At 64.2% G+C, this 57476-nt stretch carries 58 protein-coding genes (2 of these 58 cut by a window edge); 45 read left to right on the plus strand and 13 right to left on the minus strand.

Features of this window, described 5'->3' with window-relative positions; translation table 11 throughout:
- The 4 genes from VMF11_06735 to VMF11_06750 all read left to right on the plus strand — a co-directional run.
- A protein-coding gene (locus VMF11_06735) for a hypothetical protein (protein ID HTU70001.1) crosses the window boundary here: on the plus strand, positions 1–362 show its end. The gene continues 928 nt to the left of window position 1, outside the view; 362 of the gene's 1290 nt are visible here — the last part of the coding sequence; the start codon falls outside the window, past its left edge; it ends in the stop codon at positions 360–362.
- Complete coding sequence (locus tag VMF11_06740) at positions 359–1657, plus strand: hypothetical protein (GenBank protein ID HTU70002.1); 1299 nt, start codon at positions 359–361, stop codon at positions 1655–1657. Before VMF11_06735 ends, VMF11_06740 begins: the two co-directional genes overlap by 4 nt.
- Before the next feature lie 16 nt (positions 1658–1673).
- Positions 1674–2738: a glycosyltransferase gene (locus VMF11_06745; GenBank protein HTU70003.1), complete on the plus strand. Its 1065-nt coding sequence runs from the start codon at positions 1674–1676 to the stop codon at positions 2736–2738.
- A gap of 61 nt (positions 2739–2799) precedes the next feature.
- Complete coding sequence (locus VMF11_06750) at positions 2800–3222, plus strand: hypothetical protein (GenBank protein HTU70004.1); 423 nt, start codon at positions 2800–2802, stop codon at positions 3220–3222.
- A gap of 13 nt (positions 3223–3235) precedes the next feature.
- Here VMF11_06750 and VMF11_06755 read toward each other — a convergent pair whose 3' ends face one another.
- The 4 genes from VMF11_06755 to VMF11_06770 form a co-directional block, all read right to left on the minus strand.
- Positions 3236–4207 carry a glycosyltransferase family 1 protein gene (locus VMF11_06755; GenBank protein ID HTU70005.1) on the minus strand — a complete coding sequence of 324 codons (972 nt, stop codon included), beginning with the start codon at positions 4205–4207 and terminating at the stop codon, positions 3236–3238.
- A complete protein-coding gene (locus VMF11_06760; GenBank protein HTU70006.1) occupies positions 4204–4968 on the minus strand; it encodes a type II CAAX endopeptidase family protein in 765 nt (254 codons plus the stop codon). Before VMF11_06760 ends, VMF11_06755 begins: the two co-directional genes overlap by 4 nt.
- A complete protein-coding gene (gene rsmA / locus VMF11_06765) occupies positions 4910–5668 on the minus strand; it encodes a 16S rRNA (adenine(1518)-N(6)/adenine(1519)-N(6))-dimethyltransferase RsmA (protein ID HTU70007.1) in 759 nt (252 codons plus the stop codon). The genes VMF11_06760 and rsmA overlap by 59 nt, the downstream gene beginning before the upstream one ends.
- Positions 5669–5733: 65 nt before the next feature.
- Complete coding sequence (locus VMF11_06770) at positions 5734–6705, minus strand: ubiquitin-like domain-containing protein (GenBank protein HTU70008.1); 972 nt, start codon at positions 6703–6705, stop codon at positions 5734–5736.
- 318 nt (positions 6706–7023) lie between these two features.
- On the opposite strand from VMF11_06770, the gene VMF11_06775 reads away from it, so the two are divergent.
- The 10 genes from VMF11_06775 to VMF11_06820 all read left to right on the plus strand — a co-directional run bounded on the left by VMF11_06775 (position 7024) and on the right by VMF11_06820 (position 15637).
- Positions 7024–8196 carry a glycosyltransferase gene (locus tag VMF11_06775; protein ID HTU70009.1) on the plus strand — a complete coding sequence of 391 codons (1173 nt, stop codon included), beginning with the start codon at positions 7024–7026 and terminating at the stop codon, positions 8194–8196.
- A gap of 4 nt (positions 8197–8200) precedes the next feature.
- Positions 8201–8599: a hypothetical protein gene (locus VMF11_06780; protein HTU70010.1), complete on the plus strand. Its 399-nt coding sequence runs from the start codon at positions 8201–8203 to the stop codon at positions 8597–8599.
- Between the two features lie 157 nt (positions 8600–8756).
- A complete protein-coding gene (rho, locus tag VMF11_06785) occupies positions 8757–10247 on the plus strand; it encodes a transcription termination factor Rho (GenBank protein HTU70011.1) in 1491 nt (496 codons plus the stop codon).
- Positions 10248–10374: 127 nt separating this feature from the next.
- Positions 10375–11112, plus strand: coding sequence for a pseudouridine synthase (locus tag VMF11_06790; GenBank protein ID HTU70012.1), 738 nt, complete (start codon positions 10375–10377; stop codon positions 11110–11112).
- Positions 11113–11165: 53 nt separating this feature from the next.
- Positions 11166–12482 (plus strand): tetratricopeptide repeat protein, encoded by a 1317-nt coding sequence (locus tag VMF11_06795; protein ID HTU70013.1) that lies wholly within the window; start codon positions 11166–11168, stop codon positions 12480–12482.
- A gap of 155 nt (positions 12483–12637) precedes the next feature.
- Complete coding sequence (locus VMF11_06800) at positions 12638–13309, plus strand: MotA/TolQ/ExbB proton channel family protein (GenBank protein HTU70014.1); 672 nt, start codon at positions 12638–12640, stop codon at positions 13307–13309.
- A gap of 15 nt (positions 13310–13324) precedes the next feature.
- Positions 13325–13735 carry a biopolymer transporter ExbD gene (locus VMF11_06805; protein ID HTU70015.1) on the plus strand — a complete coding sequence of 137 codons (411 nt, stop codon included), beginning with the start codon at positions 13325–13327 and terminating at the stop codon, positions 13733–13735.
- Positions 13736–13787: 52 nt separating this feature from the next.
- On the plus strand, positions 13788–14177 hold the full coding sequence (locus tag VMF11_06810; protein ID HTU70016.1) for a biopolymer transporter ExbD: 390 nt from the start codon (positions 13788–13790) through the stop codon (positions 14175–14177).
- Between the two features lie 3 nt (positions 14178–14180).
- A complete protein-coding gene (locus tag VMF11_06815) occupies positions 14181–14906 on the plus strand; it encodes an energy transducer TonB (GenBank protein ID HTU70017.1) in 726 nt (241 codons plus the stop codon).
- Positions 14907–15013: 107 nt separating this feature from the next.
- Entirely contained in the window at positions 15014–15637 is a 624-nt protein-coding gene (locus VMF11_06820) for a TonB family protein (protein HTU70018.1), read from the plus strand.
- Positions 15638–15667: 30 nt separating this feature from the next.
- Here VMF11_06820 and VMF11_06825 read toward each other — a convergent pair whose 3' ends face one another.
- Positions 15668–16063, minus strand: coding sequence for a PilZ domain-containing protein (locus VMF11_06825; GenBank protein ID HTU70019.1), 396 nt, complete (start codon positions 16061–16063; stop codon positions 15668–15670).
- 98 nt (positions 16064–16161) lie between these two features.
- Here VMF11_06825 and VMF11_06830 point away from each other — a divergent pair, with 98 nt between their 5' ends.
- The 3 genes from VMF11_06830 (at position 16162) to VMF11_06840 (ending at position 19184) form a co-directional block, all read left to right on the plus strand.
- Positions 16162–17022 (plus strand): undecaprenyl-diphosphate phosphatase, encoded by an 861-nt coding sequence (locus tag VMF11_06830; GenBank protein ID HTU70020.1) that lies wholly within the window; start codon positions 16162–16164, stop codon positions 17020–17022.
- Complete coding sequence (locus VMF11_06835) at positions 17019–17219, plus strand: hypothetical protein (GenBank protein ID HTU70021.1); 201 nt, start codon at positions 17019–17021, stop codon at positions 17217–17219. Before VMF11_06830 ends, VMF11_06835 begins: the two co-directional genes overlap by 4 nt.
- A 408-nt stretch (positions 17220–17627) precedes the next feature.
- Positions 17628–19184: a hypothetical protein gene (locus tag VMF11_06840; protein ID HTU70022.1), complete on the plus strand. Its 1557-nt coding sequence runs from the start codon at positions 17628–17630 to the stop codon at positions 19182–19184.
- Between the two features lie 38 nt (positions 19185–19222).
- On the opposite strand, the gene VMF11_06845 is transcribed toward VMF11_06840, so the two are convergent.
- Entirely contained in the window at positions 19223–20137 is a 915-nt protein-coding gene (locus VMF11_06845) for a hypothetical protein (GenBank protein HTU70023.1), read from the minus strand.
- On the minus strand, positions 20134–21279 hold the full coding sequence (locus tag VMF11_06850) for an HD domain-containing phosphohydrolase (protein HTU70024.1): 1146 nt from the start codon (positions 21277–21279) through the stop codon (positions 20134–20136). Before VMF11_06850 ends, VMF11_06845 begins: the two co-directional genes overlap by 4 nt.
- Positions 21280–21303: 24 nt before the next feature.
- On the opposite strand from VMF11_06850, the gene moaC reads away from it, so the two are divergent.
- Genes moaC through folK form a run of 6 tightly spaced genes read left to right on the plus strand, consistent with a single transcriptional unit; the run spans position 21304 to position 25263 of the window.
- Positions 21304–21789 carry a cyclic pyranopterin monophosphate synthase MoaC gene (gene moaC / locus VMF11_06855; GenBank protein ID HTU70025.1) on the plus strand — a complete coding sequence of 162 codons (486 nt, stop codon included), beginning with the start codon at positions 21304–21306 and terminating at the stop codon, positions 21787–21789.
- Between the two features lies 1 nt (position 21790).
- Positions 21791–22276 carry a MogA/MoaB family molybdenum cofactor biosynthesis protein gene (locus tag VMF11_06860; protein HTU70026.1) on the plus strand — a complete coding sequence of 162 codons (486 nt, stop codon included), beginning with the start codon at positions 21791–21793 and terminating at the stop codon, positions 22274–22276.
- 17 nt (positions 22277–22293) lie between these two features.
- Positions 22294–23601, plus strand: coding sequence for a folylpolyglutamate synthase/dihydrofolate synthase family protein (locus VMF11_06865; protein HTU70027.1), 1308 nt, complete (start codon positions 22294–22296; stop codon positions 23599–23601).
- Positions 23601–24428 (plus strand): dihydropteroate synthase, encoded by an 828-nt coding sequence (folP, locus tag VMF11_06870; GenBank protein HTU70028.1) that lies wholly within the window; start codon positions 23601–23603, stop codon positions 24426–24428. Before VMF11_06865 ends, folP begins: the two co-directional genes overlap by 1 nt.
- On the plus strand, positions 24416–24775 hold the full coding sequence (folB, locus tag VMF11_06875; GenBank protein ID HTU70029.1) for a dihydroneopterin aldolase: 360 nt from the start codon (positions 24416–24418) through the stop codon (positions 24773–24775). Before folP ends, folB begins: the two co-directional genes overlap by 13 nt.
- Positions 24766–25263, plus strand: coding sequence for a 2-amino-4-hydroxy-6-hydroxymethyldihydropteridine diphosphokinase (gene folK, locus VMF11_06880; protein ID HTU70030.1), 498 nt, complete (start codon positions 24766–24768; stop codon positions 25261–25263). Before folB ends, folK begins: the two co-directional genes overlap by 10 nt.
- Here the strand turns inward: folK and VMF11_06885 are convergent.
- Entirely contained in the window at positions 25247–27049 is a 1803-nt protein-coding gene (locus VMF11_06885) for an HD domain-containing phosphohydrolase (GenBank protein HTU70031.1), read from the minus strand. The genes folK and VMF11_06885 overlap by 17 nt on opposite strands.
- 98 nt (positions 27050–27147) lie before the next feature.
- Between VMF11_06885 and VMF11_06890 the strand changes: the two genes are divergently transcribed.
- The 13 genes from VMF11_06890 to VMF11_06950 all read left to right on the plus strand — a co-directional run bounded on the left by VMF11_06890 (position 27148) and on the right by VMF11_06950 (position 40789).
- Positions 27148–27570 carry a hypothetical protein gene (locus VMF11_06890; GenBank protein ID HTU70032.1) on the plus strand — a complete coding sequence of 141 codons (423 nt, stop codon included), beginning with the start codon at positions 27148–27150 and terminating at the stop codon, positions 27568–27570.
- Positions 27571–27589: 19 nt separating this feature from the next.
- A complete protein-coding gene (gene accC, locus VMF11_06895; protein HTU70033.1) occupies positions 27590–29017 on the plus strand; it encodes an acetyl-CoA carboxylase biotin carboxylase subunit in 1428 nt (475 codons plus the stop codon).
- The gene (gene nusB, locus VMF11_06900) at positions 29017–29418 is read left to right on the plus strand and encodes a transcription antitermination factor NusB (GenBank protein HTU70034.1); all 402 of its coding nucleotides are present in this window, start codon (positions 29017–29019) and stop codon (positions 29416–29418) included. Before accC ends, nusB begins: the two co-directional genes overlap by 1 nt.
- On the plus strand, positions 29393–31513 hold the full coding sequence (locus VMF11_06905) for a PBP1A family penicillin-binding protein (GenBank protein ID HTU70035.1): 2121 nt from the start codon (positions 29393–29395) through the stop codon (positions 31511–31513). The genes nusB and VMF11_06905 overlap by 26 nt, the downstream gene beginning before the upstream one ends.
- Positions 31510–32787, plus strand: a complete 1278-nt coding sequence (xseA, locus tag VMF11_06910) for an exodeoxyribonuclease VII large subunit (protein HTU70036.1) — start codon at positions 31510–31512, stop codon at positions 32785–32787. The genes VMF11_06905 and xseA overlap by 4 nt, the downstream gene beginning before the upstream one ends.
- Positions 32780–32998, plus strand: coding sequence for an exodeoxyribonuclease VII small subunit (gene xseB, locus VMF11_06915; protein HTU70037.1), 219 nt, complete (start codon positions 32780–32782; stop codon positions 32996–32998). The genes xseA and xseB overlap by 8 nt, the downstream gene beginning before the upstream one ends.
- A 12-nt stretch (positions 32999–33010) precedes the next feature.
- The gene (locus tag VMF11_06920) at positions 33011–33781 is read left to right on the plus strand and encodes a TlyA family RNA methyltransferase (protein HTU70038.1); all 771 of its coding nucleotides are present in this window, start codon (positions 33011–33013) and stop codon (positions 33779–33781) included.
- 3 nt (positions 33782–33784) lie between these two features.
- Positions 33785–34621, plus strand: coding sequence for an NAD(+)/NADH kinase (locus tag VMF11_06925; GenBank protein ID HTU70039.1), 837 nt, complete (start codon positions 33785–33787; stop codon positions 34619–34621).
- An 11-nt stretch (positions 34622–34632) separates the two neighbouring features.
- Positions 34633–36264 (plus strand): DNA repair protein RecN, encoded by a 1632-nt coding sequence (recN, locus tag VMF11_06930; protein HTU70040.1) that lies wholly within the window; start codon positions 34633–34635, stop codon positions 36262–36264.
- A complete protein-coding gene (gene ligD / locus VMF11_06935; protein ID HTU70041.1) occupies positions 36261–37178 on the plus strand; it encodes a non-homologous end-joining DNA ligase in 918 nt (305 codons plus the stop codon). Before recN ends, ligD begins: the two co-directional genes overlap by 4 nt.
- A 72-nt stretch (positions 37179–37250) precedes the next feature.
- On the plus strand, positions 37251–37592 hold the full coding sequence (locus VMF11_06940; GenBank protein HTU70042.1) for a hypothetical protein: 342 nt from the start codon (positions 37251–37253) through the stop codon (positions 37590–37592).
- A gap of 9 nt (positions 37593–37601) precedes the next feature.
- Positions 37602–39749: a hypothetical protein gene (locus VMF11_06945; protein HTU70043.1), complete on the plus strand. Its 2148-nt coding sequence runs from the start codon at positions 37602–37604 to the stop codon at positions 39747–39749.
- Positions 39746–40789 (plus strand): ATP-dependent DNA ligase, encoded by a 1044-nt coding sequence (locus tag VMF11_06950; protein ID HTU70044.1) that lies wholly within the window; start codon positions 39746–39748, stop codon positions 40787–40789. Before VMF11_06945 ends, VMF11_06950 begins: the two co-directional genes overlap by 4 nt.
- Positions 40790–40826: 37 nt before the next feature.
- Here VMF11_06950 and VMF11_06955 read toward each other — a convergent pair whose 3' ends face one another.
- Together VMF11_06955 and pyk are read right to left on the minus strand one after the other, a co-directional pair.
- Positions 40827–42245 (minus strand): alkaline phosphatase family protein, encoded by a 1419-nt coding sequence (locus VMF11_06955; protein ID HTU70045.1) that lies wholly within the window; start codon positions 42243–42245, stop codon positions 40827–40829.
- A gap of 10 nt (positions 42246–42255) precedes the next feature.
- The gene (pyk, locus tag VMF11_06960; GenBank protein ID HTU70046.1) at positions 42256–43758 is read right to left on the minus strand and encodes a pyruvate kinase; all 1503 of its coding nucleotides are present in this window, start codon (positions 43756–43758) and stop codon (positions 42256–42258) included.
- Here pyk and VMF11_06965 point away from each other — a divergent pair.
- From VMF11_06965 to VMF11_07005, 9 genes are all read left to right on the plus strand, one after another.
- Positions 43757–45112 carry a hypothetical protein gene (locus VMF11_06965; GenBank protein HTU70047.1) on the plus strand — a complete coding sequence of 452 codons (1356 nt, stop codon included), beginning with the start codon at positions 43757–43759 and terminating at the stop codon, positions 45110–45112. The genes pyk and VMF11_06965 overlap by 2 nt on opposite strands.
- Positions 45113–45552: 440 nt before the next feature.
- Positions 45553–46065, plus strand: a complete 513-nt coding sequence (locus tag VMF11_06970; GenBank protein ID HTU70048.1) for a hypothetical protein — start codon at positions 45553–45555, stop codon at positions 46063–46065.
- Positions 46046–47257: a transcription termination factor NusA gene (gene nusA, locus VMF11_06975; GenBank protein ID HTU70049.1), complete on the plus strand. Its 1212-nt coding sequence runs from the start codon at positions 46046–46048 to the stop codon at positions 47255–47257. Before VMF11_06970 ends, nusA begins: the two co-directional genes overlap by 20 nt.
- Before the next feature lie 458 nt (positions 47258–47715).
- Complete coding sequence (gene infB / locus VMF11_06980) at positions 47716–50436, plus strand: translation initiation factor IF-2 (protein ID HTU70050.1); 2721 nt, start codon at positions 47716–47718, stop codon at positions 50434–50436.
- 127 nt (positions 50437–50563) lie between these two features.
- Positions 50564–50929 carry a 30S ribosome-binding factor RbfA gene (gene rbfA / locus VMF11_06985; GenBank protein HTU70051.1) on the plus strand — a complete coding sequence of 122 codons (366 nt, stop codon included), beginning with the start codon at positions 50564–50566 and terminating at the stop codon, positions 50927–50929.
- Complete coding sequence (locus VMF11_06990) at positions 50930–51910, plus strand: DHHA1 domain-containing protein (GenBank protein HTU70052.1); 981 nt, start codon at positions 50930–50932, stop codon at positions 51908–51910.
- 22 nt (positions 51911–51932) lie between these two features.
- Positions 51933–52871: a tRNA pseudouridine(55) synthase TruB gene (truB, locus tag VMF11_06995; protein ID HTU70053.1), complete on the plus strand. Its 939-nt coding sequence runs from the start codon at positions 51933–51935 to the stop codon at positions 52869–52871.
- Positions 52872–53028: 157 nt separating this feature from the next.
- Positions 53029–53937: a riboflavin biosynthesis protein RibF gene (gene ribF, locus VMF11_07000; GenBank protein HTU70054.1), complete on the plus strand. Its 909-nt coding sequence runs from the start codon at positions 53029–53031 to the stop codon at positions 53935–53937.
- Positions 53930–54430: a TlpA disulfide reductase family protein gene (locus VMF11_07005; GenBank protein ID HTU70055.1), complete on the plus strand. Its 501-nt coding sequence runs from the start codon at positions 53930–53932 to the stop codon at positions 54428–54430. Before ribF ends, VMF11_07005 begins: the two co-directional genes overlap by 8 nt.
- A 6-nt stretch (positions 54431–54436) precedes the next feature.
- Here the strand turns inward: VMF11_07005 and VMF11_07010 are convergent, their stop codons facing one another.
- From VMF11_07010 to VMF11_07020, 3 genes are all read right to left on the minus strand, one after another.
- Entirely contained in the window at positions 54437–55297 is an 861-nt protein-coding gene (locus VMF11_07010; GenBank protein ID HTU70056.1) for a hypothetical protein, read from the minus strand.
- A complete protein-coding gene (locus VMF11_07015; GenBank protein ID HTU70057.1) occupies positions 55297–55839 on the minus strand; it encodes a Uma2 family endonuclease in 543 nt (180 codons plus the stop codon). The genes VMF11_07010 and VMF11_07015 overlap by 1 nt, the downstream gene beginning before the upstream one ends.
- A 70-nt stretch (positions 55840–55909) precedes the next feature.
- A protein-coding gene (locus tag VMF11_07020) for an ATP-dependent Clp protease ATP-binding subunit (protein HTU70058.1) crosses the window boundary here: on the minus strand, positions 55910–57476 show its 3' portion. Its footprint extends 344 nt past the window's final position; the window shows 1567 of its 1911 coding nt (coding positions 345–1911); the start codon falls outside the window, past its right edge; the stop codon is at positions 55910–55912.

A 57476-nucleotide genomic window follows, 5' to 3' on the forward strand; every position in this document is an offset into this window, starting at 1 on the left:
ATCCGGGGGTCATGCTCGTTACCATCGGCGGCTCGAAGCCGGATGCGATCGAGGCGCAAGTGCTCGCGGCGATCGCGAAGCTCGAGCAGCCGCTCGATCCCGCATCGTTCGCCGCGGCGCGTGAGGCGTTCTTATATCATCTTGCCTCCGACACGCAAACCCCCATCGAACAGGCGGACAACCTGGGGTGGTATTACGCCGAAGGAAACGGCAATTACGCGCCGAGTCAAAATGAAAGCACGTACTGGAAAACAGCGCGTTCGCTCGATCCGCAATTCGTCGCCTCGGTCGTCAAGAAATATCTCGCTCATCCGGTCGTCGTTCACCTGATCACCGCGACGAGTAAGGAATCGGCCTCGTGAAATTCATTCTTGCCGCGCTCGCGGCTTTCGTACTGCTTGCCGCCGCACCGTCCGTTACGCCCCCTGCCGGCTCCGTCCCGGTCGTCACGCGCAACGGCGGCGTCACGATGATCACCCAACAAGATTCGGCTGCGCCGCTGCTTCACGTCGTGTACGTCGTACGCGCCGGGCTCGACCGCCAGTCGCTCTCACAGAACGGCGTAGCTGCGCTGACCGCCCAAACGATCGTGCTGACGCCGGTGAACGGCGTCCCGCTCGAAGATGCGATCGCGGGAGCAGGGGGCTCGATCGCCTTCACGATCGATCCGACCGACGTGCGCTTCGAGATCGAGTCGCTGCCCGAGGATGCGAACCGCGTGCTGGCCCTTGCGCGCACCGCGCTCGCGGCACCGGCGTTCGATGCCGCGACCGTGCGCGCGGCGCGCTCGAAATTGATCGCGCGCATCGCCGAGAACCAGCAAATCGCGTTTCAGGTCGGACTCGACATGCTCAGTTCGACCCTCGCAACGTCCGCCAACGCCGGTCTGCCCGAGCTCGGTCTTCCGGCGGCGCTTGCCCAACTCGGACCCGACGACGTGCGTTCGTTCTACGGAACGTATTATCGCCGGGGCGGTTCGTATGTGAGCGCGGCGGGGCGCATCGATGCGCTGGCTGCCGGTACGCTCGAGCAGTTCGGGAATACCCTGGCCGAAGGCAGCACCTCGCCGGTGAGCGTGAAGCTGCCAAAACTCGAGGGCGCCTCGCGGCAACTGGTCGCCGAACGCGATATCGCGGCGCCGTGGCTGATCGCGCAGTATCCCGCGCCGTCGGTTGCCAGCAAAGATTTCGGACCGATGCTCGTGCTCGCGACGTTCATGCAGCGCACGCTCTCCGATATGGCCGATGTCCCGGGCGTCGTATCGCCGACCTACGCTTCGCGTGCGGTCGGTACGCTCTATCAGTACGAGAATCCCGAGCCGAATCTCGTCCTCTACGTGAACGGCGGGATCGGGAATCCGAACCGCTCTTTCTCGACCGCGCTCTCGATCGCGAGCATTCTCGCTTCCACCAAGCTCGAGGGTTCGATCGATCAATTCAAGGCGATGGCCTCGGGTGATTTCATCAGCAGCACGAACACGCTGGAGGCGCGCGCTTGGCTCGCGGTCGTGTACGACGAAGCGGGTCAGCAGCCCGACTACCTCTCGCGCACGCTCGACGCCATCGCGCAGACCACGCCGGCCGATCTGCAGCGCGTGGCACGTGAATATCTGACCAACCCAACGATCGCGTTGGTCCTCCCGAGAGAGGACTCCTGAGCCTATTCGCGTTGCGCTGGTTCATGATTATTTAAATCAGCGCGGCGGTGCGGAACGCGTTTTCGCGCATATCGCTCGCGCGTGGCCGCAGGCCCCGATTTATACCGCGCTCTACGACAGGGCAACGGTCGGCGATCTGATCGCACCCGAACGTGTGCACACGTCGTTCCTCGCGCGGATTCCCACCGCCAATCGGAGCTTTCGCTATTTCGCGCCGCTCTATCCGCGAGCGTTCGAAGCTTTCGACCTAAACGCATACGATCTCATCATCAGCTCGACCAGCGCATGGGCCAAGGGCGTGCGCTTTCGCGCCGGCGCGCGACATGTCTGTTTCATCCACACCGTCAGCCGGTTTCTGTTCGATTACGAACGGTACGTCGGGGGATTTGGTTTGGCGCGCTTTGCCCGGCCGATGGTGGATTCGCTGGTCCGTTGGGATCTCGAAGCCGCGACACGGCCGACCCGATACGTAGCCAACAGCCGCACGGTTGCGCTGCGCGTGCGCGATTTCTATAACCGTGATGCCGACGTACTGCATTCGCCCGCAGACGTCGATCGCTTTACCGTCGGAAGCGGCGCGGGCGATTACTTTTTCATCGCGTCGCGCTTGTTGCCGTACAAGCGCATCGACCTGGCGATCGACGCGGCTGCGCTTGCCGGCGTGAAGCTTTTCGTCGCCGGCGACGGACCGGCGATGCCGCAGCTGCGGCAGCGCGCGCGCGGAACGACGACGACGATGCTGGGGTTCCTCGACGACCGGGCGATAAACGATTTGATGGGCGACGCGATCGCCGCGATCGTACCCGGGGAAGAAGATCTCGGGCTCGTGCCGATCGAAGCCGCCGCGGCCGGCCGTCCGACGATCGCGTTTCGCGCAGGGGGCGCCCGTGAGACGGTGATCGAGGGCGAGACCGGTGCGTTCTTCGATCGAGCCAGCGCGCAATCGCTGGCTGCGGTCTTGCGCACCTTCGATCCGCGCCGATACGATCCGGCCCGCCTGCGCGCGCATGCGGAATCCTTCGCACCGTCGCGCTTCATCGAACGCTTGCGGGCTATCGTCGACCAAACCACGGACGATTAGCGGGTTGCCGTTCGTTTCGTGGTAGAATGGGCCATCTGTTGCTTTCTATCGGAGGGCTCTTGTGAAGAGACTCGCTCTTAGCTGCAGCGTTGTTGCCGCAGCGTTTCTCCTCGCGGTCCAACCCGCGTTTGCGGCCAGAATCTACAACTTTCTTCCGGTCCCGGTGTTCGTTCGCGCACCCGGGCTGAGTATCCAGACCCTCAACCTCGCTCCGGGGGAGCGAAGCGGCAGCCTGAGCTGGACCAAATCGTACGGTGTCCAAGTTCAATCGACGACCGTAGCCCGCATGCTGTGCAACATCAACTACGGTCTGATGCGAGCCGATATGCAAGGCGGAAACTACATGACGATCGGACATCAGGGCAATCAGGTGATCTGCACCGTGTGCAATTCGAGTCACAATCAAATACACCGGGGATCCGGTACCGCTCCCGCGGACTTGTGGGATGCGAAGAGGTATCCGTCCAGCCGCACCGGGTGCTGATTCTCAAGTCCTCTCAGCGCGCCGTCAGCGCGCCCGTCAACACTCCGAGCGTGAGCCGTGCCGGCGCGTGCCGGTCGATACGGGCGGCGCGCGCGAGCGATCGCGCGCGCAGCGTGTGGCGGAGCCCGCCGTCGCGCGCGAGCCGCTGCAGCTCGCTCGCCCATGCCTCGACGTCGAACGGCGCCACGAGCATCGCGGCGCCGTCGCACGCCTCGGGGAGGGCGCTCGCGTTACTGGCGATCACCGGTGCGCCGCAGGCCATCGCCTCGACCGCCATCAAGCCGTAGCCTTCGGCGCTCGAAGGCACCGCAACCGCGAGTGCGCCGCTATACAAGCAGCGCAGCTCCTCGTCGTTCGGCTGAACCGTCGCAAGCGGCGTGTTTCCCGCGATCACGAGTTCGCATTCGCCCGCGGCAAATGCGCGTTCGAACGCGCGTACGAGCGTGGCGAGATTCTTGCGCTCTTCGGGGCCGCCGACGACCAGAATGTACGGTGCCCGGCGCGGCGGCTCCACCGGCTTCCAATACGGGTCGGGCACCGGATGAATCACCTTGAACGAAGCGGAATCGACGCGGAAAACGCGGGCGAGCTCGCGCGCGGACCAATACGAATTGGCCGTTCGCACGTCGGCGCGGCGCATCGCGCGCCGGATCGGCCGCTGCTCGCGCAGGCGCGCGATCCATTGGGAATGCGGCTGCGTAAAGGCGAAGGCGTCGTGAAAGAGCGCCACGCTGCGCGCGCCGCGGACCGCAAAGCGCAGCGCGTTCCACGGATACCACGCCGCGTCGTAACGGCCGCGAGCATCGGTCCGCACCGCGTAGGAGAGTTCGCGTTCGAGAAGAGGCACGTGCTCGGACTTACGCACGATCAGCGTGACTTCGAGATCCGCTTCGTCGTGCCAATCATCGAGCACCCGGCGCACGTAGCGCCCCATCCCGCGGCGATCGTCGACCAAATTCCAGGCGTCGACCGCGACGCGCATCATTTCACGACTTGCGGTGAAAAAACAAGCAGCGCGATGATCGTGTATGAATTGAAAAGCCCGTGAGTGATCATCGAGGCGAAGATGTTGTTGGTGCGATAATAGACGAAAGCGAGAACGACACCGCCGAGGGCGAGCGGAAGCGCGGCGATCGGATCGCCGTGGACGAAGCCGAAACACGCTCCGCTGATCGCGGCTCCCGCCCAAAAGCCGAAGTATCGTCGTGACGCATTGAAGAGAAAGGCGCGAAAGATCGTCTCTTCCATGAACGGCGCCAGCACGACGGCGAAGGTGATGAAAGCAAAGAGCAGCCGCGGATCGTGCAGTTGGCGCAGCATCGCGACCGACTGCTGGTCCGCAGTCGAATGCAGCGCGCTCTGGATCAGCGACGCCGCGCCGTTGGCGACCAGTGCCATCACCAACGAACCAAAGAACGCGACCACGAGATCGCGCGGCGAAAGCGCGCGAAAACCGAGCTGCCGCAGCGAGAGTCCGGCGACCTTCGGGAGCGTGACGAGGACGATGAGGAAGAGCACGCCTTCGACCGTGAGCGTGAGCAGGATCGAGCCGATGACGACGAGCGGATTCGCTAGTTCTTGTTTAGGGATCTGGACCGCGCCGGACTGGAGCATCTGCCACAAACCGAAAGCGAGCAGCGGAAGGATGACGATCACGAGCAGCGCGATCGTCGGTCCGCTTCGGAAGCTATCGCTGGGCCAGGAGGTCGGCCAATCGGCAAAACGCTTGGAGATCGAGTTGTTCACCACGTGACTCCGCAGGTAAGCCGCTCGCCGCAATCGCTTGCGCGATCGCATTGCGGTCGAGACCGAGTGCGAGGGTCAAGCTGTTGACGAGCGTCTTGCGGCGGTACGCGAACGCGCCGCGTACGACCTTCCGGAACAGTTCGAGATCGTGCGGCGCAACGAGCGGTTCGTTTCGGCGTGTAAGTGAAACGACCGTCGAATCGACCTTGGGCGCCGGATAGAACGCGCGCGGTCCGAGCGTGAACGCACGCTCGACGCGCATCGCCCGCTGCACGGCGAGCGAAAGACTACCGTACGCAGGCGTGCTCGGCTTGGCATCGATGCGGTCGGCGACGTCTTTCTGTATCATCGCCACGATGCGCTCGGGACCGCCTTCCATCTCGACGAATTGCATGAGCAGCGGCGTTGCGATATTGTACGGAAGGTTGCCCGCCGCTCGCCACGGACCGCTTTGCGCGAAGGAGGCATAATCGTAGGTCATCGCATCAGTCCGCACGATGTCGGCGGCAGCGAGGTCGCCTCGATCGTTCAAGATCGCGACGAGCGCGGGGTCGATCTCCAGCGCGCAGACGCGCGCACCGGCTTCGAGTAGGGCGAACGTCAGCGTCCCGGTGCCCGCACCGATTTCAACGACCGGCGTGCCGGGCGCCGCGTCCTCGCAGGCCAGGCGCGCGATGCGTCCCGCCGCTGCGGCGTCCATGAGGAAATTCTGTCCGAATTTTTTGCGTGGACGCACACCTCGCCGCGCCAGTAAGGCGCGCGCGTTTATTTCAGACGGTATACCGTTACCGCCCGCCGGCCGAAGTTCACCGCGGCGCGATCGGATTCGAATCCGAGATCGATCCGATAGCCCACGATCGCTCCACCGGTGTCACCGGCGATCGCGTATCCGTATCCGGGAATGTAAAGCCTCGAACCGAGCGGGATCACCCGCGGATCGACTGCGACGACGCCGTGACCCGCTCGCGTACCGGTCGCCGTGATCCCGCTGCAACCGCCGCCGCAGTACGGCGTATACGCGGTTGCGACCATTTGCATCGACTCGGCTGCACCGACGGCCACGATATGGGGATGCGGTTTGCGTAGAACGCGCGACCGGATCACCGTGGCGCGTACGTCGCCGTTCGGATGTTGAATGAATGAAACGACGACTTCACGCACGCCCGGTCTACCCGGGTTGATAACTTTCGATTTCCCCGGAACGACCGAGAAATCGACTCGCCGAATCGTCGGTACAGGGATCACACGATGCTCGATACGCTGCCACGTCAGATAGTGATCGATTCGCACGACGCCGCCCGGCGGTACCGCGGCGCTGAGCGCGGGTTTGACGCTGTCGTATCTCCCGAGACGAACATTTTCCGCGGCGAGCAGCGATGCAACGTTGGGCGCAGCGGTAACGATGCGTTCGCGACGCTTTCCGTCGACGATCGTTACGGCGACCGCAGGACGATATTCGATCGACATGCGATCCGATAGCGGCGTGTCTGCCGCGGGCGAGACGTAATCGCGGAGGGCGATCGTGATCCCGTGTTGGCGCAGAAAATCGCCGACCGTCGCGGCCGTGGTCTCCGCCTCGCTCGTCATCTGCGGGGTGTTGAAGATCACGAGGTGAGATACCGTGCTGCCTGCATATGCCGGCGACGGAGAGGTGAGAAAACCGGCCCACACCAGGCCGGCGGTCAAGACGCTTGCGGCAAGCAAATGGCTGCGCCGCAGGGGGCCGCGTCCTATCAACCCGAGGTCCTTTCTGTCCCAGCCCCGCATCGGCCGCACCGCACACACCGCAAGTGGCGCACGAATGCCGCAGGCTGAACCAACAGTAGGTTGTAAATCGGCGATAGTAGCCCAGTGCTGATGGGCTTGGTCCCTGGAAGGAAACGCCGTGGTGGCGGACCCGAAGGGTTCCGCAAAATGGTCGCTTGTTGGGTGCGCGACCGGTAACCCGGGCACTATAGCACGCCCGCTGCTTGCTCGCACTATGCCGAAAGTCGCAATTCTCGCAGGAGAGACCTTTTTTGGAGCGGCCGCGGCGCGAACGGCGAAGGAAGCCGCGTGAGTCACCTCCGCCTGGGCTTTTTTACCGAGATCTATCGGCCCGCAGTCAACGGCGTGGTGGCCTCGGTCGAGACGCTCGCCGAGGGTTTGCGCGAACGCGGCCACGAGGTGTACTGCTTTGCACCAAGTATGCCGGGCGGCGCGCGGAGCGACGGCGACGTGTTTCGTCTTCCCTCGCTTCCGCTGCCGACTGCACCCTATCGCCTAACGTTGCCGCTGGTCGGCCGGCGCAACGTCAACAACGTGATCAAACGTCTGGCCTTGATCCACGTTCACTCGCTTTTCGTAACCGGTTGGGCCGGCTTACGGTATGCGCGGCGTTACGGCATGCCGATCGTGTACACGTACCACACGCAGCTCGAAGCCTACGCGCATTACATTCCATTCGAGCCGAAGGCGACGCGTTTTGCCGCCTCCCAGCTCACCCGTACCTTTTGCAACCTGGTCGATGGGGTGGTCGCCCCGACGCCCGCGATCGCCCGGCATCTGCGGGACCTGGGCGTGGAGGCCCGGATCGACGTGGTACCGAGCGGCATCGACGTCGATCGCTTTGCGGCGGGACGGCGCGAAGCGCGCCTGCGCCGCGGGCTTGGCGTCCCTTCCGGCGGGCGGCTGCTGGTGTGCGTCACCCGGCTGGCGCGTGAGAAGAACGTCGAGTTGCTGCTGCGCGCGCTGGCGGAGAGCGGCGACCCCGCGACCGCACTCGCCATTGCCGGCGACGGCCCGCAGCGGGACGAGCTCGAGCACTTGGCGGTCGACGTTGGCGTTGCCGACCGCGTGGTCTTCCTCGGCGTCGTCGCGGCGGCCGAGTTGCCCGATCTCTATGCGAGCGCGGACGCGTTCGTTTTTCCGAGTACGACCGAGACGCAGGGCTTGGTCCAGGCCGAAGCGCTAGCCGCCGGGGCGCTGGTGATCGCCGCCGACACCCCGCCCAACCGCGAGGTTCTCGGGGATGCTGCGCGCATCGTTGCTCCCGACCCGGCCGCGTTTGCGCGCGCCTTTCGCGATATTCCCCGCGTGCCCGACGCCGCCGTCGCGCGGCGCGCCAAAGCCGCCGCGCAGCGGTTCTCTGCGGCGCGGCAGGTCAGCCGCATGATCGAGCTCTACGAGAGCCTCCTTGCCCGAGATCCGGGCCGTCTTGACGGCGCGAACACACGTTCGATATCATAGCACTATGGTGCAGGCTCAGCTCGGATACGCCGCCGATGGATTGGGGGAGGGAATTGCCTACGCGCGCCTGACGACGCGGGCGGGAGAGCGGCTTGTGCGAGTCGCCTTCCGCGTCCCGCGCCGGTGCGGTCGAGACGATCGGGTGATCGCCTACGCGGCGCTGACGGCCATCGCTTCGATGCTCCGCGAACATGGGCTGGAGCGCGCGTCGTTCGCGCTTCCCGACGCGGAACTGGTGGCCGACTGTCACGATCGTCGCGAGGTTCCGCCCCCGCTGGTCATCCCGTACGTGCGGCTGCGTTGCGCGCTCAATCGCTTTGCCGGATACGAATTGCGCGTAGCGGAAGATCTCGACCTCGAGGGCCGCGCGCGCGCCGAACTGGTGTTGCATCCCGCCGCGTAATCGTCTTGCCCCCGGCGCCGGATCGGACGCGGCCGGGCGGCCTGAGGTCACGGCGAGGTCGTCAAGATTGCGGCTTCCCGGAGGACATGATATAGTAAGCGCGTTTAATCCCCCGTACCTATGAATCGACGCTCGCGAGGCAGCCTCGCCCGTGATAGTGTCGCGTGTTTCATGCGTACGACTCTACGAGAGAGACACTCCTCTGCAAACGGAACATCGCCCTAACGATAATGGACGGCCGCAGAGTGGTGGTCGCCGCCGCCGCTCCCGCCGCAGACACCATTTCAACCAACAATTTCCCCAACACGACCAGTTTCCTCAAGCGGAAACCGGGCCGCCGCTTTTGACCGCCGCCGACCTCGAAACGAAGAAGAAGGCGGAGCTCGTCGAGATCGCCGAGACCAACGAAGTCCCGCTCGGCAACCCGACGACGATGAAAAAGGACGAGATCGTCGCTGCGATTCTCACCGCCCAGCAGCAGCGCTCGGGCGTCGAGATGGCAAGCGGCATCCTCGACATCCTTCCCGAGGGCTACGGCTTCTTGCGCCGCGGCGGCTACGTGATCGGTAACGACGACATCTACGTCAGTCAGTCGCAGATCCGGCGCTTCGAGTTGCGGCGCGGCGACATGGTCGAAGGCCAAGTCCGCCGTCCCAAGGAGAGCGAGAAGTACTACGGGCTCATTCGCGTCGATCGCGTCAACGATTTCGATCCGGAAGCCATCAAGGGCCGGCGCACGTTCGAAAAGGGCACGCCGATCTACCCGAACGAGCGGTTCAAGCTCGAGGTGCGCTCGACCCAGCTTTCGACCCGCGTCATCGATTTGTTCTGCCCGATCGGCAAGGGTCAGCGCGCGTTGATCGTTTCGCCTCCGAAGGCCGGTAAGACGACGCTGCTCAAGAACATCGCGAATTCGATTTCGATCAACCATCCCGATGCGCACATCATCGCGCTGCTCGTGGACGAACGGCCGGAAGAAGTAACCGACATGCAGCGTACGGTCGACGGCGAAGTCGTTGCGTCGACCTTCGACGAGCACCCCGAGAATCACACGGCCGTCGCCGAGCTGACGATGGAACGCGCGAAGCGCTTGGTCGAACTTGGTAAGGACGTGGTGATCTTGCTCGACTCGATCACGCGTCTGGCTCGTGCCTACAACCAGGTCGTGGCGAGCTCGGGCCGCACGCTCTCCGGCGGTCTCGATACCGCCTCGCTCCACAAACCCAAGCGCTTCTTCGGCGCCGCGCGCAAGATCGAAGAGGGCGGTTCGCTCACGATCATCGCGACCGCGCTGATCGAAACCGGCTCCAAGATGGATGACGTGATCTTCGAAGAGTTCAAGGGCACGGGTAACATGGAGCTCAACCTGACGCGCAAACTGGCCGAATCGCGGGTCTTCCCGGCGATCGACATCAAGCGTTCGGGTACGCGCCACGAAGAACTTCTGCTCACGACCGAAGAGATGCGCAAGATCTGGATGCTGCGCCGTGCGACGTCGGTACTCAACACCGGGGATATCACGGAAATCATTCTGGACAAGATGGCGCAGACGCGCACGAACGACGAGTTCCTGCAGTCGGTTACCAAAGAAGCGCTCTCGATGTCGCGCGGGTATGACGAATCCAACGGAAACGGCAGCAAATACTAGGCTTTATCGGACAAAGCTGAAGCTTTGTCCGATAAAGCCGCGTGGCTCGCTGGACTTTATCCGTCAAAGCTAAAGCTTTGCCGTCTAAAGTCGCTCGCTCACGCTGCGCTGGTATCGTTATCGACGTATGCGGCTGAACAAATACATCGCGCAGGCGGGCGTTGCGTCGAGGCGGCGTGCCGACGAATTGATCGCGCGGGGAAAGGTGCGGGTCAACGGCAAGGTCGTCCGGGAACTGGGCACGATCGTCGTGCCCGAGGATCTCGTCGACGTGAGCGGCACCGCCATCAGGCCGGTCGAGGAGAGCGCCTATCTGGTGCTACACAAGCCGGCGGGCGTCATGACGACGATGCGGGATCCGCAAGGTCGCCGTACGGTTGCTGATCTGCTTCCCAAGCGCACGCCGCGCCTGGTACCCGTCGGACGGCTGGACTACGATACGGCAGGCGTACTGCTCATGACGAACGACGGCGATCTGACCAATCGATTGCTGCATCCGCGCTACGGCGTGGAGAAGACCTATCGGGCGACGATCGGCGGGAGGCTTTCACCGGAAGAGGTCAAGCGCGTGCACGAAGGCGTGACGCTCGATCGCGGCGAGCGCGCGGAGGCTGCCAAGGTTCGGGTGGTCGCGGTGCGGGCGGGTACGTCCGTGATCGACGTCACCGTCCACGAGGGCCGCAACCGCCAGGTCCGTCGCATGTTCGAGTCGCTCGGCCACCCGGTGCAGGCGCTGGTACGGCTGCGCTTCGGCCCGGTTTCGCTCGGCGACCTGCCTGCCGGCCACTCGCGCGAGCTTACGCCGAGAGAACTTTCGGCGCTTCGGCGCGCCGGCAGCCAGGACGAGGAACACCGCGCCCCGTAGCCTACCCCGCCGGTTGGGTAATGAACACGATAGCTTTGAGGTAAGTTAGGTCAATGAATCGAATCTCGCCAGCGCTCGCCGCTGCTTGCGTGCTTGGAATCCTCTCGAACGCATTGCCCGCGTTCGGAGCGTATGCAAACGAGTTTACCCCGGCCAAATTGAAAACGCAGGGGCAAACGCAGCACGACATCGCCGGCAGCGGAACCGTGATGGTGCAGGTGCAGGTCAACGCCGACGGCACCCACCGGGTCGTCAAGATCATTAGCTCGACCAACCACGGCGACGACGCGGCGGCGCGCGATATCGCGCAGAACTCGACCTACATTCCGGCCCACCGGGGTACGAGCGCGATTTCCTCGTTCTATGACTACCGTCTCCACTTCAACGGCAAGTCGGTGGCGCAAAGCAGCGGCGACGAGATGGCCTCCGGCGGCGGGGACACGGCCGCGATCGACGCGCTCGTGCGTGCGGGCAAGTACAAGGACGCGATCGCAAAGGCAAACGGCGCACTGCTCTCCTCGCCGGGGAACGAATCGATCCTCCAGCTCCTGGGCGTCGCGCAGTACTACGACGACGATTTCGTCGACGCGGCCACGACGTTCAACCGCGTAACCGACATCAAGAAGCCGTTCCAGCCGATCGCCGCACAGGCGTTCGCCACCGGCGCGGTGCGAGCGTCGGCAACCGATCCGGCGCAGTCGCTCGCTTTCGCAAATAAGGCGATTGCACTTTCGGACAGTGATACCTCGAAGTTCGCTCTGGGCGTGGCCCAGCTCGCGAACAAGCAATACCCGGACGCGGTCGCGACGCTGAAGGCGGTCCACGATCAGGTCAGCGACCCGAAGGACAAGCTGAACATCGATCAGGAGTTGCTGCAGGCGTACTTGGCGACGAACGATTCGGCCGGGGCATCGGCGATCGCCGCCGAGATGAAGGGCCTCGATCCGACCGGTACTCAGGCCTCGAACGCGATCGCCGCGCATTACATCCAACTCGGCAGCGACGCCATGGACTCGAGCAATTACGCCGAGGCGCTCAAGGACTTCGATCAGGCTGCCTCGGCGGGCAACCCCGCGGATGCGGTCACGGCCAACACGTTTGCCGCGTTTGCAATCATGAAAATGCCCAAGCCGGATTATGCGAAGGCCAGAGACTATGCGCTCAAGGCGGTCGCGGGAAGCCCCGATGACGCGCAGGCGAACTATGCGGCCGGCGTCTCTTACGCGGGTGTCTACTCGACGAGCGGCAAGAACGACGACAAGACGCAGGCGCTCACGTATCTGAAGAAGGCCGACACGCTCGCGAAGGCCGCCGGCAACGAAGGCCTTGCTCTGCAAATCGAGAGCCAGATTAAGAACATTCCGCAGTAAACGCTGTGGAACGGCTGGGGAGGTTGGTATTACGTCTACCAGGACTTTGCGGCGGGATAGGCCAATTGGTCCGGCCTGTTCGGGGGCGGAGCACCGCCCGTGTTTTCCATTGTCTAGCGCACTCGACATAAATACCCGGGAGGGTTTCGAAACTCGTGTTTGACGGATTTATAAGCGTGATGCAACAGGGCGGTCCCGTTATGTGGATGCTCCTCATCGCGTCCATCCTCGTCGTCGCCATCGTCATCGAGCGACTGATCTTCTTCGCGCAACAGCATAGCGATACCAAGGGTCTGCTGCGACAAATCGGCGCCAAGATCGCGGCCGACGACCTCGACGGCGCGATCAAGATTTGTCAGGCGAATAAAGGCATGCTGCCGCGTATTCTCGAGTTCGGCCTTCGCCGCGGAGAGAAGAATCGCGCCGATATCACGGATGCGCTCTCGATCGCCCTCATGGAACATCTCAACGCGCTCGAGCGCTTCCTCGGTGTGATCGGTACGATCGCCGTCATCGCGCCGTTCGTCGGTCTTTCCGGCACGGTGCTCGGCATCATTCGCGCCTTCCAAGACATCGCGCTCAAGGGCAACTCGACCCCTGCCGTCGTTGCGGGAGGCGTGTCCGAAGCGCTGATCACCACGTTCGCCGGGCTCGTCGTTGCGATCGTGGCCGTGATCTTCTTCAATTACTTCAAGTCGCGCATCAAGGCGTACAATCAAGAGATGATCGTCGCGGCGAATCAACTCGCCGAGATGCTGCACTTCCACAACACCGGCGCTCCGATTCCGACCGAGCTCTATCAGCCCTCGAAAACGGCCGCGAAGTAGCTTCGGAGCACCATTGTGAGTTTGCTCTCAGCGCAGCAAGAGTCGGACGTCATGGCGGAGATCAACATCACGCCGTTCACCGACGTGCTCTTGGTGTTGCTCATCATCTTCATGATTCTGGCCGCGCTCGTGACGCCGCCCGGGTTCGAGAAAGAGCTCCCGAACAAGAGCAATAGCACCTCGACGCAAAACAATCCCAAAAACGACATCGAGGTCGTGGTCAACGCCAAGGGCGTTATCTATGTCGACGGGCAGCAGACGAACGCCAAAGGCATCTACCGGGTGATGACCCTCACCGCGATCAAGCGCCCGCACAAGCACGTCTCGATCACGGCGGACGAGAAGGCGCCGTACGGGATCATCATCACTATTCTCGACGCTGCGCAGAACGCCGGCTTGAACGACGTCGGCTTCGTCACGTCCTAGGGAGGTTTGATTACTCGTGGCCGTTTCGACAGGCGGGGGAGAAGATGATGTGATGTCGACCATCAACATCACGCCGTTTACGGACGTGTTGTTGGTGCTCCTCATCATCTTCATCATTCTTGCCTCGGTTACGAAAGAGCCGAAGCTGCCCGACGCTTATAACAAGACAAAGGTGCAGCCTTCGCAGATCGTCGTCATTGTCGACGACAAGAACAACATCGAAATCGGTTCGAACGTCGTGAACGTGCACGATGCGGAGGGCGCCTTCCGAACGCTCCAGGAAGATACCGGGTATAAATTCCGGAGCGTCATCATCAAAGCCGATCCGAAGGCGAGCTACGGCGTGATCCTGCAGATCATGGACGCGGCCAAATCCGTCGGATTGATCGACTTCGGGCTCGCGAACCATGTCATCGGTACGCCGGAGGGACAGAGTTCTTAGCCGATGGCGAAGCAAAAGACGTTCATCACCACCGGCGAACGCATCCGGAATTATCTGGGCATCGCCTTTTTGCTTTCGATCTTGATCAACGCCCTGGCCTCGCCGTTCTATCCGAATCTCAAACAGCACCACGAATCCGATCAAGTCGAGAAGATCAGCCAGACGAAGAAGGTGCAGGTCCGGGTTCCGACGCCGCCGCCTCCGACGCCGACTCCGCCGCCGACTCCGACCCCGCCGCCGCAGCGCACGCCGCCGCCGCATCGGGTGGAACGCGTCGAGCCCAAGCTCAAGGTCAACATTCCCAAGACACACAATGCCGCGAGCGAATCGGAGACGGAGCACACCAACCAGTACACGACGGGCACGACGCAGGGCGTTCCGAACGGAACCGCGTCGACCGGACCGGTGACGCCCGCCACGCCTGCTCCGACGCCGAAGCCGGCGTGCGCGAATCCGAATCAGGAGGCGACGGTCACCAATGCGATGTCGCCGGACTATCCCGATTCGGCGCGCGATCTCGGCCTCGGACCGGTGACGGTGCTGGTCGAGGTGACGATCGGTCCGACCGGCAACCTGGTTGACGCGAAGATCAATCAGAGTTCGAACAACTTGGCGATCGACCAAGCTGCATTGCGCGCCGCGCGGCAGTCGCAATATGCTCCCAAGCTGGTCGACTGCCAGCCGACGACGGGGTCGTATATCTTCCGAGCCGAATTCAACCCCGATTAAGACGGTTCGCCTGGCCCTTCGACAAGCTCAGGGCCGGGCGCACATCCTGTGCTGCGAACCTTCACCCGCATCGTGCGGGTTCGCGCCTTTAGTTAACGAATCGGAACATGATGGATGGCAAGCGGACGCGACGGCTCTTGATCGTCGCGTTTGCTTTATCGCTCCTGCTGCACGTGATCGTCACCTTCTTCATACGGTGGCCGTTCCGCCCTTCGCCCGACGAAGTGCAGATCGTGCACATCGAACGCTTGCGTCCGATGCGCATCGCGCACGTCGTGAAGGTCCCGCCGACGCCATCGCCGCCCCCGCGTCATGTCGCGGTGAGCGTTCCGAAGCGTTCGTTCGCAACCTCGGCGCCGGGAGGGCGCGGCGGGCGCGGCGTCGCCGTCACCCCCGCGCCGACGACCGCTGCGCAGCCGACGCCGACGGCGGCGCCGACGCAGAATTGTGCGACGAACGATACGCCCGTGCAACTGGTCGCCTCGCCGCCGCCGCCCGACATCGCATCCGGCGCGCGCGGTGACGCCGTCAGCGGGGTTGCGCGAGTTCGCGTGATCGTGGACCCGCAAGGCAACGTCGAGAGCGCGAGCGTGGTTTCGAGCAGCGGCAGTCCCGCGCTCGATCTGGTTGCGCAGACCATGGCGCGCAGCGCTGCGTACTCACCCGCGACGCACGCCTGTAAAGCGGTCGCCAGCGCCTACGTCTTCTCGGTCAAATTTATAGCGTGGTGACGTCGTCAGAGGAGCGCGAGCGAAGCCGCGTCACAGCATTCCCATATCGCGGAGCAGATGCAACGTGTCGATGTAGCGCTGCAGGTGCGCGCGCGTCGCATCGTCGACCTCTAGAAACGCGATGCCGGTCCGGTAGCGCTGGAGGAGCGGATCGTAACGCGACCATCGCACGATCCCGCGGACGCGGAGCACCGGCTGAGCATCGCCGCGGAGTTCGATCTGCACGCTGATCGGGTCGGAGCGGTTGAGTTCGGCGTTGGTCAGCATCGCCATACCCCCGAGCGCGATATCGTACGTCTCGGTGAACTCCGGCGCAAACTCGTCGCCGATGCTGTAGGACACGAGTAACGTATCGCCTACACGAGCGAACTTGCGCTCTTGCGGCTCTACCGCACGGGTGTCTTCGTGCTGATCCACTAGGATCATCGCCTTAGGCCGCTCGCGCAGGCAATCCTCCCCGCGAGCTCTACCGTGCAGCTCGCGGGGAAGGCGCGTTTCGGTTGGGGGGCGTACCAAAGTGCTCCGTGACCGATCTCCAAGCACTGGTCCTCGCGCTACTGCAAGGCGTAAGCGAACTCTTCCCCGTCTCGAGCCTTGGCCACATCATCTTGGTTCCCTCGCTCTTGCATTGGACCAACATCCATCGCGCGGATCCCACCTTTCTCGCCTTTGTCGTTCTCCTGCATCTCGGCACGGCGCTCGCGCTGATCGTCTATTACCGGAAACGCTGGTTGGCGATCGTGCGAGCCCTGATCGCCAGCGTGATTCGCGGCCGGCTTTCGCCCGATCGCGACGAGCGAATCGGGTGGCTCCTGGTGGTCGGAACGATTCCGGTCGGCGTCCTTGGTGTGCTCTTCGAAGCGCCGGTCCGCGCGCTCTTCGGCTCGCCGGCGCCGGCGGCGATCTTCCTCGCGCTCAACGGCCTGGTGATGTTCGGGGGAGAAGCGCTGCGCCGGCGGCAGATGGCGGACTCGGGCCGCGTGGACCGTCCCATCGAACATTTGAGCTTTGCGCAGAGCGTGCTGGTCGGATTTGCGCAGAGTTTCGCATTGCTGCCGGGGATCTCGCGATCGGGCGCGTCGATGGTCGCGGGACTGCTCTGTGACCTCGATCACGAGGATGCGGCCGAATTTTCGTTCCTCTTGGCGACACCGGTTATCTTTGCCGCTGCCCTGCTGGAGTCGCGCTATCTGATCGCTCCGGACGCGCACGTTGCCCTGCTGCAGGCCCTGACCGGGGGACTGGTCGCGGCGATCGCCGCCTACCTCTCGGTCGCGTTCCTCATGCGCTACTTCAAGTCGAACGATCTACGCCCGTTCGGCTGGTACTGTTTGCTCGTCGGTGTAGGCTGCTTCATTCTCAGTGAACGAGGACTCTTGACGTGAAACTGCTGGCTCTCGCCCTCGCCGTGATCTTCTTCGTGCTCGGTGCGCTCTACGGTCTTGGAACGATCAACTTCTTGACGAAGTCCGGCACGACGCACGCTCACCACGTTTCGCACCTGGTGGTGTGTTGGGTTCTGGCCCTGCTCTCGCTGGTGTGGTACCGCTTTCAAAGTTCCGCCGAGAGCACGCGGCGTTAGGTCCTTGGGCCGAAAGGCCCCTGTCCATGTGACCCTCCGCATCCCGAGGTCGCGCGGCCGACTCGGTACGATGCAGGTATGCGTCGCTGGCTAACGGTCTTTGCTGCCCTCATTCTCCTTGTCGGTTGCGGCGGCGGTGGCGGAAGCAGCTCGCCCGTTCCGCCGACCCCCTTGCCCTCGGCACCCGGCTCGCCCCCTCCCTCCAGCTCGGCTTCGCCATTGCCCACCGGGAGCGCGCTGCCGTCCGCGGCGCCGTCGGCCTCCGCCGCGCCGACTTCAACGCCGACGCTCGCACCCACGCCGACGCCAACCCCGGCGCCCACCCCGACTCCGACCGGGAACGTTTGTTTCGGAATCGACGGTGCCACGTGTCCGCCCAGTCCGACGCCGACGCCTTAGGAGAGAACGATGCGCCTCACCTTTGCACTCGCCATCGTTTTCGCGGCACTTCTTGCAGCCTGTAACGGCGGCGGCACCGGATCATCGACGCTTCCCAACGCGAATCCGCCGACGGGAGGCAATTTGCCGGCGCACGCGAGCGGATCGGCGACGTTTTCAATCGTCATACCGGCAGCGAGCACGATGAAGCGGGTGCGTCCGAACTACGTTTCGCCCAACACGCAATCGCTGGCGATAACGCTCACGCAGGCGGGCGGCTCGCCGGTGCCTTCACCTGCGCCGCAGGTCGTCGCGCTCGCGCAGGGCTCGCCGAATTGCTCGACCTCGGACGGTGTGACCACGTGCACGGTCACCTCGACGTATCCGGCCGGTTCGGACGTATGGACGCTCGCGCTCTACGCATCGACCAACGGCACGGGAACGCCGCTCTCGATCAACACCGTTGCCGCGAATGTCACGACCGGAAACAACACGGTCGATTTGACCATGAATCCCGTCGTCGCTTCGCTGGCGTTTACGCCGGCGAGTGCGGCTTGTCCGTACAACGCCGCGTGCACGAACGGGGTGGTTCTCAATGCCCTCGATGCAAGCGGCGCAACGATTATCGGACCCGGCAACTACGTGAACGCTTCCCAGGGCGCGGTTACGGTTTCGATTTCGCCGGCGCCGAGCGGCTTGACGCTCGAGAATTCGAGCGGTGGTGCTGCGGTGACGAGCGGCACCGCACCGGGTCAGGTGACGCTTGCGAACATCGGGTATGACGGAAGTTCCACGTCGTCCGGCGGAACGCTCACCGTCAACGCGTCGGATACCGACGGCGACAGCGCGTCGTGGACCTTGTCGCTTGCGGCCACCCCGGAGCCGTCGGCGACTCCCGCCGGCGTGCCGTCGTGGAACGGCAAAACCATTTCAACCGTCTTTTCGCCCACCCCGGTCGTCAACGGAACACCGGACGCGTTCAACCCGCCGTATGGCGACACGCCGAGCGGCGGCCAGGGACCACTCGGCTCGACCTTCGACGGCCAGACGTGCGAAGCGTCGATGTCGAACAACTACCACATCCACGTCTTCATCGGGATCTACGTCAACGGAAGCGAGCTCGCGCTACCCGAGGGATTGGGTATTCCCGGATCGGGCAATCCGCCTCCGGACTACATCAACTACGGTTCGTGCTTCTATGCCACGCACACGCATGATTCGACCGGCGTCTTCCACGTCGAGTATACCAACCCGAACGACGTGCCGATCACGCAACCGGTTTTCCAGACGCAAGACCTCTTCAATATCTGGGGCATCACGGTCAGCCCTACGCAGTTCGGACAGTTCGCGGGACCGGTCACCGTATATACGAGCGGGCAGGTCTATCGCGGTGGAGACGATTGCAGCGGAACGTATCCTCCGGCCGGGACCGTTACCGGAAACGGAACGACCCCCGCGTCCGATCTCTCGCTCTGGACCGGCGACCCGAACGCGATCCCGCTCTACTCGCACGAGGTGATCTGGTTCTTCGTCGGATCGGGCAACCCGACGTCGCTGCCGAACGTCAGCTTCGACGAAGAATGCTAGACTTTATCCGACAAAGCTTCAGCTTTGGCGGATAAAGTCTACGTGGTTGCGACGAGGTACATTTCGTAGGGGTGTGGAGCGATCAGTTTGACGTTCGGGCGCGCGTCGCGCACCAGCGGCTCGAGTTCGCCCAGCCGCTGTTCGGTCGTTTGCACGACGACCACCGAATAGGCTTGCGCGTTCGAGAGTATGCTTGCGAAGGCGCGGGCGTACGATGGGCCGTCGGCGGCACGCGCTCCCAGGAGCGAATCGCGGTAGGCATGCTCGATCGTGAAATACGGATTGCCTTGCCACCAGGCTTCCCACATCCAGATTCGCGCATCGGCACTGCGAAACGAGTTGCGGGCGGGCGGAGCGATGAAGAGTGCGTCGCCGCTGCGCGCTGCCATCGTCGCGAGGACGTCGCCTTGCCGCACCGTGTTACGGCGCATGTTCGGCGTGACCCATTGCTCGGTCTGACGGATATACGACCATGCCAGTTCGCTCGGTGAGATGTCTTGCATGTCGTCGGCCGCCTGCGTTTTCTGCATCCAGTAACAGAAAGCGCGCCAAAGTCCCAGAATCGCCAAGCCCGTCTGTTGATCGCTGCGCAGATTGCGCACGTTGTCGTGCCAGACGCCCAGATAGACGCATTGCTCTTCGGTGAAAAAGACGCCCTCCCACGCTTTGAAGAGATCGAGCGAATAGATCCGTCCGGGCAGCATCTCGACGATCTCCGCCACCTCGGAGTCGCGCAGAATCGTGAGATCGTTGCTGATCAGGCCTTCGCCGACGCGCACGAACCACTCGAGCAGATCGCCGCCGTGGACGGCGATACCGTGACGCTTGAGATAGTTGAGGTGGGTCGGTAAACCCATGAACGGATCGACCACGCTCTTGCAGTCGTGTTCGTGCAGAATTTCGAGGAGGCGGGAGGGAGAGATGCGCCGCGTGCGCTCGGGAAGTTCGATCATGCGCGCGTCTTGGCAGCCTCCATCATCACGCGCACGACCGCCGGATCGAACTGCGTACCAACTGCGGTATCGATGCGTTCGCTGCGATCGAGCCGGTCGTAGGCGATCGCCGCAGACAAGATGGCCGCGGCCGGAGGAATCGCCGCGCGAGCGAGACCGGCTGGTTTCCCCGATCCGTCAAACCATTCGCCTCGCGCTCCGACGATGGCGGAGGCGGAGCGAAGCGACTCGTGTTGCTGCGTCAAAGCGGCGGCGCTGGCTGCGTTGCGCGCCCGGTGATCGACGCCCAGACGCGCAAGCGGATCGAACGCCTCGTCCTCGATCACCTCGACGTCGATCTCGCCCGCGCCGAAAATCCGGCACGCGATTGCGAGCGCGCGCGCGTCGTCGGCAGAGATATGCAGTGCCGCCGCGGTCGCTTCGGCGACGCGTGCGACGCGCCGCCAGCGGCCGTCGACGGCGTTGTGCGCATCGATCCGATCGGCGAACCGTTCTAACAGCGTCGCGGCATCGGTCGGCGAATCGCGCAGCGCATCCAGCGGCGGCTCCACCAGCGAGACTTCACCGCCGGTACGATGAAACCACATCGTGAACATACGAACGTTTTCGGGGGCGAACGCGCGCCCGCTCGCGAGGCCGATCTGGGCGAGCGCGTCTTCGGGATCCGGGATGCGGGTGAAACGATCGGCGAGCGCCAAACATTGTGCGGCGCGCGGGATCCCGAACCACCGTAGTTGGTCCGGATACCCGGTGCCGTCCCAAGCCTCGTGCTGCCAGCGAACCATGTCCGCCACATCCGGCGGCAGCGCTCCGATCGTTGCGCAGATCTGCGCGCCGTGCGCCGGAACATCCCAGGCTTCCATCCGCGCGGTCCGTTCGGGGAGCTGCTCGCCCTTGCGATATGCGGGGTTTCCGATCGCGCCGACGGCGTGGAGAAGGCCGGCGAAGTAGAGCGCGCTCAGGCTCGCCTCGGGAAGCTCCGCGGTCGTCGCGAGCGCGACCGCAAGCGACGCTTTGCGCACGGCAAAGCCCGGAGCGTTGCCCATTGCGGCATCGCCGACGGCGCCAAACCATGAAAGAACATCCGCCACGAGCATGCGAGCCGCCCGAGGATCGCCGCCGGTGTCCTGGAATAGCGTCATTGCTTACGCCGTTTACATATAGCCGTGCAGAAACCCTCACACATCCAGGCCGACGGTCGCATTTCCATGGTGGACATTTCCCACAAGCCCGCCTCGGCGCGAACCGCGCACGCGCGGGCGCTGGTTCGGATGAGTCCGCAGGCCGCCAGGGCGTTACGTGACGCGACGCTGCCGAAGGGAGATGCGTTTGTTGCCGCGCAGCTTGCGGGTATCATGGCCGCAAAGCAAACCGGAAGCCTGATACCGCTCGCGCATCCGCTGCCGCTGGCTCACGTCGACGTGACCTTCGCGTGGAAGGACGAGTCGTGCCTGTGCATCGACGCGGTCGCAGGTACGACCGCGCAGACCGGCGTTGAGATGGAGGCTATGGTCGCGGCAAGTATCGCGGCGCTGACGATCTACGACATGACGAAAGCGGTCGATAAAGGCATTGTCGTCGAGAGCGTCCGGTTGCTCTCGAAAACCGGCGGTAAGAGCGGATCTTTCGAGGCGCCGAAAGGCGCACCTTAGGATGAGCGCGTTTAAGACCGCGTTGATCGTGCTCTCGGACCGGGCGGCCGACGGCCGGCGCGCCGACGGCTGCATTCCGGTGATGCGCGAACGTCTCGGCTCGAACTACGAGGTCGTGCGCGAAGTCGTTCTCGCCGACGATCCCGGTGCGCTGCAGGCCGAACTCATCGAACTCGCGGATCGCGGCGCGGCGGAGTTGATTTTGACCAGCGGCGGGACGGGCCTGGGGCCGCGGGATCGCACGCCGCAGGCGACCGCCGCCGTCCTCGACTACGAAGTGCCCGGCATCGCCGAGGCGATTCGCGCCGCCTCGATTCCGATCGTGCAAACGGCGATGCTCTCGCGTGCGACCGCCGGCGTTCGTTTACGGACGCTGATTGTCAACCTTCCCGGCAGTCCGAAAGCCGTGGGCGAAGCGCTCGGCGTCATCGTGCCGGTGCTGCCGCATGCGCTCGAACTGCTCGCCGACCGGGTCGTCGACGGATAAGGGATTCGACGAAGCACATGGAGTTCGGATCCGCGCAAGAGTATCTGCTCGCTACCATCAACGAAACGGTTTCGCGGCGGATGCCCTACCGGTTGGAGCGCATGCGCGCATTCATGCGGGAACTCGGCGATCCTCAGGATCGCTATCCAACGGTCCACGTTGGAGGAACCAGCGGCAAGGGCTCGACGTCGATGATGATCGCGGCGGCGCTCGGGCGCTCGGGCAAACGCGTCGGCTTGCATACCAAACCGCATCTTCGTTCGATGACCGAACGCGCGCGCATCGACGGCGTCGCGATCGGCGAGGAACGCTTCGGCGCGCTGCTCGAAGAGATGATGCCCGCGATCGAGCGAACGACCCGCGTCCACGGCCGTCCGACGTATTACGAAACACTGCTCGGGCTGACGTTGCTGTACTTTGCACAGGAACAGGTCGACGTTGCCGTGATCGAAGTCGGTCTGGGTGGCCGGCTGGACGGAACCAACGTGATCGTACCTGTCGTCGCAGCGATTACATCGGTCGGGCTCGACCACACCGACGTTCTGGGCGATTCGATCGAGGAGATCGCGCTCGAGAAAGCCGGCATTGCCAAACCGGGCGTGCCGATCGTGGTGGCGGCCGACGACGAAGCGGCATATGCGGTGATCGCGCAGCGGGCAAAGGAGACCGGAGCACCGCTCGTCGACGCGCGTTCCTCGGCCATCGCCATCGAGGACTCAAGAATCGAGCGCGACGGGCAAGCGTTCACGGTTCGCACCGCGCGGGCGCGCTATGCGATCGAGACGCGCATGCTCGGTGTTTTCCAGCGGCGCAATGCGGCCACCGCGATCGTTACGATGGAGGCGCTGCCGGACGGCTTGCGGCCGAGCGTCGAGCAGGTCGAGGCAGCGTTCGCCGAATTGACGATTCCGGGGCGCATGGAGGTCTATCCCGGACATCCGAGCTTGGTTTTCGACATTGCGCACAACGTCGAGAAGGCCGAGCAGCTGCTGCAGTCGTTGCGCGAGCGTTTCGCCGACCGGCACTTTACGTTCGTGGTCGCGATCGGTGCCAGCAAGGATGCGACCGAGATTCTCCGAACGCTGGCCGCGCTGCCGGCGAATTTCGTTTTCACCACGTTCGAAACGGCGGGCCGCGAGGCCACGAGCCCGATGCGCCTGCTGCGGATTGCCGAATCGCTGGGGACCTGGGGGCGAGCGGTCGCGGATCCCGTCGAAGCGCTTTCGGTTGCGCGTCGCAGCGCCGCCGCGAACGACGTGATCGTGGTAACGGGCTCGACGTTTCTCGTGGCGGCGTTGCGGGAATGGTGGCTGGTCGCGGCGTGATGCGCCTGCGCGGGCGCAGCTTTGTGTGGGGCGAGCGAACGTATCTCATGGCGATCGTAAATGTCACGCCCGACTCGTTTGCCGGTGACGGGCGCACGCAGATCGGCGCCGCGATCGATTATGCCGTGCACCAATGGAACGCCGGCGCCGATATTCTCGACATCGGCGGCGAGTCGACGCGTCCCGGTCACGAGCCGGTCGACGAGGCGACGGAGCTGGCGCGCGTCGTACCGGTGATCGCCGGCGTGCGCGAGCGGCTGCGCGACGCGGTGATCTCGGTCGACACGTACAAGCCGGCGGTCGCGCGCGCCGCCCATCATGCCGGGGCGGATGCCGTCAATTCGGTTTGGGGCGCACCGGATGAATTGCTCGCCGTCGCCGCCGAGCACGATATGCCGATCTCTGCGATGCACAATCAGCACGGCACGCACTACGATGGCGACGTGGTCGACTCGGTGGTAGCGTTCCTGCGTGACTGCGCCGACCGCGCGTTGCTCGCCGGAATCGGACCGGAGCGGATCATGCTCGATCCCGGCATCGGCTTCGGCAAAACGCCGAATCACAACATCCGCGTGCTGCGCAGCCTCGAGCGCATCTGTGAACTCGGCTTTCCGACCCTGCTCGGAACCTCACGCAAGTCGACGATCGGAAAGTTGACCGGCCGCGAGCCGCACGAGCGGATTTATGGTACGGCGGCAACCACGGCGCTCGGCATTGCGGCCGGTATCGACGTCGTGCGCGTGCACGACGTCGCGCAGAACCGCGACGTGATCAGCGTCTGCGATGCGATCGTGCGCGATTGGAGGCCGAGCGGATGGACCGGATAGCGCTGCACGACATCGTCGTCGAGGGACGTCATGGCGTGCACGCCGACGAACGAGAACGGCCGCAGCCGTTTCGCCTCGATCTGGTACTCGAACTCGATCTCTCGCGCGCCGCAGCCAGCGACGATCTGCGCGATACGATCAACTACGCCGCGATTCATCGGCGTATCGTCGAGATCGTCCAGACGCATTCGTACGCGCTCCTCGAGCGATTGGCCGGGGTGATACTCGACGAGATCACCGGCGACGACCGCGTCGTCCTCGCCGACCTCTCGATCGCCAAGCCCGGTTTGCTCGACGGTGCGACGCCCTCGGTGCGCCTGGTTCGTGCGCGCGAACCGTGGCCGTAACGCGCGCGTACATCGGCCTGGGATCAAACCTCGATGATCCCGTTCGTCGAGTGCGCGGCGCCGCCGATGCGTTGCGCGCACTCGGCGAGGTCACAGCGGTTTCGTCCCTGTACCGTACCGCTCCGTGGGGAAAAACCGATCAGCCGACGTTCGTCAACGCGGTGGTGGGACTGGACACGGAGATGCGCCCGCGCGCCTTGCTGCACGCCTTGAAACGGCTCGAGCGTGAACTGGGCCGCGTCGAATCCGGCGAACGCTGGGGGCCGCGCCGGATCGATTTCGACATCCTCGTCTTCGGTGAGGAACGCATCGACGAGGACGATCTGCTGATCCCGCATCGGCACCTGCACCGGCGGGCATTTGCGCTGGTGCCGCTCGCCGAGATCGCGCCGCAGTACGTGCCGATGCGCGATGCGCTCTCGGCCGAAGAACGCGCCGGCGTGGAGAAAATCGTTACGGAACCGTCTCGCCCTACGAGACGTGCTTGATCAGCGGGTTGTTCTCTTCGCGGCTGGTGACGTCGTAGAGACGTTTGTGGATGAAGACGTCGAGCAGCAGCGGATCGACCTTGCCGCGCTGCGCGAATTCTTTGGAGAGAATATCGAGCGCGCGCTCGGTGGACATCCCTTTCTTGTAGGGCCGGTCCGAGGCCGTGAGCGCGTCGAAGACGTCGCTGATCGTCATCATCCGCACCTGCGGCTTGATCGCCTCGCCCTTGAGCTTTCGCGGATAGCCGGTTCCGTCGAGATGCTCGTGATGGCCATAGGCCAAATCGGCCACGTCGCGCCACGGCGTCTCTTGCCACGGGATCTCGCGCAGAAACAGGAACGATTGCGTGACGTGTTCCTGCATCCGGTTGCGCTCGTCGTCGGAAAGCGAGCCGCGCGGAATCGTCAGGTAATCGTACTCATGCGACTCGAGCAGCGGTCGCGGCCCGTCGACGTCGCGGTAGCGGCGCTCCAACGCGCGCAGCAGTGTTTCATCGCCAGCGTCCGCGACGACGTTGGGCTCGTTGGCGGATTCGATCTTGACGAGCAGTTCGCGCAGCAACTCCTTGTCGTCTTTGGCTCGAGCCTGTTCGAGCGCGAGCAGAAAGCGCAGACGAATCGTGTCGAGCCGTCCGTCGGGGAGCTTTTTTGCCTTGGCAAAGATGTACTCGGGAACTGCGACCTTGCCGAAATCGTGCAGGAGCGAGGCGTAGCGCACCTCGCGGATCTGCTCGACCGTGAAGTGCAGACCGGCGAGCGGCCCCGAGTCGATCGTGTTGATGGCTTCGGCTTGGGCGACGGTCAGCGCAGCAACGCGTTCGGAGTGGCCTTGGGTGGATTTGTCGCGAACTTCGATCGCCTTGACCGAGGCGTGGACGAACCGCTCGAAGAGGTTCTGGATCGCATCGACCAGCCGCGCGTTCTCCATCGCGACCGCCGCTTGCGAAGCAAGCGCCGTAAGCAGCCGCTCGTCGTGCGCGTCGTACGGCCGTACGATCTCTTCGGTGTGGGCCGGCGATTCGAGCTCGGTTTGGAAGCTCGGCTTGTGATTGATGAGCTGAATCGCGCCGATGACGTTGCCCTGCAGATTGCGCATCGGCACGCACAGGATCGACTTCGTGCGGTAATTGTTCTTATCGTCGAAGGCGCGGTTGAAACGATACGGCGAGGATTCGGGAATCGCGTACGCATCCTCGATTTGAAGCGCCTCTCCCGTCACCGCAACGTATCCGGCAATCGATGTGGTCGAGAGCGGAAGCAGCGCGTCCATCAGGACCCCGTCGTCGTGGGGGCCCGTTTGCGCGACCGCGAAGCGCAGACGTCTCTGATCGTCGTGCTCTTCGATCACGAACAAACTTCCGGCATCGGAGAACGTCAATTCACGCGCCTTACGCACGATCAGCCGCTGCAGCGTGGGAAGGTCGCGTTCAGACGAGAGCGAGCGCCCGATTTCGAGCAATTCCTCGCCTTCGCGCGCGGTGCGCGTCAGGGAACGCGCGCTCTCGATTTTTGCCGCGGTGCGGAGCGCGGCAAGCAGGCAGGCCCCGGTCACCGGCGGATGCATGATGGCGACGACGTCGGGATCGTCGGCAATCCATGCCAGCGCCGAGTGCGCAGGGGGCAACACCACGATCGCGGTTACTGGGGGCGCCCCCAAAGTCCGCAATCCGCCACGCTCGCGCAGCCGTTTGAAATCCACGGCGTGGACCGAAACCCCGACGTTGCCGAGCAGAAGCGGCAACTCACCCAGATCGAGGTCATGCGGATAGAGGACCAGTGTGGCCATCCCTTATATAATCGGCCGTAATTCGGAATTGCGCCAGAGTGCCGCGGGACGTCGCGCCTGCCGGAGGGCACGCCCGCGAGCGCGAAAGCCTAGCGCCGATGTCCGATCCCTACCCCTCCTCCGCCCTCGCCGGGCGGGTCCGCGCTTTGGCCGAGCTGCTCGTCGAGACCGATTTGCTGCGCCTGCGGATCGAGCGCGAAGGGGAGGAGATCGAGCTCGGCCGCCGGGCGATGCACCCGGACGTGGTGCCGGAGGTCCCGGCCGATCTGGGCGCGCTCGATGCCCGCCCCGCCCGAGCCGAACAGATCCGGGCCGATCTGGTGGGAATCTTTCACCTGAGCCGCCCGGCGCCCGCCGAGGGCGATCTGCTCGAGGGCGACCGCGAACTGGCCTTCATCGAGGCACTCGGGATTCGAAACCCCGTGCGCAGTCTGGGGCCGGGACGGATTCTGGCGATTCGGCGCGGAGACGGGCAGCCCGTCGAATACGGCTCGGTGCTCTTCGAAATCGATCGCGGATGAGCGCGGAGGGTCTCTAACCATTTTCAACAAGGTTCTCATCGCCAATCGCGGCGAGATCGCGCTGCGCATCAATCGTGCCTGCCAAGAACTGGGCGTGCGCACGGTGGCGATCTTCTCCGAAGCGGATCGTGAGTCGTTGCACGTGCGACAGGCCGACGAAGCCTTTTGCGTCGGTCCGGGTCCGGTGCAGCGCTCGTATCTCAACATTCCGAACATCATTTCGACCGCGCTGATCACCGGCTGCGATGCGATCCATCCCGGATACGGCTTTCTGGCTGAGAACGCGCGCTTCGCGCAGATCTGCGCCGACCACGGACTCACGTTCATCGGTCCCAAACCCGACGTCGTCGCGGCGATGGGTGACAAGGCGACGGCCAAACGCGTCATGCGCGAGGCCGGCATCGCGACGACGCCGGGCACGGACATTCTCGAGACGCTCGACGATGCGCTTTCGGCGGCGCAGGAGATCGGTTATCCCGTACTGCTCAAGGCAACGGCGGGCGGCGGCGGCAAGGGGATGCGCGCGGTGGAGAGCGCCGGCGAGATGGAGCGTGCGCTCGCGAGCGCGACTGCCGAGGCCGAGGCGAGTTTCAAAGACGGCCGCGTCTACTTGGAAAAGCTCATCCTCGATCCGCGTCACATCGAGGTCCAGGTTCTGGGCGATGAATTCGGATCGGTCGTCCATTTGGGCGAACGCGATTGCTCGGTGCAAAAGCCGTCGCATCAAAAGTTGATCGAAGAGTCGCCGACTCCGCACCTCTCGGATGCGGCGCGCAGTTCGCTGCTCGAGATGGCCGTTCGCGCCTGCAAACACGTTCAATACAGCAATGCAGGCACGCTCGAGTTTCTCGTCAGCGGCGATGACGTGTACTTCATGGAGATGAACACGCGCATCCAAGTCGAGCATCCGGTAACCGAGATGGTTTATAGCGTCGATTTGGTCAAAGAACAGATTCGCATCGCTGCCGGGGAGCCGCTTGGTTACGCGCAGCACGATCTGGCCCTACGGGGCCATGCGATCGAGTGCCGTATCAACGCCGAAGATCCGCACAACAACTTCGCGCCGCAGGCCGGTACGCTGACCAAGGTCGTTTTCCCGGGCGGCCCGGGCGTGCGCGTCGACACGCACGTGTTCTCGGGTGCGGTCGTGCCGCCGTACTACGACTCGATGATCGCCAAAGTGATCGCGTTCGGCGCTTCGCGCGAAGCGGCGATCGCGCGCATGGAACGCGCCCTGCGCGAGACCGTCGTCGAGGGCGTCAGCACGACGATCGGCTGCTGCCTCGAGATCTTGGCGACGCCGGAGTTTCGCGAGGGACGCTACGACATCGGCTTCCTCCCCAAATTGCTTAAGCAATTTGGGGACCCCGTTGTTTTAACCGGCGCTTCGCCTGCGGCTCCGCGCCGTCGACGGGCAAAGCCCGTCGGGTCTCCCACCGACACCTGATGCCCAGTCGGCGGCAAGGGCGTGAGGCGGCCCTACAAACGCTCTATGCGGTCGCGGTGGGACACCGCGATCCCGGTGACGCGCTCGGCGAGACGGTCGGCGAAGGGGTCGAAACCGACTATCGCGCGTTCGTAAAGGATCTCGTGCTCGGCACACTCGATCATGCCGCCGAGGCCGACGCCTTGTTGGCGCCGCTTTTGGAGGGATGGACGATCGAACGTTTGCCCACGATCGACCGTTTGCTCTTGGAGATGGGGACGTTCGAATTATGCCATCGTCCGCTCACACCGCGGGCGGTGGTCATCAATGAAGCGGTGGAGCTCGCGAAGAAGTTTTCGACCGAGGATTCCAACCGGTTTGTCAACGGCGTATTGAATGCTATCGCGAAAGAAACGACGTAAACGTAAGGCTCGAACGGGTCCGCCGCCGAACTGGCTGCGCGGAACGCTGATCGCGCTGCTCCTGGTCGTGCTGTTCGGCGCGGGCCTGGTTGCCGGTATCGTCGCCGCCTATTCGCGCAACCTGCCCGACATCAGCCGCCTGGCCGACTACCAACCCGAGAGTTCGACGCGCATCTTCGCGCGTGACGGCACGCTCCTCGCTTCGGTTTACAAAGAAAACCGTATCTACGTACCGCTTTCACATATCCCGCTCATCATGCAAGAGGCGGTGATCGCAAACGAAGATCACAATTTCTACTACCACCACGGCGTCGATTTCGGCGGCATCGTGCGAGCCGCGTTTGCCGACCTCACCCATCAAGAGTTCCAAGGCGCCTCGACGATCACCCAACAGCTCGCACGCAAGCTCTTTCTGAACGATGAAGTCTCGATTTCGCGCAAGATTCAAGAGGCGCTGCTCGCGATGGAGATCGAGCGTTACTATACGAAGGACGAGATCCTCGAACGCTACCTGAACATCGTCTACCTCGGCTCGGGGGCCTATGGCGTCGATGCGGCAGCGCACACCTATTTCGGCGAGAGTATCGAGAAGGTCGATCTTCCGCAGGCGGCGATGATTGCGGGCGTGATCGCCGCGCCGTCGGACTACTCGCCCTTCGTGAATTTTTCACTGGCCAAGGACCGGCAGCAGCACGTGCTCCAGCGCATGGTCGAGAGCGGGTACATCACGCAAGCCCAGGCCGACCAAGCCGCGAACGCTCCGGTGGCGCTGACCAAAGAGCGTGCGCCCGGCTTACAAGGCTATCTCTATCCGTACTACACCACCTATGTGATCGCGCGGCTCGAGCGCCTCTTCGGGAAGCAGGCGGTAGAAGAAGGCGGATTACAGGTCTACACCGCGCTCGATCCGCGCATGCAGCGGGTCGCGCAAGCTTCGATCGACTGGGGGCTCGCGCGCGCGAAGGCGATGGGCGTTCACGCGGGCGAAGCCGCCTTGGTCTCGATCCGTCCTTCGACCGGCGAGATCGTGGCCATGGTCGGGGGTAAGGGTTTCTCGCTCGACAATCAGTTCAATCGGGCTTGGCAAGCACGCCGTCAACCCGGGTCGTCGTTCAAGCTCTACGTCTATACCGCCGCAATCGATTCGGGACTTCCCGCCAACACCGTGATCGACGATTCGCCGGTGAGCTATCCGATGGGCGACGGCACGATGTGGTCGCCGAGGGACGATGACGACAGCTACATGGGCCCGGTCACGCTGCGCGTCGGGCTCGAACTCTCGCGCAACATCGTCGCGGTGAAACTCGCCGATCGCGTCGGACTCGATAAGATCATTCAATATGCGCAGCGCATGGGCGTCACCTCGCCGCTTGCGCCCAATCTCTCGCTTGCGCTCGGATCGTCCGGCGTCACCGTGCTCGACCAGGCGACGGGATACGCGACGATCGCGGATCAAGGGATTCACATCGACCCCTCGGCGATTCGGCTGGTGAAGGACTCGCTCGGCAACGTCGTGCTCGACGATCAGTATCCGCAGGCGACTGAGGTTGTCAGCGCGGGGACCGCGTTTATCATCACATCCATGCTCGAGGACGTCATCAACCACGGCACCGGCTACCCGAACGCGATCATCGGCCGTCCGGCGGCTGGAAAGACCGGGACGACGTCGGACTTTCGCGATGCGTGGTTCGTCGGATTCACGCCCGACCTGGTTACCGCGGTCTGGATGGGCAACGACGATTATTCACGCATGAACGAGGCCTACGGCGGCGGAATTCCGGCCTCGATATGGGCGCGCTACATGAAAACCGTGCTCGCCGGTGTGCCCAAACACGATTTCACGATGCCGGCCGATCAAGTCGTGCGCGTTGCTTCGTGTTCAGGCGGGTCGGAATATTATCTGATCGGAACGCAGCCCAGTTCCGGCGGGTGCGGAACGGTGGAAACCGCGCAGGATCCGACGGCAACGCCGCTGCCGACGATTGCACCGGGTACGGTTGCACCGGGCGGGACGCAGCCTCCCAATAGCGTCGGCGACGGAACCCACTACGTGCCGCTGGGCTCGCCTTCACCGGCACCGAGCGCGAGGCCGTGATCTCGCTCGCGCCGGGAACCGTGATTCGCACGGTCAGCGAATTCACCAACGGTCTCGCGCGCTGGTTCACCAATCAGAGTGCATTTCAGGGCGCGGCGATCAGCGGCGAGATCTCGGGATTGAAAGAAGTGACGGGCGGGCATCTCGCCTTCGTGCTAAAGGACAGCGCAGCCGTGTTGAATTGCATCGTGTGGCAAAGCAAGGTCACGCGCCTGCCGCCGCTGCAAAACGGTGACGCCGCGATCGCGGTCGGAAGCGTACGTCTGCGCCCCGAGCAGAGTTCATATCAGATGATCGTGGATACCGTGCATCTCACCGGCGTCGGCGAACTCTACGCGCGCTTCAACGCGCTCAAGGAAAAATTCCGGCTCGAGGGACTCTTCGACCCAAAGCGCAAACGGCAAATCCCTCGATACGCGCGCCGCATAGCGCTGATCTCTGCGCCCTCGAGCAAGGCATCGGATGACTTTCTCTCGACGATTCAAACACAGGTCCCTTTCGTCGAGGTCGAGTTTCTGCCGACGCGCGTACAGGGCGCCGGCGCCGAAGTCGACATTCGCGAAGCATTCGACCGTGCCGAGAAACTCGAAGTCGACGCGATCGTCCTGACGCGCGGCGGCGGCACATACGAAGACTTGTTCACCTTCAACGAAGAGGTCGTGGTGCGCGCGATCGCGCGTTCACGCCATCCGGTGATCACGGCGATCGGGCATCAAACCGACCATCACCTCGCCGACGACGCCGCCGATGCCACGTACGGGACGCCCTCGAAGGCGGCGGAAGCGATTGCCGCGCCGTGGATCGCGACGCGCGAGCGCATCGCCGGCGCAATTCGCAACTTGCGGCGTGCCGCCGAAGATGCACTGGGTCGCCGCGGCCAACGCCTCGCACTGGTGCGCTCGCAGCTGGAAGGCGCGATGCGGCAGCGCGCGGGGAACGCGGAACGCACGTTGGCCGCACTCGAGCGCCGCCTCTCCTTCCAAAACCCGGCGGCACGGCTCTCGCAGCGCGCACAGCGTTTTGCGGCTCTGCGCACGCGGCTTCCGGGCGCATGGGAACGGTACGCGAGCCGGCGTGCGAACCGGCTGCAGCTGGCGGTAACGCACCTGGAGGCGCTCGATCCGCAAGCGCCGCTCGCGCGCGGGTATGCATTGATCTTCCGCGACGGCGTGCTGGTGCGTTCGGCCGCCGACGTGCGTGCCGGCGATGCGATTTCCGCCCAGCTTGGTCGCGGAACGCTCGACGCGAGCGTCGAAGCGGTGCGTGATGAGTAGGAGTCCTGACGAATCTCCGGGATCGTTCGAAGAGAAGCTCGAGCGGATCGATACGATCGTGCGCGAGCTGGAATCCGGTACGGTCACGCTCGACCGCGCGATCGAGCTATTCAAGGAGGGCAAGGCGCTCGCGGCGCAGTGCGAAGCACTGCTCAAGAGTTCGCAGGCCCAGATCGATGCCGCAATGGGTCCGTCGACCGGCTCCGATTGAGATTCCCAAGCGTTGCGTCTGGATGAAGCGGTCGCGGAGCGCGCCGGCGTAACCCGATCGCAAGCCCGCAGCCTCATCATGGAGGGGCGCGTTCGCGTCGGGGGCGAGCCCGCAACCAAGGCCGGCCAACGTGTGCGTGAGGGCGCGCAGATCACGGTCGACGCGCCGCGACGCTTCGTCAGCCGCGGCGGCGAAAAACTCGCGGCCGCGCTCGATGCGTTCTCGATCGACGTCACCGGCGCTCGCGCCCTCGACGTCGGCGCGTCGACGGGCGGGTTCACCGACGTGCTGCTGCAGCGCGGCGCCGCATTCGTCGCGGCCGTCGACGTCGGTTACGGCCAACTCGATTGGAAGCTGCGCAACGATTCGCGGGTGCGCGTGATCGAGCGTACGAACTTTCGCTACCTGGCCGACGATGCGTTCGAACATCCTTTCGACATCGTCACCATCGACGTCTCGTTCATTTCGCTGCGCACGATCTTGTTGCGCGCAGCGGCCTTTCTCGTACCGGGTGGACGTATCGTCGCGCTGGTGAAGCCGCAATTCGAGGCGGGCCGAGCGCGGATCGGCGGCGGCGGCGTCGTGCGCGACCCGGCGGTTCATCGCGCTATTTTGCGAGAGGTACGCGACTCGGCGGCGGCTCTCGGCCTGCCCGTGGCGGCTCTGATCGCCTCGCCGCTGCTCGGACCGGCCGGCAATCGTGAGTTTCTGATCGAACTGCGCAGCGGCGCGCAGCCGATCGAGGACGAGCGGATCGACCGCGTCGTCGGCGAAGGGGCGTGAGAGATGCAAAAGGTTGCCATCGAACGCAAGATCATCGCGCTTCAGGTCGATGCCGCGCGCGAGCGAGCGCGCCGGCTCGCAAACGAGATCGCGAGCAGTTTTCGTGCGCACGAGTACGAGATTGTCGATGCATCGGCCAAGGCTGAGGACGCGGCGCTCTTCATCACCGTTGGCGGCGACGGCACCTTATTGCGCGCGGCGCGCGTGGCAACCAAGATCGGCGTGCCGCTTCTGGGCATCAATACCGGCCGGTTGGGATTCCTGACCGAACTCGACGAGGGCGATCCGCGCATTCCGCATCTTCCTTCGCTTATCGAAGAAGGGCTGATCATCGAAGAGCGCGTTGCGCTCGAAGCCCAGTACGGAGAGCGTCATTATTTTGCGCTCAACGACGTTGTCGTGCGAAAAGGGGGCGTTTCGCGGATCGTTCCCTTCGGCTTGAGCCTCGACAACGAACACATCGCCGACATCCCGGCCGACGGGATCTGTATCTCGACGCCGACGGGTTCGACCGCCTATTTTCTTTCCGCCGGCGGATCGATCATCTCGCCGCGCGTCGACGCCTTCGGTATCGTACCGCTGCTGCCGCATACGCTCTTTTCCCGCCCGCTGATCGTCCCCGCGAATTCGGAGATCGGCGTGGGATGCGATTCCGAAGTCGCGCGCGCGCATTTGGAGTGCGACGGCGACGTTCTCGCCGAGATCGGCCCGAACACGGTCGTGCAGGTGCGGCGCTTCCCGAAATGCGTGCGTTTCGCACGGCTCTCGCCGCTGCGGTTCTTCGAGCGGCTCGAAGAAAAGATGCGCTGGGGTGTTTCCATCCGGGCGGTAACGCGGTAAGGAGCCGCGCGATGCTCAGCCGCCTCGAGATCGAGAACTACGGTTTGATCGCCCGTGCGACGGTCGAGTTCAGTCCGGGCGCGACGATCTTCACCGGCGAGACCGGCTCCGGAAAGACGATGATTCTCGGTGCGCTCGGCTTCGCATTGGGCGAGCGCGCCAGCGCCGACGTCGTCCGGCGCGGGACGGCGCGGGCGACGGTCACCCTTGCGTTCGAGCCGGACGAGACGCTGCGGTCGCGTCTGGCGGCCGACGGTTACGAAGTGGATCCGGGCGAAGAAGCGACGATCGTACGAGAGATGAACGAAGCGGGCAAGTCCGGCGTGCGCGTCAACGGACGCCCCGCGACGGCGAGTTACGTGCGCGAACTCGGCGAGCAGCTCGCCGAAATCGTCGGGCAGCACCAGGCGCAGCGCTTGCTCTCACCGCCGTATCAACTCGAATTGCTCGACCGGTTCGCCGGGATGCGCGCGCTCGAAGCGCGCGACGCGGTGGAGGCATCCCGCGCGCGCGCCGCGGCCTGCGCGAAAGAGCTCGACGCCTTGCAGGGCGACGAACTCCGCGCCCGAGCGCGTTACGAGGACGCGCAGTATGCGCTCGGCGAGATCGAGGGCGCAGCGCCTGAAATCGGCGAGGACGATCGCCTCACCGAGCGCCGGCGCTATCTCGATAACGTCGAGCGGATCGCCGCCGCATTGCGCAGTGCGCATGAATCGACCGGCGGCGAGGACGCGAGCGCAACCGCGCTACTCGGCACGGCTAGCGTCGCTCTCGATTCGATCGCCGAGATCTCGCCCGAGCTGCGTGCGATGGCCGACGCCGCCGCGGCGCTCCAGAGCGAGAGCACGGACCTCGCGACACGGATTGCGCGAGAGCTCGAGGCGACCGAATTCGATGCCGGCGAGCTCGAAGCCATCAACGCTCGACTGGATCTATTGGATCGGCTCAAGCGAAAGTACGGCGGTTCGATCGAAGCGATGCTCGCGACGCGCGAACGGTCGCGCGCGATCGTCGAATCCTTCGAATCGCGCGACGAGCGCGCCGCGCTTTTGCGCGCCGCGCTGCGCGACGCCGAAACGGCGCTCGCGAAGCAGGAAGCGGCCTTGCGGGCGATTCGCGAGGAAGCCGCCGGCCGCCTCAAAAACGCGCTCGCCCAAGAGTTCGGCGCGCTGGCGCTGGGCTCGGCTCGTTTCGACGTTGCGTTCGAACCGATCGAATTCACGTTCGCGGCGAACAAGGGTGAAGCGCTGCGTCCACTCGGCCGCGTCGCCTCGGGCGGCGAGATTGCGCGCGTCCTGCTCGCGCTGGTGGTCGTGCTCGCCGGCGCGCGCGATCGCACGGCGCTGATTTTCGACGAGATCGACACCGGGATCGGCGGCGCGACCGCGACCGCGGTCGGCGCGCGCATCGGCCGCCTCGCGCGCGAGGGCCAGGTGGTGTGCGTGACCCACCTCGCGCAGCTGGCGACCTGGTCGGATCGTCATTACGTGCTGGACAAGGTGGAGAAGGCGCGCGTGACGACGATCACCGTGCGCGAGATCGCGGGCGAAGACGCGCGCGCAGCCGAGCTGGCGCGGATGCTCTCGGGCGAGACGCACGACGTAGCGCTCGAGCATGCTCGCACGCTGCTGCGCGCCCGATGACGATTCCGCGCGACCGCGACGACGCCGTGGTCGCGGCAGGCGGCAAGCGCGTCACCTTGACGAATCTGCGCAAGGTCTTTTTCCCGGCCATCGGCGCGACCAAGGGCGATCTCTTGCAATACTACGCCGACGTGTCCGCCGTGTTGTTGCCGCACGTGGCGGAGCGCGCGATGGTCATGAAACGCTATCCTAACGGCGCACAGGGCGACTTCTTTTTCATGAAGCGCGTCCCGCAACCGCACCCCGAGTGGTTGGAAACCTGCCGCGTCCACCACCGCTCCGGTAACGTGATCGATTTTCCGATGGCGAACGATCCGGCTTCGCTGCTGTGGATCGTGAATCTCGGTTGCATCGACCTCAATCAGTGGTACGCGACCTGCGATGACATCGATCGTCCCAGCTACGTTCATTTCGATCTCGATCCCGGTACTGCGGCGTTTTCGAGCGTGCGTGAAACCGCGCTTCTGGTTCGCGATGGTCTCTCGGCTCTGGGGATGCCCGCGTACGCCAAGACGTCGGGATCGAAGGGAATCCACGTCTACGTCCCGATCGTGCGCGGACCGGTGCAAAAGGCGGTGTGGAGCTTTGCCAAAGAGTTCGCGGTCGCGATCGCGCGCCACGAGCCGGCGCTGACGACCGCCGAGTATCGCAAGGAGAAGCGGCCGCCCGGTCGCGTGTTGGTCGATTACAATCAGAACCGTTGGGGCTCGACGCTCGCTTCCGTCTATTCCGTGCGCCCTACGCCGCACGCGAGCGTATCGACCCCGGTCGAGTGGGACGAGATCGAATCCGGTATCGAGATCGACGACTTTCGGATCGATAACGTTCGCGAGCGAATCGCGAAGCTCGGCGATTTATGGAAACCGCTCGTTGCTAAACGCGGGCGCTTCGATCTGACGCCGCTGTTGCATTAGGCCTATAAGCCCGGGTGGGTCTCCCTAGTCGGCCGTCTTTGCAACACGTACGCCTTGGTACGCTGATTTCCCATGAAGTCGGCACGTCTCGCGGTCATCACGCTTTTTGCGCTTTCAGTCGCCGCCTGCGGTGGAGGCGGGGGCGGCGGCGGTAGCCCCGTGATACCCGCGGGCGTGCCGACGAGTGGGCCAACGGGTCCGACGCCGAGCGCACTGCCCTCGAATGCGCCGGGCTCACCGACACCGGCGCCGACGCTCGCGCCGACCCCGACGCCGACGCTCGCGCCGACACCGGCGCCGACGCTCGCGCCGACACCGACACCGACGCTCGCGCCGACACCGACACCGACCGGAAACGTTTGCTTTGGGATCGACGGTGCCACGTGCCCGCCCACGCCGACGCCGACGCCTTAGGAGAGAACGATGCGCTTCGCCTTTGCTCTCGCTATCGTTTTCGAGGCACTGCTGGCAGCTTGCAGCGGCGGTAGCGGATCGCCGCCGCTTCCGAACGCCGGTGCGCCGGCGTCGGCGGGATCGCAACCGGCGATCGGTTCGGCCACGTTCGCGATCGTCGTACCCGCAGCGAGCACAATGGAGCGCGTGCGTCCGAATTACGTCTCGCCGAACACCCAATCGCTCTCGATCACGCTCACGCAGGCCAACGGAGTAGCGGTGACGTCGCCTACGCCGGAGGTGGTCGCGCTCACGCCGGGCTCACCGAATTGCTCGACCGCTGCATCCGGGGGAACTACCTGCTCGGTCACCTCGACCTATCCGACCGGCTCGGACGTGTGGAAGCTCGCGCTCTACGCCTCGACGGACGGAACGGGAACCCCGCTCTCGATCAACACCGTCGCCGCGACGGTCAAGACCGGAAGCAACACGGTCGATCTGACGATGAACCCGGTCGTCGCGTCGCTGGCCTTCTCGCCGGCGTACGCATCTTGCGCATACGGCGCGTCATGCACGAACGCGGTCGTGCTCGATGCGCTCGACGCTAGCGGCGCAACGATCATCGGGCCGGGAAGCTACGTGAACTCCTCGCAGAGCGCGGTGACGATCTCGATTTCGCCGGCGCCGAGCGGTTTGACGCTCGAGAATTCGAGCGGAGGTTCGGCGGTAACGACCGGCTCGGCGCCGGGGCAATTGACGCTCGCCGACATTGCGTATAACGGCAGCGCCGGCTCCTCGGGCGGCACGCTGACCGTCAACGCGTCGGACACGAACGGCAATAGCGCGACGTGGACGTTGTCGCTTTCAGCGACCGCGGGCTCCTCGCCGTCGCCGACCGCATCGCCGACGAGCGGCGCGACCTACTATCCGCCCGATCCGCCCTCGGCGATTCGCAGCACGTACGGTCGCATCGGATTGGCGGAGATCTTCGACTACTTCCCCAGCACCGGCACGCAGATGAGCTCGTCGCAGATCTCGGCCGACGCGAACAATTACGATGCGGTGTGGGCCTCGTTCGACCCGCAACCATGGCGGTCCAGCAACCCGTCGGCGCTCGTCTCGCGCTACTACATCATCGAGGAAGACAACGAACTGATATCGGGCCACGATCTCCAGTGGTGGCAGGAGAATCATCCCGACTGGATTCTTTATGCCTGCTCGTCGAATGGAACGCCAACCCACGACTACGCCTACACGCCCGGTGACGGCTTCCCCGACGTTCCGCTCGACATGCACAATCCGGCCGTCGTGCAGTATCAGGTCCAAAGCTTGATCTCGTACGCGCAGGCGAACGATTACAACGCGCTGGCACTCGATGAAGTGATCTTCGAGGACGTGATGAAAGGCGGAAATCCCGAACTCGGTCAGACCGAGAATACGAGCGAGTACGGGTGCGGGATCTGGAACGACGACGGAACGTTCACGACGGTCTACACCGGTCCCACCGATCCGACGTGGACGGCGGACGTGCTCAACTGGGTGAGCACCGCCAAACAGGCAGCGGAATCGGCCGGCCTCGCGGTCATCGTCAATCACCCGGTCGGATCCGTCGGTAACTCGAACGAGCAAAGCCTGCTCTCGAGCGTCGATGCCGAGGTCGACGAGGACGGCTTCTCCGACTACGGCAACTACATCGACTCGAGTACGTTCTTCAAGAGCACGTGGTCGTGGATGGAGTGGATACAGTCGCAGGGCAAGGCCTTCATCGACATAGATCGCTACACGCTCAACGGCGAAACCTCGCCGACAACCGACCAGATCGAGTACTCGATCGGGACGTATCTGATGGCCAACGAGGGCAACGCCGATCTTTTTGCCGACGCGAACAACGGCAAAGGATACGGGTATGGCGCGGAAAACTACTACCCCGAATATGCGACGCAGCTCGGCGATCCGTGCGGAGCGATGTACGAAGACTCGACCGATCCGCAGATCTACTACCGGCGCTTCGCGAGCGGTATGGTGGTCGTCAATGCGAGCGACTCGGCGAGCGGAAGCGCCACGCTGCCTTCAGATCACACCTACACCGACATCGGAGGCCGCTCGGTGACCGATCCGCTCACCGTGAGCCCCAGCGACGCGTGGGTGATGACCACGACCGGTAACGGCTGTACGTGACGCTGCCGATCCGTCCGCCGTACGACCCGATGGAGTTGTTGCAGGTCGAACGGATACCGGACGGACCGCAGTGGCAATATGAACCGAAGTGGGATGGATTTCGCTGCGTCGCGTTTCGCGACGGCGGCGAAATCTATTTGCAATCGAAGGCCGGCGAACCGCTGGCGCGCTACTTTCCCGAGGTCGTCGGTCATCTGCGCGCGCTCGGTGCGCGCCGCTTCGTGCTCGACGGCGAATTGATGGTGCAACTTGGCGAGACGCTTTCCTTCGATGCATTGCTGCAGCGGATTCATCCGGCGGAGAGCCGGGTCAAACGCCTCGCGCTGGAAACGCCGGCGCGCTACGTCGTTTTCGATATGCTGGTCGATGAGGGCGCGCACGATCTGACCGGGCAACCGTTGGTGACGCGCCGGCAATCGCTCGAACAGTTCGCGAAACGGTATTTGCACGGGGGCGAGATCGCGCTCTCGCCGGCCGTCAGCAACCGCGAGCAGGTGGAAGACTGGTTCGCGCGCGTCGGCAACGCGCTCGACGGCGTGGTTGCAAAGCGCCGCGATCACGCCTATGCGTCGGGAACGCGCGGCGGCGGTGTCAAGATCAAGCATCTGCGCACGGCGGATTGCGTGGTCGGCGGCTATCGTCTGAATAAGGAGCGCAACGGCGTCAGTTCGCTGCTGCTGGGACTCTTCGATCGTACCGGCAAGTTGAACCACGTCGGCTTCACGTCCGGTCTGCGCTCCGACGAACGGGTTGCGTTGCTGCAACGGCTGCATCCGCTCGAGAAGCCGCCGGGTTTTACCGGCGCGGCGCCGGGCGGCCCCAGCCGCTGGCGGCAAAGCGACGAACCGTGGTTCCCGCTCGATCCAAAATTGGTCGTCGAGGTTCGCTACGATCACGTCACCGGCGAGCGGTTCAGGCACGGCACGAAGCTGATGCGCTGGCGTCCCGACAAGGCGCCGCGCCAGTGCACGATGGACCAACTCCAGGTCGCCGAGGCGGCCGCGCCTTTGGAACTGCTCGGCTTCACGGCTTCTTCCTAACGCCGGAAGAAAAGACCGGCCGCTTCGAACGCCGGGTCTAACCGATTCTGCGTTTGCGTGCGCCGGGTTCTTGCTGCGGCATCGTTTGCACCCTCGGTGCGGACGGGCGCGGCAGCGTGAGAATTTCTCGCTCGACGGCAACGAGCGCATCCGCGGTTTGCGGCAAGTCGGGAAGACTGACATCGATCGGCGATCCGAAGCCGAAGGCGCCGGTCATATCGCCGCATGTCGCGCGGCGCCATGCGGAGAGGTTCGGAACTTCGGCGCCGAAGCGTGATTCGAGCAATCGCAGCGTCGAGGTGTGATCGAGCGTGTCACCGTAGACGTAACCGCCCCGGGCAAACGGTGAAACGATCAAGGCGGGCACGCGGAAGCCCAGGCCTGTCGGCTGGCCGTCGATCCATTCGTCCGGTGTATGCAGCGGCGGCGTCGGCGGTAATACGTGATCGAAGAGCCCGTCATTTTCGTCGTATACGATGATGAACGCAGTCCGTGCCCAGTTCACAGGATTCGAGGCAAGCGCTTCGATGATTTGCCGGACGTAATTTTCGCCCGCCGCCGGTAGCTCGTCGGGGTGCTCGCAAAACGCGTAGGGCGGAATGATCCAACTCACTTGCGGGAGATTGCCGGTCCGCATATCGTCGAGCATCGCGTCGACTCCGCGTGCCTTGACCGCATATTCGTAGAGCGGCGAGGTCGGCGCGGCGTCCTGGAAGGGCGCGAAATTCAGAATGACGTTCAGACCAACCGGCTCGCCCGGTTCGGGCTCGTCGTGATAAATGCGCCACGACACCCCGGCCCGCTGCAGTTGCTCCGGATACGTCTCCCACGAATAGCGTGTCCTCAGATTTTTGATCGCGGGGCCGCCATGCAGGCCGTTGGGATCATTCGACGCGGTCATCCAGAAGTAGCGGTTTGGGTAGGTGGGTCCCATGACCGAGCAGTGATAGCCGTCGCAAACCGTAAATGCATCGGCCAGCGCATAATAGAACGGGAGATCTTCGCGCGTGTAGTAGCCCATCGTGAGGGGTCCGTTCGCGTAGTCGGTCGCGCGATGTGCGCTGACAAAGCCGTCGAGGCGTCCGCGGTCCCACGATGCGTGCAGCGCGTTCCACGAATGACTGAGATCGTGCAACCGTTGCGCGTTCGTCGTTCTCGTGTCGAGATGGAACGGTAACACGTAGCCCTCACGGCTTTCGCCGTCCGGCTGGTAAAATACCGGCTTGCCGTTCAGCAAGATGCCCGCCGCCGGATCGCTGTACCCGCGCACGCCCGAGAGTGTGCCGAAGTAATGATCGAAAGAGCGGTTTTCCTGCATCAAGATCACGAAGTGCTCGATGTCGGAAAGCTTTGACGGCGGTGCCTGTGCCAGGGCGGGGCGCACCCACTCGACGTATGGCAGAGCCGCAGCACCTGCCAATCCCGAAAGAAACTGCGCACGCGATGGTCGTTTCATTCTATCACCTTTAGGGGATTTCGTGGATCTTGAGCAAGTTGGTGCCGCCGCCGCCGACCGGCATACCGGTGGTGAACGCGATCAGATCCTTAGACCGCACGATGCCGGCCTGCGTCATGCGCTGCTCGGTCATGTAGAGCAGGACGTCGAACGAATTGTAACGTTCGATCAGCAGCGCTTCGGTGCCCCACAGCAGCGCCAGTTGTCGCGCTACTTCGGGCGAGGGGGTGAGAGCGATGATCCGCGCTCGCGGGCGGAACGCCGCGATGTGATGGGCCGTATTCCCGGTCGTCGTGCCGGTGGCGATGAACGCGATGAAGAGCTCGTCGGCGGCGCGGGTCGCGGCTTCCGCGATCGAGGTGGCGATCGTCGGGCTTATGCCGGCGAGCCTGCGGTCGCGCAGCGTCGCGTGCGGATAGTTTTTCTCGACCTCGCGCGCAATATCGGCCATCGTGCGTACTGCTTCGGCGGGAAACTGACCGCGCGCGGTTTCGCCCGAGAGCATCAGTGCGTCGGTTCCGTCGAGAATAGCGTTCGCGACGTCGGTCACTTCAGCGCGTGTCGGCTTCGAGGCGAAGGTCATCGACTCGAGCATCTGCGTCGCGGTGATAACCGGTTTGCTCGCACGATTGCATTTGGCGATGATCGCCTTCTGCACCAGAGGTACTTGCTCGAGCGGAATCTCGATGCCCAAGTCGCCGCGCGCCACCATCACGCCGTCGGCGGCATCGACGATGTTGTCGAGATCCTCGAGCGCCTCGTGTTTCTCGATCTTGGCGATGATCGGTATATTGTGATTACGCTCGGCCATGAATGCCTTGACGCGGTTGATGTCTTCGGCCGAGCGTACGAACGAGACGGCGACGTAATCGACGCGCTGCTCGAGCCCGAAGGCAAGGTACTCGAAATCGCGTTCGGTGACCGAGGGAATGTTGAGCGATCCGTCGGGATAGTTGATCCCTTGCTGTGAGCGCAGGTCTCCGCCGTATTCGACCGTCGTTTGGATCTCCGTTGCGGTCTTACCGAGGATGCGCAACGTGATTTGCCCGTCTTGCAAGTAGATGCGGTTCCCCACCGCTACGTCACCGGGAAGATCTTTGTATTGGACGCTGATGCGTTTGTCGTCGCCGGGGACGTCGTCGGTCGTAAGCACGAAAGGGCTGCCGCGTTCGAGGCGCACGTTCTGCAGGTCGTCTCGCAGTTTGCCGGTGCGCACCTTCGGACCGGGAAGATCCTGCAAGATCGCGACGTGAATGTCGAGTTCTTTCGCGATGCTGCGCGTAGCGGCAATCACGGCGGCGTGATCGTCGGGCGTGCCGTGCGAGAAATTCAAACGAACCACATTTGTCCCAGAAACGAAAAGCGACCGCATGACCGCGGGGTCGCGCGATGCGGGACCGATGGTAGCGACGATCTTTGTTCGTTTCTGAAGAACGTATTCCATGAAAGCGTGCAGATGCGCGCCCCAGTTTGCAGGCTCCTGCGATAGGTTAAGCGCATAACGCAAGCGCATGCTCAGGCGCGATCCGCAGGACCCGCGTAGACGCGAGCGACTCGCAGCGAGCTACCTTGCATCGCTGCTGTTGCACGCGCTCTTGGCTGCACTGCTCTTCTCACTTGCATCGAGCTCGTCGGAGGAAGGCGCCGGCGAATCGATCTCGGGTGGAACGCTCGTGACGCTCGAGCAGCGCGCGCCCGTCGTCGCGCAGGTTGCCGTGCCGGCACAACAAGCGCCGCCGGTTCCGAACGTGCCGCACGTCGCGCCGCTCGTTCGTCACGCACCGCTCGTGCAGCCGAAGACGCGGCCGCAGCCGCCGCAGCCGCACGAGCTCGCGACGTTCGCACCGACCGCCCCGCCCAATCCCACGCCCGTGCCCCAGGCCTCGGCGCAGCCCAATCCCGTGCCGACGACGCGCGTGTATGAAACCAGGCCGCAAAATGAAATCCCGGCCGTGCCCACGGTGATGCCGTCGGTCGCGGTGCAACAAGTTGCAATCAAGCCTCCGCCGACCGCCGCGCCCAGTCCGGTGCCAACCGCCGAGCCTACCGCTCGCGCTACCCCGGAGCCGGCTGCGACCAAGGCCCCGTCGACGCCGAAGCCGGCGACGCCCGCGCCGAGCGCAAGGCCGACGGCCGTGCCGACCACGTTGGCGGCCAGCGTCGCCCGCGCGACGACCCAGCCCTCAGCCTCGCCGGCACCGCTCAATCGTCCGAGCCTCACGCCGGCCCGCAACGCCGGCGTGCCTAGCCCGAGCCCGACGCAAGGGCCGCGGATCGCGCAGAGCAAGGGTATCTCCGCCACACCGGCGCCGAAGGGTGAGAGTTCCCCCGGACCCCGCGCCGGTAACGGCGGCAACGCGAAAATCGCTCGACCCGGCCCGGTGCACGTTCCGCCGACACCGCAACCCCGCCCGAAACCGACGCGAAAGCCGGAATCCGAAAACAGCCAAGGCAGCGGCGGGTATCATCAGGACCTCAGCAAGCTCCTTGGCGCCAACAATCCGGTTGCGCCCGCACAATATCACTTCGCGTCGAAGCCGGCGCTCGACGCCTCGATGGTGCCCACGCCCCCGCCTGCGGTCGTTGCGATGACGAGGTACACGTACGAGCAGCGCGGCGCGGGTGACGACGCGCTGGTGAAGATGTGGGTGACCGGCACGCATCGCGACGGTCCGACGCTCGTCTGCGAGGGTTGGATGCTGCGCTATCCGCATGCAAACGGGCCGACTGCCGGCGGCGCCAACCTGCTCTCGTTCGGCGGAGTGCCGGGCGGAGTTCTGCCGCCCATCGTCGAGGAACACGCGAGCGTACCGTGTTCCGAACGTGCGCTGGTGCCGTTCGCCGGCCCGTCCACTCCGTCGCCGTGATTACCGCGATTCCCGCTTGTTGCGCGACTTTTATCGGAATAAAATAAAGTCAGCATCCGATGATGGATGCTGAATATCTGCCGCGGATTTGGGAGCGCCAGCTCCCAAAACGCTACAGATTCGCCGAAGGCGAATCCACACGGGAGGGGCGGTTTGGAGCCGCAGGATCCACCGGGCCAGATGGCTCGCGAATACGCGCACCGCTAGAGGCGCCACTGACCGCGCCGACGCAAACCGGACGTACCCGGCAACCGCGCAAACATTCGCATAGGAAGTTCTTGAACGGGGGGCCGCTCAAGCCACGTGGGCTTGCGGCCCGTCGTTATTTTGGGTACGATAGGGACGGTTAGATCGAGTAAGCGTGGGCAGGTCCCGCGCTTCGTTGTTGTTGGGGCCTACGCTGCGAAATCAGCGTTCGCCAAACGGTCAGGGGGCAAGCGATGTCGCAACTTATGGATCTCTTCGAGCGTACGATCGACGCGATCGCGCACGAACGGAGTTCGAGCGGCGTCGAGATCGTGACCCACTCGGCGCATTCGCGCCGCGGGACGGCCGCCTTCACGGTAATGATCGATAAAGACGGCGGCGTCGATTTGGCCACTTGTGAACGCGTTGCAGCGCGAATCAACGACGCGCTCGACCCAATCGGTCTGCCGTACTCGCTCGAGATCGAGTCGGCGGGACTCGAACGGCCGCTCTACCGGCCGAACGACTACGAGCGTTTTGCCGGCAAACGCGCGCGTATCGTTACCTCGCTCTCGATCGCCGGCGGAAAAACGCATCGCGGAACCCTCGTGGGCCTGCGCGGCGAGACGGTCATCCTCGCGACCGAGTCCGGCGAACTGCCGCTCCCGATCGCTACCATCAAATCGGCGAACCTGGAATACGACCCGCGCGCCGATCTTCAACGTGATAAACGTGAACGGAAAGCACATGGCAGAACCGGCAGCTGAAGAGAAACTCATCGACGTCCTCCAGTTCATCTCGAAGGAACGCAACATTCCGTTCGAGATGCTGCTCGAGGCACTCGAAGCAGCGCTGCTCACCGCGTACAAGCGGCACTACGGCAGTGAGGCGAACGCAATCGTCACCGTCGATCGTCAGACCGGCGAATATCGCGTTTACCATCGCCGTACGGTCGCTGAGGTCGTCGAAGATCCCAAACTCGAAGTCTCGATCAAAGAAGCCGGCGAACCCTATCAGCCCGGCGATTTCTACGACGAAGAAGTCACACCGAAGGAGTTCGGCCGCATCGCCGCACAGACGGCGAAACAGGTGATCGTGCAGCGTATTCGTGAAGCCGAGCGCGATACCGTGTACAACAAGTACGCGCGCAAGCTCAACGACCTGGTCACCGGGACCGTGCAGCGCTTCGAACAGCGGAACATGTACGTACTGCTCGAGAATCGCGACGAGGCAATTCTTTATCTGGCCGACCAGGTTCCGGGCGAGACGTTTCGCATCAACGATTTCATTCGCGCCTACGTGCTCGACGTGCGCAAATCACCCAAGGGTCCGCAGGTCGTACTCTCGCGCGCGGCCGAAGGTCTCGTGCAGCGGCTTCTCGAGCTGGAAGTGCCGGAGATTGCCGACGGCGTGGTCGAAATCATGGCGATCGCCCGTGAGGCCGGCAGCCGCTCCAAGGTCGCGGTGCGTTCGCTGCGCGCCGAAGTCGATCCGATCGGCGCCTGCCTCGGTCCGAAATCGAGCCGCATCGCGAACGTTTCCGACACGCTGCGCGGCGAGAAGATCGACGTGATTCGCTACGACACCGATCCGCAGACGTTCATCATGAACGCGCTCGCGCCGGCCAAGGTGATCAGCGTCGAGCTCTTTGAAGACGACGGTGTGGCGCTGGTCATGGTCCCGGATTATCAGCTCTCGCTCGCGATCGGACGCGACGGCCAGAACGTGCGGCTCGCCGCGCGCCTGACCGGGTGGCGACTGGACATCGCGAGCGAAAGCGAAGCCGACGAGGTGCGGGAGCGCTACTTGGCCGAGCGTGCCGAACGCGCCGGCGGTGAAGCGGTGGTCGAGGAGACGGTGGAGACCGAGGCCGACGAAGTGCCGGCGGCGGCGGCGGGAGTCGACGAAGAGCTGATCCGCAAACTCGAAGAGTTCCGGCGGGAGCGGCTTGGCGAGTAGCCGCGCCCCCGTACGGACCTGCGTCGGCTGCCGCGAGCGCTTCGCGCAGGCGGTGCTGGTCCGGTTCGTCCGTCATGCCGGAGGCTGGAAGCCGGACCCACGAGGGGCCAAACGGCAGCCCGGTCGAGGCGCCTACCTTTGTTCAGGGGGCTGCGCCGCGCGCGCGGCCAAGAACAGGCGCTACCCGGGTCTTGCATCTGCTGCGGCAGAATATGGTTTAATAAGTAGTTCGATGGACAGAAATTCGTGATGTTCGATAACGACGATGTTCTTGTTTAGCCGCAGGATGCGGCTGAAGATTCGGAGCGCAGGAAGCGCGACCGTCCCGAGCTTGTCGAAGGACGGCCGAATCCTCGGCCGCAGGATGCGGCTGAAGGTTCGGAGCGCAGGAAGCGGCCGAACCCTCTTCTTGGTGACTTAACGCTGTGGTGCCCCACGTGGGGACCACGTGGGGATACATGGCAGCAGCAACGACCGGTAGTAAAGTACGCATTTTCGAGCTCGCCAAAGAGGTGGGGCTCACGTCCAAAGAGCTGATCGCACTCTTCAACGATCGCTTGGGCGGCGCGTTCGAGGCAAAGAATCAGCTCAGCGTCGTTCCCGATAACATCGCGGATCTCGTTCGCAGCGTGCTCAAACCGGCGCCGGCAGCGAAGGCGCCGGCGAAGAGCGCCGCCGCGCCGGCCGCACCGAAAGCACCGGCCAAGACCGTTCCTGCTCCTCCCCCTCCCAAGGCGGCCGCGCCCGAAGCACCCGTCCCGCGCCTGCGGCCGGTCGGGCCGAGCTCGGCAAGCCCGACGCCGAGAGCACCCAAAGTCACGGCCCCCAAGCCGTCCGTTCCCGAAGAAGCGCCGGCTGCCGCCGCACCGGTCGAGCCCGCGGCTCCGCCGGCCGCGCCGCCGCGCCCGGCGGCCCGTCCCGCCGCAAGCGACGCGCCGATTCCACGGCTGCAGCCGGTTCCACAAGGTCAAACCTCCATTGCGCGCCGTCCGCCGGCCCCCACGACCAGTGCGTCGGCGTCGCCCGGCCCGTCGACCGGCGTGCCGGGCCGCCCCGGTGTCGCGCCGCGCCCCGGTCAGGCGCTGCCTGGGCAGGGCGGCAAAGGTCCGGTCGCTCCCGCCGGCCGCGGCAACGGGCCGCTGACCCCGCCGACCGGACGCCGTCCGGCCGGCAACGGTCCGTTCCGTCCGCTGGCCCCCGGTGCGCAGCGCCCGCTCGGTCCGCGCCCCGGTGTTCCGGCAACCGGCAACGATGCTCCCGCGCCCTCGGCCGGCGGCCGCGGTCCGGGTGACCGCCCCCGCAGTCATGAGGACAAGGCGGCGGCCAAGAAGGATCGTGAGAAAGAGCTGCTGCTCGAGAAAGAACGGCAGCGCAAGAAGAAGGGCGGCGAGCTCTCGGTCGCAACGCCTGCGCGCGCGCTCGAGACGATCGAGATTCCCGATCTGCTTACCGTTCAGGAACTCGCCACCTCGATGATCGTTCCGGTCAAAGACGTGATCACCGAACTGATCAAGATGGGCACGATGGCCACGATCAACCAAAATATTCCGAGCGACGTCGCCATCTCGGTCGCGAAGAAGTTCGGTTTCAACGCGGTGGTCAAAGAGGCCGGCGAAGAAGTCACCGTCGAGCAAGAAGAAGACAAGCCCGAGATGATGACCGCGCGTCCGCCGGTCGTCACCGTACTCGGTCACGTCGATCACGGCAAGACCTCGCTGCTCGATCGGATTCGCAGCGCGAACGTGGCGGCGGGCGAAGCGGGCGGCATCACCCAAAAGATCGGCGCGTACACGGTCGAGCGCAACGATCGCAAGATCACCTTCATCGATACGCCCGGTCACGAAGCGTTCACCGCGATGCGCGCGCGCGGCGCCAAGGTGACCGATGTCGCGATTCTCGTCGTTGCGGCGGACGACGGCGTCATGCCGCAAACGAAGGAAGCGATCGCGCACGTCAAAGCCGCGAACGTTCCGATCGTCGTTGCCGTCAACAAAATGGACAAACCCGATGCGCAGCCCGACCGCGTCAAGCAGCAGCTTGCCGAAGAGGGTCTGCAGGCGGTCGACTGGGGCGGTACGATCGAAATGGTTCCGGTTTCGGCCAAAGCCGGTACCGGCATCGATGCGCTGCTCGACACCGTGCTGCTCGAGGCCGACATCAAGGAACTCAAGGCGAATAAGAACCGCCGCGCGACCGGCGTCGTGATCGAATCGCAGCTCTCGCGCGGCCGCGGTGCGGTGGCGACGGTGCTGGTCCAGAACGGTACGCTGCGCGTCGGCGATATCGTCGTGGTCGGCGGGACGTTCGGCAAAGTGCGCGCGCTGATCGACGACAAGGGCAAACAAGTGAAGAAGGCGGGCCCCTCGATTCCGGTCGAGGTGATGGGCCTGCAAGACGTTCCCGCCGCGGGCGACACCTTGATGGTGGTCAGCGACGAGCGCGTCGCGCGTGAAACGGCCGAGAAGCGCGCGGTGCGCCGGCGCGACGTGCGTATCGCGGGCGCCGGATCCCAACGCGTTTCCCTGGAGACCTTCATGTCGATGCCGACCGAAGGCAAGAAGGCGCTCAACCTCATCATCAAAGCCGACGGACAAGGTTCGCTCGAAGCGCTGCGCGCTCGAATGGAGTCGCTCTCGAACGACGAGGTGGACGTGCGCGTCATCCACGGCGGCGTCGGCGCGATTTCACCCAACGACGTCAATCTCGCCAGCGCCTCGAGTGCCGTGCTGATCGGTTTCAACATCCGACCCGACGAGACGGCGAAGCGCCTGGCCGAGAACGAAGGCGTCGATCTCCGCTTCTACCAGGTCATCTACGAGATCGAGGACGATCTGCGAAAGGCAATGACCGGGATGCTCGCGCCGGTCGTGCGCGAGGTCACGCTCGGTCACGCCGAAGTGCGCGAGGTCTTCAAAGTCAGCAAGGTCGGAACCATCGTCGGCTGCTACGTCAAGGACGGGAAGATCACGCGCAACTCGAAAGTGCGCGTGCTGCGTGACTCTGCGGTCGTCTTCACCGGCGAACTCGAAAGCCTGCGCCGCTTCAAAGACGACGTGCGCGAAGTCGCCGAAGGCTTCGAGTGCGGCATCCAGGTCGCAAGGTTCCAGGACCTCAAGGTGGGCGACGTCATCGAGGCCTACGCGACCGAACAAGTGGCTGCGGAACTGGTAACGGCATGATGATTAGGCGCGCCCCCGCGTGTTCGGCCGTCCTGCGGACGGTCGCACATCCTGTGCTCCGAACCTGCAGCCGCATCCTGACGGCTGGGGAGACTGGCGTGCGGGTCTGGCGTGGAGCGCCTTCAGAATGAAGAGCCAGAGATTGGCGCGTATCGATCATGAGATTCAGCGGATTCTCGGCACCCTGATAACCCAGGAGCTGAAGGATCCGCGTCTGGGCTTCGTGACGGTTACGCATGTGGAGGTCAGCGATGATCTACGGCACTGCAAGGTGTTCGTTTCGATCATCGGCGACCGCCATCAGGCCCGGCAGTCGCTCGAGGCTCTGCACTCCGCGGCACGCTATCTGCGCGGCGAACTCGGGCATCGCATCGACCTACGTCACACGCCGGAACTCGTCTTTGTCGAGGATCGCTCGACCGAACGGGCAATTGCGCTCGCCAAAACGCTGCGTGAGGACGCGGAGCGCCACCGCATCAGCGAGGGAGAATAGATGATCGAGAACGAGTTGCGCTCCGCGACCGAGGCGGAAATCGCCGCCGAATTGCGGCGGCGCCCCGCGTTCGTGATGGTCAGTCACGTCAAGCCCGACGGCGATACGCTGGGGGCGGGACTGGCGCTCGGAATCGCGCTGAAGCGCATGGGCAAGCGCGTCTGCTATTTCCAGCAAGACACGGTTCCGCGGAATTTGCGTTTTCTGCCCGACGCGCAATTCGTCTCGCGCGAGATTCCGGCCGATCTTCCGCCCGATACGCTCTACGTCTTCGGCGACATGAGCGATCCGGCGCGCGCCGGCGAGTTCTTGCCCAAAGTCGATCGAGCCAACATGCTCGACATCGATCATCATCTCGGCAACAAGCACTTCGGAACCCTCAATTTCGTGATCCCGACCGAGTGCTCGACCGGAACGGCCGTGATGCGCATCCTGCGTGCGCTGGGCACGCCGATCGACGCCGATATTGCGACCTGCATTCTGACCACGATCATGACCGACACCGGCGGATTCATGCATTCGAACACCTCGCCCGAGGCGCTCGAACTCTCGGCCGAACTCATGCGGGCCGGCGCCGACAAGGAGCTTATCACCGAAGAGATCTTCGCGAACAAACGTGTTGCTGCGACGCGTTTGATGGGCCGGATCATCGACGAGATGCAGTTTTCGCACGAGGGACGCTATTGTTACTCGTTCATCGACGATGCGATGCTGGCACAGACCGGCGCGGACGGCGAGGATGCCGAGGACCTGGTCAACGTGTTGCGCGCACAGGAAGGCGTCGAGGTCGCGGCGCTCTTCAAAGCGTTCGACGGCGAGATTCGCGTGAGCTTGCGTTCGAGCGGGCGTATCAACGTGCAAGCTGCGGCGGCGCGCCTCGGCGGAGGCGGCCATTTCCGTGCGTCCGGTTTGACGCTGCATGGCTCGCGCGACGAAGCCTATGCGATGGTCGACGCCGCACTCTGCGCCGAAGGCTTATAGAGAGTTTGCCCGCAGGGCGAACGTGAGCGAGCGAAGCGAGCCACGCGACGTTGAACGGCAAGGCTCCGGCTTTGACGGGCAAAGCCTGATCGGATTCGTCAACGTCTTCAAGCCCGCCGGATATACCTCGGCTCAAATCGTTGCCCGTGTAAAACGCATCTACGGCATCTACGGACGCAACCGCAAGACCGCGGCGGGGCATTTGGGCACGCTCGATCCGCAGGCCGCCGGCGTGCTTCCGATCGCCGTCGGCAAAGCGACCCGTCTGATTCCGCTGCTCGAAGACCAGCGCAAGGCCTACACCGCGCTGCTCGTGCTCGGGCGGTCGACCACGACGCAGGACGCGCTTGGTGAAACGGTTGCAGCCAGTGCCTTGCCGGCGCACTGGGAGCGCAAACTCGAAGACGTCTTGCCGCAATTCATCGGCAAGATCGCGCAAGTACCGCCGATGTTCTCGGCCCTGCATCACGAAGGCAAACGTCTCTACGATCTCGCGCGCGAAGGAAAATCGATCGAACGTAAGGCGCGTAACGTTACCATCTACGGGCTCTCGCTGCTCGGCATCGAGACGCCGAATCGCGCTCGCGTACGCGTCGCGTGCAGTGAAGGAACCTACGTGCGCACGCTCTGCGAGGATATCGGCGCCGCGATCGGCGTGCCGGCGCATCTCGGCGCGCTCGTGCGCGAAGCCTCGGGCCCATTCGTGCTCTACGAGTCGCGCACGCTGGCGGAGATCGCCGACGATCCGCACGGCGCGATCACGCCGCCCGAACACATCATTCCCTTTCCGACGATCGTGCTCGATCTGCGCGGGTCGGCGGACTTTCGCGCGGGGCGCGTGGTGCCGTTGCCGGAAGGAGCGCCGGCCTCGCGCGTCTTCGTGCGCGACCACTCGCGCACGCTCGTCGGAGTCGGCGAAGCACACGGGGCCCTGCTCGCGCCACGGAAAGTCTTCGTGTGACGCGGCCTCTTCATGCTGTGTCGGGTCGCTCCTCGCGTGACATCCTGTCACGCTCCTGCTACGCTGCGCTCGCGCCACCTGTCAATGAAAATTATGACCTCCTGTCAATGGCGCTCGCGTCAGAGTCCCCTCCACAGCACGAAGAGGCCGCGTCACCGTGAAGATTTTCCACGACTTGTTTCGGGAGAACGATCGGCCGTTAGTGCTGGCGATCGGGTTCTTCGATGGGATGCATCGGGGGCATCTCGAGATCGCTAAGGCTGCTCGCCGGATGCGCAAGCCGGGGTATCGGGCCGGCGTGTTGACCTTTGCGAATCACCCGGCTGCGTTTCTGCGCCCGGGGACGGAGCCGCCGCTGATTACGACGACCGCGGAGCGCGTGGATCTCTTTGCGCGGGCCGGCTTCGAAGAATGTTTTCTCGTCACGTTCGACGAGCGCATCGCGAAGCTCACGCCGCAGGAGTTTCTCGAACGGCTGAGCGCGATGTCGGTATCGGGAGCGGCGGTCGGTGCGACGTTTCGTTTCGGTCACAAGCGCGCCGGCGACGCGGCGACGATGGCCGCCTATTTTGCCGAACGCAACCTCCCCTTCGTCGCGCTCGAAAACGTGACGCACGAAGGCGAGCGCATCTCGAGCACGCGGATTCGCACGCTCATCGCCGACGGTAACCTCGAACTAGCCGACCACCTGCTCGGTCACAGTTACGAGCTGCGCGGCGTGGTCGAGGTGGGCTTCGGCCGTGGACACGACTTGGAGTTCCCGACGGCGAATCTGCGCGTACCGGAGAAGCTCTTACCGAAGGACGGGGTCTACGCGGCGGTGGCGCGGTACGACGGACGCGATCACGCGGCGCTCGTCTCGATCGGCACGAACCCCCAGTTCGATGGCCAAAAGCGCACGATCGAGGCGTGGTTGCGTGATTTTCATCAGACGATCTACGGTCACGAACTCGCGCTGCGCGATCTGCGTTACCTTCGTGAGCAGCGCCTCTTCGCGTCGGTCGACGAACTGGTGGCGCAGATGCGATCCGATCTGGAGGCGGTGGCGTATCCGAGTTATGGCTAAGAAAACGGCAATCCTCATCGTCGCAGCGGTACTGCTCGCGGCCTGCAGCAATGGTGCGAACAGCGGCCCGAACGCCACCGCGCACATCGGAGCGCCCGCGCCGGGTTGGAGCGATCCGCTCGTCTCCGGCGGCACGCTCACGATGGCGCAGCTGCGCGGCAAGCCGCTTCTGCTCGATTTCTTCGCGACCTGGTGCGGACCGTGTAACGCGCAGGCTCCGAAAGTCAATGCCGCATACCGGCAGTTTGCGCCGCAGGGATTGCAAGTGATCGGCGTCGATGTGGAGGAGAGCGCCGCGAAGGCCAAGCAATTCGTCGATCAGCACGGGCTCACGTATCCCGCCGTGGTGGATTCGGGCACGCTGAGCGACCAATATCAAATCAACGGCATGCCGGTCAGCGTCTTCATCGACCGCAGCGGCGTCGTGCGCAAGGTCGACGTCGGTCAGGTCTCGCAAGCGCAGCTCGACGCCGACATCAAATCCATTCTATGATGCTTCTTACCGATCGGGCGGTTCGATCAGCGTCGTGCCGGTGACTGCCGGCGTGAGCAGCGGCTCGTCGATGAAATCGTAGCTTTCGCGCACGTCGTCGAACGAGATCGTCGCGTTCGTGACGACGCGGCGGTGCGGCAGGTAAAGCGGCTGGTCGGCGCTCTCATTGGAGATCAGCGGCGCGCCCCCGTAGAGCGTGAAGTCGATCGTCCACGGCACATCGGCGAGCGGTGCGATGGTGAAGTTGCCGGCGACGAGCGCTTTGCGCGGGAGATAGTCGTTCTCGCCGACCCACAGTTCGCGCAGGCGGTTGACCTTCGGCTCTCGCAGCGGCGTTAGCGCCAGGTGACAGGTATCCACGCCGCCGATGACGTCCGTGCCGAGCAACGAGACGGCGTAGTTGCGCTTTTCCGTCGAAACGACGGCAATGGTCGGAAGCGAGGGTGCAGGGCCGGCTACCGGCGTCTGGCCCGCGCGTTCGGGGAAGCGCAGGCCGAACGTGTAGGTGGGCGAGAGAATCGGAACGCCCAACAGATCGGCGGACGGCTCCGGACGCCCGACCGCAATGCTCGTGTCGCTCGTGCCGCTGCCGTTACCGCCCGAGAGGAAGAAGTGAATCGAAACGTTGATGCCGCGAGGCGCGGTCGGGTGCGCGGCTTCCTCCTGGCTGATCGAGCTCACGAGGATGCCGGCGCGGCCGCCGTACGAGGCGGCGTAGTGGTTCGTCCGCGGCGTCGATCCATCGTCGCCGCGTACCGCGATCGTGTACTCGATGCGCTGGGGATAACGCGCGGCCGAGACCGCCGAACGCGTGCGCTGAAAAATCAGGTACGCATCGGCCGGCGGGCTGGCGATGACGGCGGGCATTAAATCTTCGCGAAAAGTTTGGTGAGATCGATGCGCAGTTCCGGAAACGCGTCGGGCACCGCGATACCTTGAACGTGTGAAATCGTGCGCGTTCCGGCCGCTTCGTGGAATGTTACACTCTGCGCCATGGGATCGACGACGATGATGAGGCGAGCGCCGTTATCGAGATAGAGCCGGATCTTCGTCGTCAGCGTCTTCAAGCGGTCACCCGGTGATAAGATTTCGACCGCGATGTCCGGCGCGATCGTCGGTTTCTCGCGTAGTTCACCGTACGCTTCGGGCATGCGCGCGTAGGAGACATAGGCGACATCGGGTACGAGCGAGCTTGCCTTCTCGCCGGGCGGCAACAGATAAAACCGCCACTCTGACCCTACCTCGCCTTGCTCGCCGAATGCCGCGTCGAGCTGCGCCGCAATGCGCCATTGCAGCAGAGCATGGCGGCGCTGGGGGTTCATCTTCTGTTCCCACCGGCCGCGAATCGATTCGATCGCGGGTTTGACTTCCGGGATGCCCAGCTCGGGCGCCTCTTGCATCGTAGCCATTTCACGCATACTCTATCACGCTGTCAGGAAGCGTTGGCAAGGAGGAAGAGGTCAGCCGGGCATCGCCGGCTTACGCGGCCTTGACGACGAGCGAATCGCCGGCGAGCGTGACGTCGGCGGTCCCGCCGTCGCGCAGCTCGCCGCGCAGGATCGCGGTGGAGAGCGGGGTCGAGACGTAGTGCGAGACCGTGCGCTGGACGTAACGCGCCCCGCTTCCCGCCCCGATCGAGACGCGGGCCAAATAGGCCTTCGCTTCATCCGAGAGCCGCAGATGCAGATTTCGCGTTCCCATGCGCTGCGCCAGCGCATCGACGTGGATCTCGACGATTGCTTCGATATCGGAGAGCCGGAGTTCGTTGAATCGCACGTGGTCGTCGATCCGGTTGAGTAGCTCCGGCCGCAGGTAGTCGTTCAGTTCATCGTCGGGCAGGTTGGTCGTGAGCACGATCAGCGCGTGACGGAAGTCGATCGTGCGCCCCTTCGCGTCGGTGACGCGGCCATCGTCGAGAATCTGTAGCAGCACGTTCGCGACGTCGGGGTGGGCCTTCTCCAATTCGTCGAAAAGAATCACGCAATAGGGACGGCGGCGTACCGGCTCGGTCAATTGTCCGGGCTCGTCATGTCCCGCGTATCCCGGTGGTGCGCCGAGCAATCGCGAGACGGTATGCGCCTCGGTGAACTCGGAGAGATCGATGCGTACCAGCGCCTCTTCGGTGCCGAAGAGCGCGGCCGCGAGCGCTTTCGCCAGTTCCGTTTTGCCGACGCCGCTTGGGCCGGCGAATAAGAAACTGCCGAGCGGTTTGCGCGGGTCGTGCAGTCCGGCGCGCGCCCGCCGGATCGCATCGGCGACGGTTGCAATCGCATGGGGCTGACCGATGACGCGACGGCTCAACGTGCTCTCGAGTTCGAGCAAGGCGTTGGCTTGCGACTCGGAGAGCGTCTGCTGTGGGATGCCGGTCCATTTCGTGACCACGGCCGCGACGTGGTCCGACGTCACCGCCGGCCGTTCTACCGCCCCTTTGTTCGCGAGCGCAACGTTGGCTGCAGCTTCGTCGATCAGATCGATCGCCTTATCGGGCAAGTAGCGATCGGCTATATACCGCGCGGAAAGATTCGCCGCCGCGTCGATCGCGCCGGGCGTGATCGTGACGTGGTGGTGCTCGGCGTAGCGTGGGCGCAGACCGCGCAGGATCGCGATCGTGGCTTCGATCGTGGGCTCCTCGACCATGACCGGCTGGAACCGCCGCTCGAGTGCCGCGTCCGATTCGACGTATTTGCGGTATTCATCGAACGTCGTGGCTCCGATGCACTGCAAGTCGCCGCGCGCGAGTTCGGGTTTGATCATCGAGGAAAGATCGAGAGCGCCTTCGGCCGCACCCGCACCCACCAGCGTGTGCAATTCGTCGATGAACAACACGACGTCGCGTGCGCTGCGTTTTACTTCGTCGAGAATGCGCTTGACCCGGCCTTCGAATTCGCCGCGGTACTTCGTGCCGGCAACGAGCGGTCCGAGCGAGAGTGCGAGCACGCGCTTATTGCGCAGTGACGCGGGGACGAGGCCGCTCGCGATGCGTTGGGCGAGACCTTCGACGATTGCCGTCTTGCCGACGCCGGGCTCCCCGACCAACACCGGGTTG

The organism is Candidatus Baltobacteraceae bacterium (assembly GCA_035502855.1).
GTDB lineage: Bacteria > Vulcanimicrobiota > Vulcanimicrobiia > Vulcanimicrobiales > Vulcanimicrobiaceae > Aquilonibacter.

Bases quoted from the DNA above. Each gene is read 5' to 3' on its own strand.
- rsmA (HTU70007.1), bottom strand. From the start codon at position 5,668: ATGGACGCCGCAGCGGCGGGACGCATCGCGCGCCTGGCCTGCGAGGAC.
- VMF11_06905 (HTU70035.1), top strand. From the start codon at position 29,393: ATGCTATCGCGAAAGAAACGACGTAAACGTAAGGCTCGAACGGGTCCG.
- nusA (HTU70049.1), top strand. From the start codon at position 46,046: ATGGCAGAACCGGCAGCTGAAGAGAAACTCATCGACGTCCTCCAGTTC.
- VMF11_06890 (HTU70032.1), top strand. From the start codon at position 27,148: ATGTCCGATCCCTACCCCTCCTCCGCCCTCGCCGGGCGGGTCCGCGCT.
- VMF11_06860 (HTU70026.1), top strand. From the start codon at position 21,791: ATGAGCGCGTTTAAGACCGCGTTGATCGTGCTCTCGGACCGGGCGGCC.
- VMF11_06825 (HTU70019.1), bottom strand. From the start codon at position 16,063: ATGATCCTAGTGGATCAGCACGAAGACACCCGTGCGGTAGAGCCGCAA.
- VMF11_06925 (HTU70039.1), top strand. From the start codon at position 33,785: ATGCAAAAGGTTGCCATCGAACGCAAGATCATCGCGCTTCAGGTCGAT.
- VMF11_07005 (HTU70055.1), top strand. From the start codon at position 53,930: ATGGCTAAGAAAACGGCAATCCTCATCGTCGCAGCGGTACTGCTCGCG.
- VMF11_06955 (HTU70045.1), bottom strand. From the start codon at position 42,245: ATGAAACGACCATCGCGTGCGCAGTTTCTTTCGGGATTGGCAGGTGCT.
- pyk (HTU70046.1), bottom strand. From the start codon at position 43,758: ATGCGCTTGCGTTATGCGCTTAACCTATCGCAGGAGCCTGCAAACTGG.
- recN (HTU70040.1), top strand. From the start codon at position 34,633: ATGCTCAGCCGCCTCGAGATCGAGAACTACGGTTTGATCGCCCGTGCG.
- VMF11_06885 (HTU70031.1), bottom strand. From the start codon at position 27,049: ATGGCCACACTGGTCCTCTATCCGCATGACCTCGATCTGGGTGAGTTG.
- VMF11_06865 (HTU70027.1), top strand. From the start codon at position 22,294: ATGGAGTTCGGATCCGCGCAAGAGTATCTGCTCGCTACCATCAACGAA.
- VMF11_06840 (HTU70022.1), top strand. From the start codon at position 17,628: ATGCGCCTCACCTTTGCACTCGCCATCGTTTTCGCGGCACTTCTTGCA.
- folB (HTU70029.1), top strand. From the start codon at position 24,416: ATGGACCGGATAGCGCTGCACGACATCGTCGTCGAGGGACGTCATGGC.
- ligD (HTU70041.1), top strand. From the start codon at position 36,261: ATGACGATTCCGCGCGACCGCGACGACGCCGTGGTCGCGGCAGGCGGC.
- VMF11_06970 (HTU70048.1), top strand. From the start codon at position 45,553: ATGTCGCAACTTATGGATCTCTTCGAGCGTACGATCGACGCGATCGCG.
- VMF11_07010 (HTU70056.1), bottom strand. From the start codon at position 55,297: ATGCCCGCCGTCATCGCCAGCCCGCCGGCCGATGCGTACCTGATTTTT.
- VMF11_06945 (HTU70043.1), top strand. From the start codon at position 37,602: ATGCGCTTCGCCTTTGCTCTCGCTATCGTTTTCGAGGCACTGCTGGCA.
- VMF11_06850 (HTU70024.1), bottom strand. From the start codon at position 21,279: ATGACGCTATTCCAGGACACCGGCGGCGATCCTCGGGCGGCTCGCATG.
- VMF11_06795 (HTU70013.1), top strand. From the start codon at position 11,166: ATGAATCGAATCTCGCCAGCGCTCGCCGCTGCTTGCGTGCTTGGAATC.
- VMF11_06820 (HTU70018.1), top strand. From the start codon at position 15,014: ATGATGGATGGCAAGCGGACGCGACGGCTCTTGATCGTCGCGTTTGCT.
- VMF11_06810 (HTU70016.1), top strand. From the start codon at position 13,788: ATGTCGACCATCAACATCACGCCGTTTACGGACGTGTTGTTGGTGCTC.
- infB (HTU70050.1), top strand. From the start codon at position 47,716: ATGGCAGCAGCAACGACCGGTAGTAAAGTACGCATTTTCGAGCTCGCC.
- VMF11_06780 (HTU70010.1), top strand. From the start codon at position 8,201: ATGGTGCAGGCTCAGCTCGGATACGCCGCCGATGGATTGGGGGAGGGA.
- VMF11_06815 (HTU70017.1), top strand. From the start codon at position 14,181: ATGGCGAAGCAAAAGACGTTCATCACCACCGGCGAACGCATCCGGAAT.
- VMF11_06940 (HTU70042.1), top strand. From the start codon at position 37,251: ATGAAGTCGGCACGTCTCGCGGTCATCACGCTTTTTGCGCTTTCAGTC.
- nusB (HTU70034.1), top strand. From the start codon at position 29,017: ATGCCCAGTCGGCGGCAAGGGCGTGAGGCGGCCCTACAAACGCTCTAT.
- VMF11_06755 (HTU70005.1), bottom strand. From the start codon at position 4,207: ATGATGCGCGTCGCGGTCGACGCCTGGAATTTGGTCGACGATCGCCGC.
- folP (HTU70028.1), top strand. From the start codon at position 23,601: ATGCGCCTGCGCGGGCGCAGCTTTGTGTGGGGCGAGCGAACGTATCTC.
- VMF11_06990 (HTU70052.1), top strand. From the start codon at position 50,930: ATGATCGAGAACGAGTTGCGCTCCGCGACCGAGGCGGAAATCGCCGCC.
- VMF11_06790 (HTU70012.1), top strand. From the start codon at position 10,375: ATGCGGCTGAACAAATACATCGCGCAGGCGGGCGTTGCGTCGAGGCGG.
- rbfA (HTU70051.1), top strand. From the start codon at position 50,564: ATGAAGAGCCAGAGATTGGCGCGTATCGATCATGAGATTCAGCGGATT.
- VMF11_06845 (HTU70023.1), bottom strand. From the start codon at position 20,137: ATGATCGAACTTCCCGAGCGCACGCGGCGCATCTCTCCCTCCCGCCTC.
- xseB (HTU70037.1), top strand. From the start codon at position 32,780: ATGAGTAGGAGTCCTGACGAATCTCCGGGATCGTTCGAAGAGAAGCTC.
- VMF11_06965 (HTU70047.1), top strand. From the start codon at position 43,757: ATGCTCAGGCGCGATCCGCAGGACCCGCGTAGACGCGAGCGACTCGCA.
- VMF11_07015 (HTU70057.1), bottom strand. From the start codon at position 55,839: ATGGCTACGATGCAAGAGGCGCCCGAGCTGGGCATCCCGGAAGTCAAA.